Genomic DNA, 56,868 nt, shown 5'->3' with positions numbered 1-56,868 from the left:
ATCAAGGAATTCACGCTTACCATCCAGGAAAAGAAGATGATCCTGGACAAGGAGGGCACCGAGATCAACGCCATGACCTTCGATGGATCGGTTCCCGGTCCCTTGATGGTGGTCCATCAGGACGACTATGTCGAGCTCACGCTGGTAAATCCCGCCACCAATGCGATGCAGCACAACATCGACTTCCATGCCGCCACCGGTGGGCTGGGCGGCGGGGCGCTGACGGTCGTCAATCCCGGCGAGAGCACCGTTCTTCGCTTCAAGGCGACCAAGGCCGGCGTCTTCGTCTATCACTGCGCCCCTCCCGGCATGGTTCCGTGGCACGTCACATCGGGCATGAACGGCGCGATCATGGTGCTGCCGCGAGAAGGTCTCAAGGACGGCAAGGGCAAGCCGCTCATCTACGACAAGGTCTATTACGTCGGTGAACAGGACTTCTACGTGCCGCGCGACGAAACCGGCAAGTTCAAGACCTACGACAGCCCCGGAGAGGCCTATGAAGATACGGTGGCCGTGATGAAAACGCTGACGCCCACCCACATCGTCTTCAACGGCGCGGTCGGAGCCCTGACCGGCGACAATGCGATGACGGCCAAGGTCGGAGAAACCGTCCTGATCGTTCATTCGCAGGCCAACCGGGATACCCGGCCGCATCTGATCGGCGGACATGGGGAATATGTCTGGGCAACCGGCAAATTCCTCAACCCGCCCGACACGGATCAGGAAACCTGGTTCATCCCCGGCGGCACTGCAGGTGCCGCCCTCTATACCTTCGCTCAGCCAGGCATTTATGCCTACGTGAACCATAACCTTATCGAGGCCTTCGAGCTGGGGGCAGCGGCCCACTTTAAGGTGACCGGCGAATGGGACGACGATCTCATGACCTCGGTCAGGGCACCGTCGGCAAGCTGACCTGGCGGAGGGGGCGGTGCGCGGGCCAGGGGTGGCCCGCGCACCAATCTCATTTTGGGGGCGCTATCTGCGTAAAACCATGGCCCGCATTGCAGCCATCGAACCAGTTTCAGGCATATCGATCGCAATTCCTCTTGCGCTGCTCGTGGCGCTTTCTGTGGCTGTCGCAGTGCAATCGGGATTGCTCGTGACGGCAAGCCCCGACGCGGCCGTTGCCGCCCCGCAGACCGTCGTGATCGCGCCGCATGGTTTCGCCTACCGCGACGCCACCGAATATTTCCGCAACGGCCTGGCCGTCGACGCGCCCAAGCTGGATAGGGAAGTGACCACGACGCTCGAAATCATGAAATATCAGACCACGCTTCGCGACTATAACCGCTGCGTGGCCGATGCCCGTTGCGAGCCGGCCGAACAGCGATATGACACGCTGTCGCAGGAGAAAATTCCCGCCACCGGCGTGAGCTATGACGATGCGGTCCGCTACGCGGCGTGGCTGTCGGAACGCACCGGCGCCGAATGGCGGCTGCCGAGCGATTTCGAGCTGGCCTATGCCGCGGCCGATCGTTTTCCCGACGATGCTCTCGGAATCGACCCCAATGACAAGAACCCGGCAAACCGCTGGCTTGCGGACTACGAACGTGAAGCCCGCAGGGCTGCAGCGATCGACCCACGGCCGCAGCCGCAGGGCTCGTTCGGAATCAGCCAAACCGGACTGGTCGATTTCGCCGGCAACGTCTGGGAGTGGACTTCGACCTGCAACAAACGGATCGATCTCGATAGAAACGATGCTGCGGCGGAGCCGGATCCCAGGAATTGCGGCATCATGATAGCAGCAGGCAAACACCGCGCCCCGATGAGCAGTTTCGTGCGAAATCCCAAGGGCGGCGGATGCTCGGTCGGAAGTCCGCCCGACAATCTCGGCTTCCGCCTCATTCGCAGGCCGGGTTTTCTGGAAAGCGTGAAAGACTTTGCGCAAAGAGCAATGGCGGAAATGTTCGCACCGGCGACGAATGCCCAGGGCAGAGCAGGATGACGATGAAAATTGACCGGACGATTTTGAAATCATTGCCGCTCTTCGAGCGCATGACCGATGCGGATCTCGATTCGATGCTGCAGCACGCGTCGCCGCGCCGCATCGTCCCGGGAGACGCGGTTTTCGAGCAAGGCGCTCGGGCAAAGTCGTTCTTCCTGCTCCTACACGGCCGTCTCAAGGTGACGCAAGTGACGCAGGACGGACAGCAGATCATCGTTCGGATGGTTCATCCCGGCGACCTGTTCGGCTTTGCAATGGCGCTCCGCCGGGAGGATTACCCGGGAACGGCCGTCGCGGCGGCCGAGAGCCTCGTCATTGCCTGGCCGACGGACATGTGGCCGCGGTTCGTCGAACAGAACCCGCGCCTTGCCGTGACCGCGATGCAGACGATAGGCCAAAGATTGGAGGAAGCGCACACGCGCATCCGGGAAATGTCGACAGAGGAAGTGGAAAAGCGGGTGGCCCACGCCGTCCTCAGGCTTTCCAAACAGGCTGGCCGGCCGGTTGAAACGGGCATCCGCATCGATTTCCCGATATCGCGCCAGGATATCGCCGAAATGACCGGAACGACGCTGCACACGGTCTCGAGAATTCTCAGTGCATGGGAGGCGAAGGGAATGGTGGAGGGCGGCCGCCAGAAGCTGACGGTGACCGATCCGCAAAAGCTCCTCAATCTCGCCGATGGCATACGGGATTGATGCCGATCGGGAATTGCCTGCAAAACCGGGAGAATGAGCTTGATAGAGTTCCTTGCCGCCTTCGCGCTTTTCGTAGCGCTTCACTCCGTCCCGGCCGTACCGGTCATTCGCTCCGGGATCATTCACCGCGTCGGTCGGCCGATCTATTTCGTCGGCTATTCTACAGTTTCCATTCTGGCGCTGATCTGGGTTTTCTCCTCGGCGCTCGCAATGGAGTACATGCCCCTGTGGGAGTTGCGGCCATGGCATGCCGCGGTCACTTTCGTACTCGCACCCCTGGGCATCTTCCTCGTCACCGCGGGACTTTTGAGCGCCAACCCTCTTTCTATCACGCTGAACCCATCGCCCACACTCGGCTCCGTCACCAAAATCACCAGACATCCCGTCCTTTGGGGATTTGCCGTCTGGGCAGGCGGCCATATCGCCGCAAACGGCGATCTGCGCTCCCTATTGCTGTTCGGAGGGTTTGCCGGGTTTGCATTGGCCGCGATTCCGATGATCGAAAAAAGAGCGAAACGGTGCCTTGGCAGTACTTGGACTGATCTGGCGGAACATACTTCGATCTGGCCGCTTGCCGCCTGTTTCAAAGGAGAGCAGCCGATGATCGACAGGCCGATGCTGCTCGCGGTCCTGGTGACTGCAAGCCTGACAGCGTGGCTCCTATTCGCAGGAGGTCACGGCGCGATGTTCGGTGCCGATCCCGTCGCCATCCTTGCCTGACCCAACGCGCTGCCGCCCCGCCGCGAGACAATGACCGGCACGCGCGGATATACCGGCATCGCATTGATCGAGGTCAAAGTGTCTTTGCGCTGGCGTCGTAACGTTGAAGAAAATCTGGAAGCAACCGCGACCAGCCTATGAGCGGAGCAATAGAATGCCGTACGATGTCATTGCAGCGAGCCTGAACGCGAGGGATAAGTCCGGGCGCATCGAGGTGCGTTTCGGCGCCGACCAAAAGACCGTTGTCGTCTCGCGACGCGCATTGCTGTCTATAGCCTCGCCACCTCGTGCCACCGAAGCGCGCCTTCTTCAGCACATCGACACGTTCTGTGAAATTGCGGCAAGCTGCCTCGCATCGGAGGGGATGGACGGGGATACGATTCTGATCACCGCAAACGACGTCCGCAGGTGGTGCCATGCCTGGGAAACATCCGGCTTGGCGGCCGAAGCGCCGGCAGCACCCCGCCTTCTGCTGGTTTGAGGCCGGACTCCGAATCCGGATCTGAATCAAAGCAGTAGACCATGAAACGCTGCTCGCTTTTCGGCATCATTCCCTCCCGATCCCGATGAGGACAACCGACCGGCTGCTGGTGACATCGGGACAGCGAGCGTGTTAAAGACGATGCCATTGGATACGATCTGTAACGAGCAACGGCTTGACGGATGGACGATGGCAACAGCTCAGAATGACGCGCATCTTCTCGTCGTTGACGACGACCCGCGCATTCGCCAGATGTTGACGCGCTATTTCGAGGGCGAGGGCTACTCAGTCTCCGCCGCCTCCGACGGGACCGAGATGCGGGTACGCCTGCGCCAGCAGACTTTCGATGCCATCCTCCTCGATCTCGTCCTTCCCGGCGGCACCGATGGTCTCGATCTCGCCCGTGAAATTCGGGCCACCTCGGATGTCCCGATCATGATGCTGACCGGCCGGGACGATGTCGTCGACCGAATCGTCGGCCTGGAGGTCGGCGCCGACGACTACATCGCCAAGCCTTTTCATCTCCGGGAAGTCCATGCCCGCCTGAAGTCGATCCTGCGCCGCCGACAATCTTCGCCGCGCAATGCAGAAGCCGCGAGCGAGGAGATCGTCGGCTTCGAGGATTGGAAGCTCAATCTCAGCCGTCGTCAGCTTCTCGACCCCGACGGCGCGGAGGTCGAGTTGACGACCGGCGAATTCGACATGCTGGCGACCTTCGTGCGGCATGCCGGCCGGGTCCTCACGCGCGATGTGCTGATGGATCTCACTCGGGGAAGAAATCTCGAAGCCTTCGACCGGACGATCGACGCTCAGATCGTCCGCCTGCGCCGCAAGATCGAAACCGATCCGAAGAAGCCGCAATTCATCAAGGCCGTGCGCGGCGTCGGCTACGTGTTCACCGCCAGGCTCGACTGACGTTTCAAAACCGCCATGCCCAGACCAGCCATTTCCTCCGTGACGAGGAACTGGTCAGGCAGAGTTTCTCCGAGAGAACGGATCCTATTCGGATTACGTCTGTCACGCCCGGTTTATCACGGCATTGGAGGATTGCCGGAAGGCGGCGTCTCCTGATTAACGTCATGTCCATAGGGCTATTTAGGGCTCTCGACAGGCGGTGCCCCTTGACCCAAGGAGATTTCAGCGATGCTTGACGGAAATCAACGATAGTCGCTCAAGACGGCACCATCATGACGTCTGACCTGAAAGAGGTTCGTCGTGAGCGATTGAGCTTCGAAGACACATCTCGATGCGCTCCAATTCAAGCCGAGCGCCGATGCCGCCCATATCTGGCCGTGGACAGCGGCGTCGTGCCTCTGACCGACCGCACCAAGCGTGTCGCGCACTCGATGACCGGCTGTCGGTCGGTGCAACGGCCGGCAAACGGCGCCTAGGAGGATCCCAATGAAGAACGAAGAGATGGAAAACAAACTGAAAGTCTTGAAGACGGACTTGCAACGCCGGCTATCGGCGATTGACGCCGATCTCGGTGCTGCGCTGGATCCAGATAGCGAGGATCGTATCACGCAGGTCGAGAACGATCAGGTGCTGACGGAAATGAGACGGGAAGCGCGTGAACAGATCGCATCGATCGACGCTGCTCTCGAGCGCCTTAAACGCGAAACGTTCGGTCGTTGTGTCAGATGTCTCCGCCCAATCGAGACAAAACGGCTGAATGCTCTCCCCTACACACCCTTTTGCGTGGCATGTGCTCACCTGGCGGTCTAGCGAGCGACATCACAGACTGCCTGCAGAGATCGCGTGAATGACGCTGTCGGGTAGCGTGTCCCGATGGCGGGGCACGTCCATTCGCTGACAAGCTTGTCGTCCGCGACCGACAGCGACGGGATTGTGGCACGCTCGATGAAGAGGCGTGCGGGGCAACGGCACCTGCCGGGGCGTTTGCGATTCATCAATGCGTGAAACGGGCATCGGCCTATCATGACATCGCAAACATGAGCGAAAGGAGCGCGTCATGTCATTGGGATTACGCGAATACACGCAGGCCGAGTGCTATTCGGCCTTGGAAGAGGCGCGTTTTGGGCACCTGGCCTGCTGCAAAGACAGCCAGCCATATGTCGTGCCGATCTATTTTTCATACGACAATGGCGTGGCCTATTGTTTCTCGATGCCTGGCCGCAAGCTGGAATGGATGCGAGAAAACGATAAGGTTTGCCTGCAGGTGGATCAGCGGGTGGGCGGCGGCTGGGCGAGCGTCATTGTCGAGGGAAGGTTCGAGGAGTTTCCCGATGCCGATGTCGGGAGGAGCCAACGTCTGCACGCATGGGAGCTGTTGCAGAAGCACTCGGATTGGTGGGAAGTTGGTTCGCTCAAGCCGAAAGAGCTTCCGGTCCTGGCCGAGTCGCCGCACGTATTCTTCGGAATTTTTGTCCACGCTTTATCGGGCCGCGTTGTTTTCAGAAGTGACTAAAGGCTGGAGCCGGGAGATGCCGAGAGCGTAAAACTGCACATGATGCAGCGCGCGATGTTTGGCGCCACGCTCGAGATAAATTTTTCAGCGGCCGGGGTTCAGCAGCGGCAGGAGCCCTGATGCCTCGTCACGAGGTCAGACGCCAACTGGATCGTCTGATCCCGCCAGAAGAGGATTGATGATGCATGCCATCCAATTGCACAGGCTTTTGGATGACATGCACAAGGACAGGACCCGGACACGCCGCTCCGGAGAAGGCCGATCCCTATAGGGCGGTCTCGCAGCCGAACGTGTCGAAACGTAAGGCCCGGCAATTTTAATGGGCCATGAATATCGGCATCTTGCTTTCCTCGATCATGCTGCGGGTCACCCCGCCAAAGATCGTTTGCTGCCAGCGGGGATGATTGTACGCGCCCATGACGATGAGATCGGCGGATACGTCGACCGCGTGCTGCCGTAGGACCTCGTCTGCCGGCTGTCCGCCGCTGGCGACGCGGTCCACCTGGACCTTGACGCCGTGACGCGCGAGATAGGCGGCAATGTCGGCGCCTGGCTCTTCCCCGTTCACGCCTGCCCTTGCCACCGGATCCACCATGGTTACGTAGACGGTGTCGGCCTGCTTGAGCAGGTCAAGCGACTGGCGAGCGGCCCGGGAAGCTTCATCGCTCGAATCCCATGCGAGAAGAACCGATCTCGATGATGAATTCATTGCTCGCGTTCCGCGGTTGATGAGGATCGGAGTGGGCGTTCGGAAGAGAGCACCGTCGATGATGCGTTTGCGAAGCTCTTCGTCGCGTGCCGCCTGCCGTCCGACCAGGACCACATCGGCATAGAGAGCCCTTTCGGCGATATCCTCGTCTGCCAAAGCGAATTCGGTATAGACGTCCTGAACCTCGTAGGAGATATCGCTTCGGCCGAGAATTTCCTTGATCTCTTCAGTCTTGTGGGAAAGCGCATCGATCTCGCGCTGCCGCTCCTCGATCCAGACGGGCGAGATGGCATTATAGTCCCCGATGATCGGAGACGCTCCCAGCGCGATTACGAGCGCATTCAGATGCGCGCCCTGAGCGCCGCAAAAGTCGATTGCGGTTTTCAGATCTTCCTCGAACTGGTTGACGCCGAGGATGCTTAATACCGTCCTGATTGTCATGTCGATATACCTCTCTGATTGGTGTCAGAAGGATAACCAGTCTGGCGGGGCGTTCCTTGACCTTCGTCAAAGCGCTGTCGATTTTGGCGGTATAGCCTGTCTATGAAGGATGTAGCCGACCGCAAGAGCCGCGCGCCATTGTGCGCAGGCTTGAGCGGGGCGCGGGGCGCTGGAACCGATGAGAACGAAGATGGGAGGTCATAGATGCTGTCGACGGAACGAGACTTCAGACGAGGCGGCGAACGGTTCCCTATTCCTTCACAAGGCGAAGTCGAAGGCAGGCTTCTGATGTTCGAAGTGGTTGCCGTCACCTGCTTGCAGGAGCTTCTCGCTAAGCGGGACTCGCATCTTGTCTCTAGACTTCGCCAGAAGCTCCTTCGAAACCTGAAGGAAAAATGCGCCCCTTTGAAGTTATGTGCGGATGACGAAAGATCCGCGAAGGAATTCGCGCTTCAGTTGTTGAAGGCGGCTTTGCAAGAGGCGGAAAACGAGAGGCAGGCGGGTTAGCGAAGATCTGCGGGAGGTCCCATGAGCAGAATTGCAGTTACCTTCAATGCCGGATCCTCAAGCTTGAAGATCGGCGTCTTCGAGATCGGCGCCGGTGGCGCTGTCCGGCCGCTGGCCAGAGGTGCGGCGACTGTTGATAAAAAGAGCCGCCTCGACTACGAGATCGCAGGTGAGCCTCATGACGCCGACTTGCCAGATATCCAGGAAGTCGGTCCGGCTTTGATTGCCGAGGTCCTCTCCCGACTCCTGCCGCAAGGTTCAGCGCCGACGGTGGTCGGGCATCGCATTGTTCATGGAGGTTTGGCCTTCACAGGGCCTGTATTCTTGGACTTGGATATTCAGGCACAGATCGAGGAACTGGTGCCACTGGCGTCTCTGCACCTGCCTCCGGCTCTGAAGGTGATCCGCGCTGTTCGGGCGACATATGCTGATGTGGCGCAGACCGCGTCGTTCGATACCGCGTTTCACACATCTCTATATCGTCTTGCCGCACGTTTCGCGATTCCGCGCGAAATGCATGAAGCGGGAATCCGCAGGTATGGGTTCCATGGACTTTCCTACAAGTCCGTTTCTGAAAAGCTCAAAAAAATCGCTCCCGATGTCGGCAGCGGCAGGGTCGTATGCGCGCATCTGGGAAGCGGTGCGAGCCTTTGCGGGATGGTGGACGGCGTCAGCATCGATACCAGCATGGGCTTTTCCACGCTCGACGGGGTACCCATGGCCACCCGCCCGGGATCGATCGATGCAGGCGCCCTGATCCATCTTCTCCGCAACGAATTCCATGACGCCGACCGGCTCGAAGATTTCCTCTACCACAGATGCGGCCTGCTCGGCGTCTCCGGCGTGAGCGGAGACGTGCGGGTGCTCGTCGACGATTTCCACCCGGCGGCGCGGGAAGCGCTTGATCTCTTCTGTTTCAAGATCGCCGGCGAGATAGGCAGGCTGACGGTGTCGCTGGGCGGCGTCGACGCCATCGTCTTTACCGCCGGTATCGGAGAGCATCAGCCGGAAGTCCGGAAGGGCGTGGCACGTCATCTCGCGTGGATGGGCCTCGACCTCAGCGAGTCTGCCAACAAGGCGAATGCGACGGTCATCAGTGCTCGGGACAGCGCGATAACTGCCTTCGTCATTCCGACCGACGAGGAGCAGGTGATAGCCGACGAGGCGCTTGCCGTCATTGGCCGACACGGTCTCTGACGATTCGGGGAAACGAACTTTCGCAAGCGACATGGCGGAATGGGCCGAACTTTCGACCCTCTGTATCGACTGCGGCAAGAGTGTTCACCCGGCTTCCAGCGAGCGGTAGATTTCTTCTTCCTGCGCAAAATGAAGGCGCGTAATGGCCTCCAGGCCGTGCAGCAGTCGCTGGACCTCATAGAGTTGCGCATCTGTCGGCACCCCGGCGGCAAACGCTTTGCACACGTCGCTCAGGTTGTGGATTTGCCGTTGGATCTCCATGTGAGTCCGGCTCATGCCGGCCAGAACGTCGGGTGCTGCCCTGTGCTGGCGCAGTCGCGCATAAACCTTCTCATCCTGTTTCTCATGTGGAAGCAGGCGCTCACGGAGTTCGCGATCCAGCTTTTCGAGTTCGTCTTTTGTCTGCTCCCTGGGGAGGCGATGTATGCGATCCGCCGTGATGCGGATGTCGTCAATGACATCAGCCAGAGCCGCATGTTCAGCCTCCAATTGCAGCAGGTCTTCGTTGCTCAGTCGAGCGGATGCGGTGCCAAACGACAAAGGCGGGCCGAGGGCGCGGAGCGCATTCATGATGACGACGACGTCGATCGCTTCCTGAAAAAGCGCTCCTTCCACCGGTGTCAGATGACCAAGTGCGGCCGCGACCATACCTGCCATCGAGAGGGCCATGCCGGCATAGACACTCTGCAGCGCAATCCTGCGCGATCGTCGCGCGACGTGGATGGCGTCGACCAGCCGGTCCAGCCGGTCGACCAGGATCACGACATCCGCTGCTTCGGATGAGGCAGCGGCCCCCCGTGCACCCATCGCAATGCCGACGTCGGCGGCCGCAAGCGCCGGCGCGTCGTTGACGCCGTCACCGATCATAAGGACTGGACGGCTTCTTGCTTGCTCCTTTTGCACGGCGAACGTCTTATCTTCAGGCTTCATTTCGCTGATGACCTCATCGACCCCGACAAAGGCGGCGACATCTTCAGCGAGATCGGCGCGGTCGCCGGTCGCAAGGACAATGCGCGCGATGCCGGCGTCCCGCAGATGCCGCAACACATAACCGGCTTCCGGACGAATTTGGTCAGCCAGGAGAATGGCTCCGGCCAGTGCGCCATCGATTGCGACGATGACCGCGACCGTTCCGTCGCGCCGTATCCAGCTTTTGATTTCTTCACGAAAGTCCGAATTTTGAAGCTTCGCACTCGCGAAATTCCATCCGCCGGCCAGAACGTCATGCCCGCCGACGCGGCCCGTCAACCCGGAGCCGGGAGCCTCGCGCACATCCGAGGGCGTGTCGAGCACGAGCCCTCGCCCGCGGGCCGCGGTCACGAGAGCCTGCGCCACCACATGGGGAGAGCTCTGATCCAGCGACGCCGCCAGTCTGAGGACCTCGAGTGCGTCGAGATCGCCGCGCGCCTTTATCTCAATCAGCCGCGCACGGCCGTCGGTCAACGTTCCGGTCTTATCGAGGAGAGCGGTCCTTGCGGCTGCAAGCGCTTCAAGAGCGCCGCCGTCCTTGACCAGGATGCCTTTCTTCGCGCAGCGGGAGATGCCGGACACGATGGCGACCGGCACGGCCAGTATCAGCGGACAAGGTGTCGCCACGACAAGGACAGCCAGGGCCCGCGTCGCATCTCCGGTGAACGCCCAGGCGGATATAGCGATCGCCAGGGTCAGAGCCAGGAATAGCATGCCGAACCGGGCGGCCAGCCGCACCATCGGCGCTTTGTTCTCCTGCGCCGCCTTGACCAGCCGGATGACCGCCGCGTAGGTGCTGCCCGCCGCGGCACGCGTCGCCTGCAGGTCGAAAGCATCGCCGGCATTCGTTGAGCCGCTCATCACCGCCTGCCCGGGTTTTCGCCGCACCGGCAGCGCCTCGCCTGTCAGGGCGGATTCATCGAGCACAGCGGCATTCCCGGCAACGATGCCATCGACGGGAACAACTTCACCGCGGCGGACAAGAATGCGATCGCCGGGCACGATGGCCGACAAGGCGACGTCCTGGATGCGGCCGCATTCATAACGGGCTGCGGTGTTCGGCACCCTGCCGAGCAGCGCCGTCATCTCCCGGCCCGCCCGGTTTTGGGCAAAGTTCTCCAGGAACTGCCCGCTGGTAAACATGAGCGCAACAATAATTCCGGCAAAATACTCGCCGAAAACAATGGCTCCGCCCATCGCCAGCGCCGCGATGAGATCGAGGCCGAATTCTTTCTTGTGAAGGCTGATCCCTACATCGATCAGGAGGGCAGCAAGGACAACCGCCGTTCCCGTCGTCCACAATTGCGTGGCAATATGCGGTTGCCCAGCCAATCTGGCGAGCCCACCGGCGACCAGCGCCAATGTGACCAGGGGCAGCATCCATGTTTTTGCGCCACGCCAACCCCGTATCAGCATGCGGTGTTTCTCCTATCCGAGACCGACGTGCAGAACGCGCCGGCAAGCCATCTTCGGCGTGCGCTAAAAAGGCCACGCCGGCGCCGCAGACCCGTTGAGCCTTGAGAATGCTCCTCCTGCGGAGGAGAATGTTTGAGCCAAATCAAGAAGAGGCCGGAAAGTGAGCCCATCAGTCAGCAGCACCTGTATTTCCGCGGAGAGCTCATTCCAAAACCTGCACCGATTGCAAGGCCATATTTGACGCCGATCAAAGCGGTCCGCCTGCAGCGCGCTACCTTGGTTCCGTCGGCTCGGGTAACGGCCGGCCCGTTCAAAGATTTCGGCACACCGCGCTCATAGACGTGATGCGGTGTCCACTTCGTCATGGAGTCGAAAATGCTCGTTCAAATCATGACTGCGCCGGCGATCACCGTAGCGGCGTCCTCTTCCATTGCGGAAGCCGCCAAACTGATGCTCGACAACAGGATCAGCGGCCTGCCGGTCGTCGACGCCAACGGAACGCTCGTCGGCATCGTCAGCGAAGGCGATTTCCTGCGCCGCAGCGAATTGAACACCGAGCGTAAACGCCCATGGCTGCTCGAGTGGCTGGCCGGCCCCGGAAAGATCGCCGACGAATATGTTCGTACCCATGGGCGGCGGGTCGAGGAAGTGATGACCTCGCCGGTCAGCGCAATTGCGCCGACAGCCGCCATTTCCGATGCGGTCAGATTGATGGAGCGCCGGGATATCAAGCGCCTTCCCGTCGTGGCCGATGGCAGGCTCATCGGCATACTCGCCCGCTCCGACGTGCTGCGGGCACTCTCGCAGGCCCTGCCGCCCACCTTGGCTTCCACCGGCGATGCAGAGATCCAGGCGGCGATCGAGGCCGAACTGGCAAAGCAGAGCTGGAGCCGCAATGGCTTCATCCACTGCCATGTCGCCAACGGCGTTGCCGAACTGACGGGCACGATTTTCGATGAACGCGAGCGTCTTGCCGCAAAAATCGCGGCCGAGAATGTGCCGGGCGTCACGTCGGTCAGGGATCTCCTCGTCTGGGTCGATCCCTACTACGGCATAGCGCTTCCGCCACCGGACGCAGAGGCCAGACAGGCTTGAAACTTAAGGGAGACAAACCATGGGACATCCCTCGCCCGTCATTCGCAATGGCGCCGGCCGTTCTGGTTCGGTGAGGTCGGCGTGGCTGCAGAGCCGAGGCGCTGCCGAATATCTTCGAAGCGCAAACAGGAGGCCGGGACGCTGAAATGCCGAAAAGTCTGTTCGGTTTCGTGTTCCTGATGGGCCGCCATCACCAGATCGCGATCGCGGCTCTTTCTGTTGTTCTCTTTCTCGCCGCCACCGCGCCGCTGGAAGTCCAAAGGCGCATCATCAACGCCGCCACAGATGCGACCCCCTACCAGACCATCCTGATCCTCGTCCTTGCTTATCTCGGCCTTGTCCTTCTGGAAGGTCTGACCAAATTGCTGTTGAACATCTACCGTGGCTGGGTTGGCGAGGTCGCGGTCCGCTGGCTGCGCAAGTCGGCGCTTGCCGCTTCGGAACCCTCGAGCGGGGCTCCCATCGATGCCGTTGCCGAAGGCGTGCAGCTCTCGATCATCATTGCCGAGGCCGAACCGGTCGGGGGTTTCGTCGGCACCAGCATCTCGGAGCCGCTGCTGCAGGCCGGCATCCTTATAGCGGTCGGCGGCTACATGATCTTCCTGCAGCCCCTGATGGCGCTTGCCGTCGCCGTCGTCTTTCTTCCGCAGGTCGGCTTCGTGCCACTGATGCAAACGGCGATCAACCGCCGGGTCGAAACCAAGATCACCGTCATGCGTCATGTCAGCCAAAGCATGGTTCGGCATGTGGCAACGAATGATGCGCTCGAGGCCCAGGGCGCCCGGGTGGAGAGGCTCTTTTCCATGAACATGAGCATCTACAAGATCAAGTTCACGATGAATTTCATGATGAACCTGATGACGCAGCTGGGTTACGCCGGCATCTTCGCGCTCGGCAGCTATTATGTCGTCACCGGCAAGACGGAGATCGGAACCGTCGTCGCCTTCATTTCCGGGCTCTCCAAGATCAGAGATCCGTGGGGAGAACTTATCGATTGGTACCGCGATCTGAGGGTTACGCAGGTCAAATATGCCATGATCCGAGATGCGTGTGCTGTTCCAGAAGCGCGAAGCGGGGCGTCCATTGATGACGCGACGACTGCTACTGGCGCCATGAAGGCTTGAAGATTTGCGGCGGCTACCGCGGGCAGAGGCGGCATCGACGATACAATCCCAGAGCGTGTTGCTCCGAAGCCGATTTGAACATCGCCCGGACGCTCTCAATGTGACAACAGGACAGGCAGGGTGATGCTCGTCAGTATTGATAGGGTGGCGCCGCCGAGCACGAATTCGCGCAGGCGAGAATGGCCGAAGCCGCCCATCACCAAAAGATCGGCCCGCACTTCGAAGGCTTTGCTTTGCAGCACCTCGCCGACCGGTTCACCATGCGCGCGCACTCGTGTCGTCTCTGCCGGCACCCCGCTCTTCATCAGGTTCTCGACGAGATCGTCGGCCGTTTCATCTGCCATCGGTTTTTCGTCGATGACGGAAAGTACGCAGACCTTGGAAGCCTTCTCCAGGAAAATGGAGGCGTCATGGGCTGCCCGAGCGGCTGCGCGGCCGCCATCCCAAGCGATGGCAACATGATCCATCCGGCCGCCGAAAGGCGCCGAGGGATAAAGGATGAGCGGCCGCCCAGACCCGAACAGAACCGCCTCGACGACCGGACGCGAGATCCCGGTCGATTCCAGAAGCACGAGATCGTAGGCGCGCGCCGCTTGCGCGAGCGCTTCGACGACGAAAGGCTCTTCAATCTTGATCTGCCGCGTGCGCACATCGACAGAAGCCGCCTTTGCCTCGTCGACCGCCAGCCGGGTCAGTGCCGAGGCGCGCTTGCGGCTCAGCGCCTGCGCATCACGCGCCATCTTCGCCGCATCGATGATCAGCGACGACAGCGCGTTGGAGACATTGGGAATGGTGATCTCCACTGCACAGACGGTCAGTGTTGCCTGCATGTGGTGCGCGAGTGCAACGGCATTGGAGATGATGAATTCCGAAGTCGCATCCGGATAGGTGAGGAGCGGAAGAAAGATATGCCGTTTCATGATTTACTCCGAATGAGGATCGGGACCTGATGCTGGCATTTTGAAGCCTGCCGGGAAGCGCGCATTGACATGCCTCAAAAGGAGCTTTGCGATCTCGAACGGTCGGAGAGGGGCTTGCACAGACAATCACATCTCTGGTGTCTCGCGATCGCTGTCAATCACCGCTTTGTCCAGCTTGTTGATCGTGGAGAAAACGCCATTCCGCTGATCGGGATCACTTCAAGTGGGCATCGGGTGGCCAGCCTCGTGTTCGATCCTTCCGGCTTTCCGGACGGGACTTAAGGCTGGGGCCGAGATTGCGGTGTCGGCGGGATCGAAGCAGCTTTGCGTCCAGAGCGCATGCTCACTCGGCGGCCGGTCCTATCTCAGGCCTCAGATGGCGCCGGCGCCAGGTGGCGGGCGCCTCGCCGGTGCGTTTACGGAAGAAGCGGGAAAAATAGGCCGGATCCTCGAAGCCGATCTCTCGCCCGATGTCTTCTACCGACCGGACGGTGAACATCAAAAGGCGCTTGGCTTCCAGCAGCCGCCGCTCCAGCGTCAATTCCTTGACGGACAACCCGAACACTTCGCGGGCCGCCTTGTCGAGGAGATGCGGCGTCGTCGCAAGGAGATCGACATAGGCCCCGACGGGCCAATCCTTCCTGTAGTGGAGATCGATATGGCGGCGCAGCGCAAGGCCGAGTGAGACCGTCGCCGACGTCGACGGCAACGCGACGCGGCCGCCGATGCGGCCCATCAAGGACAACACGACTGAGATCAGGCCGCATAGCACCTTTTCGCCCTCGGCGCCCTGCTCGCGATATTCTTCGGCCAGCATATCGAGCAGTGTCCCGAGCTTTGCCCATACCGGATCGGCCGGCTCGCCCGTCAGGAAGGTCGGCACGTCGAGATCGAGGGCGACCTGCGGCGCGATCGTCTTCAGCATATCGTCGGAGACCGACACCACGATCGCATCCGACTGCTCGTCGACATCGAAACCGTGCACCACGCTGCTCGGGACAAAACTCACGGCGGGAGCGGAAAAATTCCAAGTTCCCTCTTCGATCCGATAGGTTCCCCCACCCTGAAACCAGTAGGTGATCTGCCCCATCAGCGGATGCTTGTGCGGTGAAACATGGCCGAAATGGACGCTTTTGCGCTCCATCACCGTCTCGACATGCAGAAAGCCAACGTCGAGCGAACGGCTCGGCTCGCCATAGACGAAGAAATTCGGAACTTCGCTTCGCATCATCATACCGGAAAAAGTACCAGCGAATTGCGGGCTTTGTCCATGGTCTCGCATCCTGTCCCGAATTAACCTTTGTCAATATCAGAAGGAGGAGCATGAGATGCGTTCAGAAGATCACCGCAGCGACAAGACGAGGCCGTTCACCGGCGCCGAATATCTCGCAAGCCTGCGCGATGGGCGCGAAGTCTATATCAACGGCGAACGCGTCGCCGATGTGACCACCCACCCCTCGATGCGCAATTCCGCCCGCTCGATCGCGCGGATGTACGATGCGCTGCACGACGAAAAGACCAAGGACCGCCTGACCTCGCCAACCGACACCGGCAATGGCGGCTATACCCATAAATATTTCCGGGTTGCGAAATCCTCCGCCGAGCTCGTCGCCCAGCAGGGCGCGATCGCCGACTGGGCGCGCATGTCCTATGGCTGGATGGGCCGCACGGCCGATTACAAGGCAGCGCTGATGAACACGCTCGGGGCGAACGCCGACTGGTACGGGCCGTTCAAGGATAATGCGCTTGCCTGGCACAAACGGTCGCAGGAATCCGTGCTCTTCATGAACCACGCGATCGTCAATCCGCCGATCGACCGGCACAAGCCGGCCGATGCCGTGAAGGATGTTTTCGTCCACATCACCAAGGAAACCGACGCGGGTATTTACGTCTCCGGCGCCAAGGTGGTCGCCACTTCATCGGCGCTCACCCATTATAATTTCCTCGCCCAAAGTTCGGCGACGGTGACGGAAGATCCTTCGCTCTCGGTGATGTTCATCGTGCCGATGAACGCGCCCGGCATCAAGATGTTCTGCCGTGTCTCCTACGAGCAGACCGCCAATACCGTCGGCCATCCCTTCGACTATCCGCTGTCGTCGCGCTTCGACGAAAACGATGCGATCCTTGTGCTCGACAATGTGTTCGTGCCCTGGGAGGATGTGCTCGTCCTGCGTGACGCCGCCAAGATCCTGTCGTTCCATCCCGCGTCGGGCTTCATGCATGGCTATTGCTTCCAGGGCTGCACGCGTTTTGCCGTCAAGCTCGATTTCCTCGCCGGCCTGCTCGCCAAGGCGCTACGCGCCACCGGCGGCGATGCCTTCCGCGGCAATCAGGCGGCACTCGGCGAGGTCATTGCGCTGCGCCACATGTTCTGGTCCTTCTCCAACGCCATGGCCTATAACCCGCAGCCTTGGGCAAACGGCGCCGTGCTGCCGAACATGGAAGCAGCCCTCTCCTACCGCACCTTCATGTCGGAGGCCTATCCGCGCGTCATCGAGACGGTGCGCAAGGTCGTCGCATCAGGACTGATCTATCTCCCCTCCTCGGCAAAGGACTTCGGCAATCCCGAGATCGACCGCTATCTCGCACAATATGTCCGCGGCTCTAACGATATGGGCCATGTCGAGCGTATCAAGATCATGAAGCTGCTGTGGGATGCGACCGGCACTGAATTCGGTGGGCGCCACGCGCTTTACGAACTCAATTATGCCGGCGCGCCGGAAGAGGTCCGGCTGCAGGTGCTGAAGGGCGCCGAGCGCGGCGGGCGCTTGAGGGAGATGGAAGCGCTCGTCGATCGCTGCATGAGCGATTACGACGAAACCGGCTGGACCGGCGATACCTGGCTGCCGCCACTCGATGCGGCATCTCCCATCCGCAACGCGGCCGAGTGAGGGCATGGCCATGGAGGAGCAAGTCTCGAAAACCGAGTTCCGTGATGCGATGGCCCGCGTCTGCGCGCCCGTCAACGTCATCACCACCAACGGACCCGCCGGGCGCGGCGGGTTTACCGCCACCGCCATGTGCAGTGTGACGGATGAGCCTCCGACGCTTCTGGTGTGCATGAACGGCCGCTCGGCGCAATGCGGCCTCTTCCTCGAAAACCACCGCTTCTGCGTCAACGTCCTTGCCGATGACCATCAGGAACTGGCCGGTTATTTCGCCGGCCGCCAGGCGGATATGGCGGCACGCTATGCGGCGGCGGAATGGGTCAACATGCCGTCGGGAAGCCAGGCCCTGGCCGGCGCGATGGTCTCCTTCGACTGCCGGCTCACCGAGGCCCGCCTGGTCGGCACCCACCACATCTTCATCGGCCAGGTCATCGGCATCCGCTCGCGGGTGGATGGCAACGCACTGCTCTATTTCGACCGCAACTACATCAACGTGCCGACGCAGGTGGGTAGTTTCGGAGGATAGGCGCTAAACCAACGCGTTAAAGTGCTACAGCGCCGTGCGTCGGAACAGACGCGCGGCGCTGCAATATCTATCGGAGCGTGATGGTTTCGACTTGCTCCCGCTGTCCGAAATTCCCGCTTCAAAGCTGAATCCAAGCCGTCTTCAGGTCGACATATTTGTCGAGCGCGTGCAGCGATTTGTCGTGGCCGTTGCCCGATTGCTTGACGCCGCCGAGCGGCACGCTGTTGTCGGAGCCGCCATAGGTATTGACGTGCACCACGCCGGCGCGGATGCCGCGCACCATCCTGTGGGCGCGAGACAGGTTCGCTGTCCACAGCGCCGAGGCCAGGCCGTATTCCGTGGCGTTGGCAATCTCCAGGGCTTCAGCCTCCGTCTCGAAGGGAATGATCGACAGGATCGGCCCGAACACCTCCTCCCGCGCGAGTGTCATGGATGGCGTGACGTCGAAGACCGCCGGGCGCATATAATAACCGCCCGTCTCCTCGAGGATGCGTGCGCCGCCGGTGCGCAGCAAAGCGCCTTCCGCCAAGGCCCGGTCGACATGGCCGAGATTCTTCTCCAGCTGAATCGCGCTTGAGATCGCGCCCGCCTCGGTGGAAAGCTGCAAGGGGTCGGCGATCGTCATGGCCGCGGCGATACGCGCGACCTTTTCGGAAAAAGCGTCGAGGATCGATTTTTCGACCAGCAGGCGGGAACCCGCGACACAGACCTGGCCGGAATTACGGAAAATGCCGTAGGCCGAGACCTTGGCCGCCTGATCGAGATCCGGCGCATCGGCAAAGACGATGTTCGGAGATTTGCCGCCGAGTTCCAGATAGACGCGCTTCAGATTGGAGCGCGCCGAATATTCCAGAAGCCGGCGCCCGACCGGGCCGGAACCGGTAAAGGCGAGCACATCGATATCCATGTGCAGCCCAAGTGCTTCGCCGCTGACGGCGCCGCGCCCGGTGACGACGTTGAGTACGCCATCCGGCAATCCTGCCTCCGCGCAAAGTTCGGCGAGCCGCAGCAGCGTCAACGACGCGCCTTCGGCAGGCTTCAGCACCACGGAATTGCCGGCGGCGAGCGCCGGGGCGATCTTCCAGGCGCCGATCATCATCGGGAAATTCCACGGCACGATAGCGGCGACGACGCCCACCGGTTCGCGATGGATCAGACCGAGAATATTATCCGCCGTCGGGGCGATCTCGCCATAGACCTTGTCGATCGCTTCGGCATAATAGCGGAAGGTGCCGGCGGCACTGCCCGGCTCCGCCTTCAATGCCATGGAGATTTCCGTGCCGTTGTCACGCACGCCGAGCACGGCGAGTTCAAGCGCGTTTTTCTCGATGAGGTCGGCGATCTTCAGCAGCACCTTCTTGCGCTCGGCCGGTGCCGCCCGCGACCAGCTGCCTTTTTCGAAGGCGCGCCGCGCGGCCATGACCGCCCGATCGACGTCTTCGGCGCCGGCATCGGCGATCGTTGTCAGCCGGGTTCCGTCGATCGGCGAAATGACCTCCATCGCGGCCCCGTCCACAGGCGGGCGCCAGGCCCCGTCGATGAACAATGCCTGCGGGGAAACGGACAATGTCCGCAACTGGTCGATCTTGTCCTGCATCTCATGCTCTCACGAAAAAGGGTGGCGGGTCTTCCCGCCACCGCGATTGGAACCGATCAGACTTCCTGGCCGGCGCCGAGCCGGGCAAAGCCGACGGCATCCGCCGACTTCAGGCGCGCTGCCGCCAGCAATCCGATGACCGCGGCGATCAGCACGAGGCTTGGCAGAAACACGGCGAGCACGCCGTTTGCGCCGGCGATCGCGCCGAAGTTTGCCGAGATATAATAAACGAGCGCCAGCAGGATCAGCCCGGTGACGATGGGCAGCACCTTGATCACGAGCACGTTGCGTTCAAGCTCCGGATTGCGGCTGAAGAAGACCACGATCGAGAAGGCAGTAAACGCCATCAGCAGGATGATCGCCAGCGTGGCGACATTCGTGAGCCAGGAGAAGAGCGCCAGCACCGGATCCTGACCCGTCGCCGCAAACAGCGCGACGACGAGCACGGCGATGACGGTCTGGATGATCGAACCGACATGCGGGCTCTGGAAGACAGGATGCGTGACGCCGACCGACTTCGGCAACAGACCCTCGCGACCGGCGACATACATATAACGCGCCACGCCGTTGTGGAATGCGAGGACGCCGGCAAAGAGGCTGGTGATAAAGAGAAGGCTCATCACGATGGTGATCCAATGGCCGACATAACGCTCGGCGAGACCGAAGAGGAACGTGGTCGGATCCTGCAGGCCCTGCAGTTCCGGCACGAGCTTGTCGACGCCGGCGCCGTTGACCATTAGCCAGGAGGTCAGCATGTAGAACAGGCCGATGATCAGTACCGAGATATAGGTGGCACGCGGCACCGTCTTTTCCGGCTCACGGGCTTCTTCGCTGTAGATCGTCGTCGCTTCGAAGCCGATGAAAGCGGCAAAGCAGAAGAGAATGCCGATGGCCGGCGAACCGCTCAGGAAGGCGGTCGGCGTGAAGGGTGCCGCGGAAAGGCCGGCATCTCCGCCCTTGATGAGGATCGCGGCGTCGATGATCAGCACCACGAGATATTCGAGAATGACAAGCACCGTCAGAACCTTGGCGGAAAGATCGACACGCCGGTAGCCGAAGACCGCAACAAAGGCGATGCCGACATAGGTCCAGACCCACCAGGGCAGAACCAGCCCGTAACCGGCGAAGAAGCCTGACGTCGCCGCGCCGAACATGCCGAAGACGCCGATCTGCATCGCATTGTAAGCGAGGATCGCGATCAGCGCCGCCGCGCCGCCCATGAGGCCGCCGAGGCCCTGGGCGGTATAGGCATAGAAGGCGCCGGCATTGCGGATATGACGCGCCATGGCGACATAGCCGACGGCAAACAGCAGGAGAATGCCGGTCACCAGCAGGAAGGTCAGCGGGATGCCCGGCCCGTTGCCGAGCATCATCGACAGCGGCACGCCGCCGGCAACAGCCGTCAGCGGTGCGGCGGCCGAAACCACCAGGAAGGTCACGGCGCCGACGCCGAGACTGTTCTTGCGCAGCTGGTTTTCAGCCGGGCTTTGCGAATTTTGCGTAGTCATCTGCCTTCGTTCCCCTTTTTAAGAACATCCGATCATCGCTGCGATTGCGCGCAAGCGACCTCCACCAGAACCGGACTGACAAACGGTGCTTTTGGCTTTTGTTGATTTTGCCGCCGTCAGCGCTTATGGTTCATTATTTGAACCTCAGCTTCAAATATAGACTTGCAAACATTGCCAGCCTCTGTCAAGTTAATTCGCGTGTTAAGTATCTTGGGTCGCTGGTATCATGCCGCGATACAGGGTTTGCGGGCTGATTTGGCGGCTGGCGTAAAGCCGGATGCGACAAGCCGGGACATGAACCCACCCCAAGAGGAAGAACGATGAGCACGATCGGAAAGGCGCTTTCATTGCTGGATACCCTGTCACGGCTAGACAAGGAGGTGGGTCTGACTGACATCGCCCGCCTGTGTTCGCTCGACAAGGCGACCGCCCGACGCTTTCTGGTGGAACTGGAAAAACACGGTTTCATCGAGCAGGACGCCGAAAGCCGCCGCTACAGGATCGGATCGGCGCCGGTTCGGCTCGCCCGCATCCGCGAGGCGCGCTATCCCTTCCTGCGGGTTGCCGTGCCCTTCATCAAGACGCTCGCCGATTCCTCGGCGGAGACGGTGCATCTTTCCGAATTCTCCGGCGGCAGGCTGTCGACCATCCATGTGGAAGATCCGCCGCGCGCGCACCGCATCATCGTCGATGTCGGCAGCATCCTGCCCTTTCACGCTACCGCATCCGGCCTTGCCTTCCTCGCCTTCTGCCCGCCGGCGGAGATCGATGCGGCGCTTCGAAAGCCGCTCGAAAAATTCACCGACCATACCGTCGTCGACCCGCAACTGGTCCGCGGCCTGCTCGACGAGACGGCCGCGCGCGGCTTTTCCATCAGCCATCAGGGTCTCGAAGCCGGCGTCATCAGCACTGCGGCGCCTGTGCGCGCGCCGGATGGCCGGCCGGTCGGCTGCGTAGCCGTCGCGGCACCGCTCTCACGCACCACCAAGACGGCCATTGACGACTTCGGCGCGCAGGCCATCGCCGCCGCCAACGGGATTTCAGAAAAATACTACGGGTCGGAAAGGCTCACGGGAACCAGTCCAAAAACCAGGAGGAGAGAGTGATGAGCCCTGCGGCTCCCCTGCCAAGGATACTCGTCATCGGAACCGGTGACACCAAATGCGACGAACTGCAATTCATGGCCTCCGTCATCGAGGAAGCGGGCGGCCGGCCTGTTATGGTCGATGTCAGCATTCTCGGCGATCCGCCCTATATTCCTGATTATTCCAAGCATGACATTGCCAGGGCTGCCGCGACCTCGATCGCGGAGATCGCCGAAAGCGGCGATGAAAACAGCGCCATGGCGGCCATGGCAAGGGGGGCGGCGGCATTGACCCGCCGGCTTTACGAGGAAGGGCTCGTCGATGGGATCATCGTGCTCGGAGGTTCGATGGGCACGGATCTGGCTCTCGATGTCGCTGCCGTCCTGCCGCTCGGCCTGCCGAAATTCGTGGTCTCGACCATCGCTTATTCCCATCTGATCCCGCCCGAGCGCATCGCGCCCGACCTGATGATGATCCTGTGGGCCGGCGGCCTCTACGGCCTCAACAGCATCTGCCGTTCGGTGCTGTCACAGGCCTGCGGCGCGGTCGTCGGCGCCGCCCGGCACGGGACCAAACCGGATCGCGACCGCCCGCTGATCGGCATGACCTCGCTCGGTTCCTCCTGCCTCAAATACATGAAGCATCTGCGGCCCGAACTGGAAAAGCGCGGCTATGACGTCGCCGTCTTCCATTCCACCGGCATGGGCGGTCGCGCCTTCGAAGCCATTGCCGCGCAGGCCGGTTTTGCCGCCGTCTTCGATTTCTGCATCCAGGAGGTCAGCAATCACCATTACGGCACGGTGGTGACGTCGGGAGCGGACAGGCTCGAAAATGCGGGCCGCGCCGGCATTCCGCAGATCGTCGCCCCCGGCGCCGTCGACATGGTCGATCTCCAGGCCTGGCAGGCCCTGCCCGACATTTTCTTCGACCGTCCCTACCATGCCCATAACCGGCTGATCGGGTCGGTGACGACCTCGCCGGAAGGCCGGCGGGAAGTCGCTCGGCTGATCGGACAAAAGCTGGAACAGGCCGACGCCAAGACCGCCTTCCTGCTGCCGACCGAAGGGCTGCAGGAATGGGACAAGCCGGACGAGCCGCTGCACGATCCGGAAGGCCTCGCCGCTTTCCTCGACGAGATGCGCCGCACTGTTCCGCCCTCCGTCACCTTCCGGGAAGTCGACGCCCACATCAATTCTCCCGACTTTTCGGCCGCAGCCCTTGCCATTTTCGACAGCTGGGTGGCTGAGGGCATCATTCCGCAAGGACGGCCATCATGACAGAACGCGCCCTCATCCTCGATTTCGGTGGCGTCGTCACTCGCACGCTGTTCGAGACCCATGACATCACCGAACGGACGCTCGGACTTCCGCAAGGTTCGCTCACCTGGCTCGGGCCGTTCGACACGACGACCGATCCGCTCTGGGTCGCGATGCAGAACCGCGAGATCAGCGAACGCGACTATTGGCTGAAACGGGCCGGCGAAGTCGGTCGGATGGTCGGCGAGGACTGGGCCGACATGCAGACCTTCGTGCGCCGCGCCCGCGGCGCCGAAGCCGAGCTGGTGCTGCGCCCGGAAGCGCGCGACGCCGTCCTGCGGGCCAAAGAGGCGGGACTGAAGCTCGCGATCCTGTCGAACGAACTCGATCTCTTTTACGGGGTCGAGTTCCGCCAGCGCTTTCCGCTGATCGCCCTCTTCGATGTCATCGTCGATGCCACCTACACCAGGATCCTCAAGCCCGATCCGCGCGCCTATGAGCAGGTGCTGTCCGAACTCGGACTGCCGCGCGAGGCCTGCGTTTTCGTCGACGACCAGAAGAAGAACATCGAAGGCGCCGAAGCCGTCGGATTGCCGCATGTGCATTTCGACGTGACCCGCCCTGCCGAAAGCTATGCCCGCGCCCTTGCGATGCTGGGCCTCTGAACGAGAGGAATACCGATGCGTGAAACCAACTTCATAATCGAAAACAACGCTCGCCACATGTGGCACCCGATGGCCCATCCGGCCGAGATGCAGGCCCAGCCGCCGCGCATCATCAACTCCGGTGAGGGCGTCGAAATCGTCGACATACAGGGCAAGAAGGTGCTGGATGCCGTGGGCGGTCTCTGGAACGTCAATCTCGGCTATTCCTGCGAGCCGGTGAAAAAGGCGATCCGCGACCAGCTCGACGAGCTGCCCTATTATTCGACATTCCGCGGCACCACCAATTCGCCGCTGATCGAACTCTCCTACGAACTTGCCGAATGGTTCAGGCCGGATGGATTGAGCCGTTCCTTCTTCACTTCGGGCGGCTCGGATTCGGTCGAGACCTGCCTGCGGCTTGCCCGGCAATATCACAAGATCAACGGGCAGCCGGAGCGCACCAAATTCGTCGCGCTGAAGAAAGGCTATCACGGCACGCATTTCGGCGGCGCCTCCGTCAACGGCAACCAGAACTTTCGCCGCAATTACGAGCCGCTGCTTCCCGGCGTCTTCCATCTGCCGGCGCCCCTTGCCTATCGCAACCCGTTCGGCACCACCGATGATGCCGAGATCGCGGCCGCCATCGGCCGGCTCTTCGAGGACGAAATCGCCTTCCAGGGTGCCGACACCATCGCCGCCCTGATCGTCGAACCGGTGCTGGGCGCCGGCGGTGTCATCGTCCCGCACGAGACCTTCCTGCCGCTGATGCGCGAGATCTGCGACCGTCACGGCATCCTGCTGATCGCCGATGAAGTCATCACCGCTTTCGGCCGCACCGGCGCCTGGACGGGCTCGCGCCTCTGGGGCGTCAAACCGGATCTGATGTCGACCGCCAAGGCGATCACCAACGGCTATTTCCCCTTCGGCGCTGTCATGATTTCAGACAAGGTGGCCGAAGTGTTCGAAGGCAGCAAGGGCGCGTTCGGCAGCATCGGCCACGGTTATACCTATTCCGGCCATCCGACGGGTGCGGCGGCCGCGCTTGCGACCTTGAGCGAGACGAAGCGGCTGAACGTCGCCGCCAATGCCGCCGTCCGTGGGGAGGAACTCATTGCGGGCCTCAGGAGGCTGCAGGACAAGCATGAGCTGATCGGCGACGTGCGCGGCAAGGGCCTGATGTGCGCGCTCGAACTCGTCAGCAACCGGGAGAAGAAGAGCGCGGCATCGAAGGATGTGATGCAGAAGGTGCAGGATGCCGCCTATGAGGCCGGCGCGCTGGTGCGCACCTCCGGCGCCAATGTCATCATGTCGCCGCCGCTGATCGTCACCGCAGGCGACGTGCAGACGATCCTGACGGCGCTCGACGCCGGCCTTGCCGCCGCGAGGAGCTGATCATGTCCGGCAACGCTGCCCTTATCGCCCGCCGCGACCGGCTTCTCGGCCGCAACATGTCGCTCTTTTATGACGATCCCGTGCATCTGGTGCGCGGCGAAGGCGTCTGGCTCTGGGATGCCGAAGGCCGGCGATATCTCGATTGCTACAACAATGTGCCGCATGTCGGCCATTGCCATCCGCGTGTGGTCGAGGCAATCACCCGGCAGGCTTCGACGCTGAACACCCATACGCGTTACCTGCATGAAGGCATCCTCGATTATGTCGAACGCCTGACCGCGACCTTCGACGCGAGCCTCGACGCTGCGATCCTGACCTGCACCGGCAGCGAAGCGAACGACGTGGCGCTGCGCATGGCCCAGGCCGTCACCGGCAAGACCGGCGTGATCGCCACCAACCATACCTATCACGGCAATACCGCTGCCGTGTCGCAGCTCTCAACCCGCATGCCGCCGGTCGGCGGCTTCGGCGGCCATGTCAGGCACGTGCCGGCGCCCGACAGCTACCGCCCACTCGGCGGCGAAGGCGGCGAGGCTTTTGCCGCAGCCTTCGCAGCCGAAGTCGAGGCGGCGATCGCCTCGCTGCAGGAGAGCCCGCATGGTTTTTCGGCGCTGATCATCGATCCGTTCTTCGCCAATGAAGGCTTTCCGGATCTGCCGCAGGGCTTCCTGGACAAAACGGTGGCGGCCGTGCGCAAGGCCGGCGGTCTCATCATCACCGATGAAGTCCAGCCCGGTTTCGGCCGTACAGGCTCTGATATGTGGGGCCATCAGCGCGCCGGCATCGTTCCCGATATCGTGACGCTTGGCAAACCGATGGCCAACGGCCATCCCGTCGGCGGCGTCGTTGCCAATGCCGATGTGCTGAACGCCTTCCGCAAGGCCTTCCGCTATTTCAATACGTTCGGCGGCAATCCAGTCTCCTGCGCCGCCGCCATGGCGGTGCTCGACGTGATCGAGGACGAGAAGCTCGTCGAGAATGCCCGCGACGTCGGCGAATATACGCGCGATGCCTTCAAGCGGCTGGCGCAGAAACATGCGATCATCGGCGACGTGCGCGGCGGCGGCCTCTTCATGGGCATGGAATTCGTGCTGGATAGGACGACGAAGGAGCCGGCCGTCGCTCTCGCGAGCCGGATCGTCAACGAAATGCGCGAGCGCGGCGTGCTGATGGGCAAGATCGGCATCCATCAATGCGCCACCAAGATCCGTCCGCCGATGCCGTTTTCGCGGGAAAACGCCGATCTGATGTTGTCGGTCTTCGACGACGTGCTGTCGGGCCTGTGAGGCGAGATGGCCGATCAATTGCCGCAGAACGTCCGGGATGCCCTGCAGGAGCGTGCGTTGGAAGCGCTCGGCCACTGGCTCGTGCCGCGGCACGAGCCGGCACTGATGAAATACCGGGAGAACGCCGTCTTCCGGGTCACGCTTGCCGATGGGCGGCCTGCCGCTTTGCGGCTGCATCGGCCGGGCTATCATCACGAGACGAGCCTGCGCTCGGAACTGGATTTCATGGCAGCGCTCCGGCGCGGCGGCCTCGACGTGCCCTCCCCCGTGCCGGCCAGCGCGGGAGGCAATCTCATTTGCCTTCCGGCCAATCGGCAGTTTCCCGAACAATATGCCGATGTCGTCAGCTGGATCGACGGAATGGCCCTCGGGCAAACCGGAACCCCGCTGTCGCAATCGGCCGAGACCCAGGCAGCGATCTTCTTCCGCATCGGCCATGCCATGGCTGTGATGCATGACCTTGCCGATGCCTGGGCGCCGCCGGAGGATTTCCACCGCCCGGCATGGGATGGCGAAGGCTTGCTCGGAGAAAGGCCTCTTTGGGGCCGCTTCTGGGATTGCCGCGGACTTTCACGCGACGAGGCCGCAGCACTCTCGGCATTGCGCGACGATCTGCGCCACCGTCTCGTCAATGCGCAACGAAGCGGCCTCGACTACGGCCTGATCCATGCCGATCTCGTGCGCGAGAACATTTTCCTGACGGAAAACCAAGGCGGCGTCGCCTTCATCGACTTCGACGACGCAGGATATGGCTTCCGCCTTTTCGATCTTGCTACGGCCCTGCTGAAGAACCGTGCCGAGCCGGCCTATCCCGAGATCGAGGACGCTTTGATCGCAGGCTATCGCAGCCGGCGCGCCCTTTCCGATGGGGCCTTGCGGAGCCTGCCGCTATTCATCGTGCTCCGGAGCCTCACCTATATCGGCTGGCTTGCCGAGCGGCCCGAGATCCCGAAGGCCGGCGAGCGCCTGTCGCGTTATGTCGCAGAAAGTCTGGAGCTGGCGAGAAAGCTCGATGGCAGCGCTTGACATCTCTCGCAAACTGATTAACGTGTTAATTAATGAAGGGCGGGAGGACACATGCCGCATCTCACCATCGAATACTCGGCCAATCTGGAGGGCCGCGCCGATATTGGCGCGCTCTGCAGGCATCTGCTGAAGACCGTGCTGGAAACCGGCCTTTTCGAGATCGGCGCGGTGCGCGTGCGCGCTCTTCGCGCCGATCATTACGCGATTGCCGACCAGCTTGCCGAGAACGCCTTCGTCGACCTGAATTTCCGCATCGGCAAGGGCCGCACGGCCGAGGAGAAGAAGCGCACCGGTGAAGCGATCTTTGCAGCCGCGACGGACGTCCTTGGCCCGCTCTTTGAGACGCCGCATTTCGCGCTGTCGCTGGAGATCCGCGAGATCGATGCGGAGCTGAGTTGGAAGAAGAACGCCATCCATCCGCGGCTTCGCGGCAAGTGACACCTCCCTTTGCGGGACGAAATAACACCAAAGGAATAGACGATGTCCAAATTGCAGGAAAACATCGCAAAGGCCGAAACCTACCTTGCGAAGTTCAGGGACCGCGGCGTCCTCAACCGGATCAACGGTGAGGATGTGGCCGGTGATGACGGCGCAACCTTCGAAACCCTCTCGCCGGTCGATCTGAAGCCGCTCGCCACCGTAGCGCGCGGCAATGCCGCCGATATCGACCGTGCGGCCAGGGCTGCCAAATCGGCCTTTGCCGAATGGGCCGCCATGCCGGGCGATGCGCGCAAGAAGCTGCTGCACAAGGTCGCTGATGCGATCGTCGCACGTGCCGAGGAGATCGCCTTCGTCGAATGCATGGATACCGGCCAGTCGCTGAAATTCATGGCCAAGGCGGCGCTGCGTGGTGCGGAAAATTTCCGTTTCTTCGCCGACCGCGCACCCGAAGCCCGTGACGGCAAGGCGCTGCGCGCCGATGGCCAGGTGAACGTCACCACGCGCGTGCCGATCGGCCCGGTCGGCATCATCACGCCGTGGAACACACCTTTCATGCTGTCGACCTGGAAGATCGCGCCGGCGCTCGCCGCCGGCTGCACCATCGTCCATAAACCGGCCGAGTTCTCGCCGCTGACCGCCCGCCTGCTCGTCGAAATCGCCGAAGAGGCCGGCCTGCCCAAGGGCGTGTGGAACCTCGTCAACGGCTTTGGCGAGGATGCCGGCAAGGCGCTGACCGAACATCCCCTGATCAAGGCGATCGGCTTCGTCGGCGAAAGCCGCACCGGCTCGATGATCATGAAGCAGGGCGCCGACACCCTGAAACGCGTGCATTTCGAACTCGGCGGCAAGAACCCGGTCGTCGTCTTCGCCGATGCCGATCTCGAGCGCGCCGCGGACGCTGCCGTCTTCATGATCTATTCGCTGAACGGCGAGCGCTGCACCTCGTCCTCGCGCCTGCTGGTCGAAGACAGCGTCTACGACAGGTTCGCCGCGCTCGTCGCCGAAAAGGCAAGGCGCATCAAGGTCGGCCACCCCCTCGACCCGGAGACGGTGATTGGACCGCTTATCCATCCCGTGCACGAAAAGAAGGTGCTGGAATATATCGCGATCGGCCGCTCGGAGGGCGCGACGCTTGCTGCCGGCGGCGAGAAGTTCGACGGCCCCGGCGGCGGCTGCTACGTCTCCCCAACCCTCTTTACCGGCGCCAACAACAAAATGCGCATCGCTCAGGAGGAAATTTTCGGGCCGGTGCTGACCGCTATTCCTTTCAAGGATGAAGCCGATGCCCTGGCGCTCGCCAACGACGTTCAGTACGGGCTCACCGGCTATCTCTGGACATCAGACGTCACCCGCGCCTTCCGTTTCACCGACCATCTCGATGCCGGCATGATCTGGGTGAACTCGGAAAACGTCCGCCACCTGCCGACACCCTTCGGCGGCGTCAAGAACTCGGGTATCGGCCGCGACGGCGGCGACTGGTCCTTCGATTTCTACATGGAAACCAAAAACGTCGCCTTCGCCACCAAGCCGCACGCCATCCAGAAGCTCGGCGGTTGATACGCAATATCCATTACACAGATGGCCCGCAGTTCTTTGAGAGCGATGGGCCGAGGAGGAACCGATGCCGATACCGACACCCAATCTCTATCCGCCCTTCAACATCGTGCGTCTCAGCCACGTGGAATTCGGCGTGACCGATCTCGCCAAATCCCGCGCCTTCTATGTCGATACGCTCGGCCTGCAGGTCACGGACGAGACGGCGGACACCATCTATCTCAGGGCGATGGAGGAACGCGGCCACCATTGCATCGTGCTGAAGAAATCCGACAAGGCCGAAGCCCGCGACCTTGGCTTCAAGGTCTTCAGTGACGAGGATCTCGACAAGGCCGCGCATTTCTTCAAGAACAAGGACCTGCCTGTGGAATGGGTCGAGCGTCCCTATCAGGCGCGCACCTTCCGCACCCGCGATCCGCATGGCATTCCGCTCGAATTCTATTCGAAGATGGACCGCCTGCCGCCGATCCATCAGAAATATGCGCTCTACAAGGGCGTCAAGCCGCTCAGGATCGATCACTTCAACTGCTTTTCCAAGAATGTCGACGAGAGCGTCGCCTTCTACAACGAGCTTGGTTTCCGCGTCACCGAATACACCGAGGACGCCGAGACCGGTCGTCTGTGGGCTGCCTGGACGCACCGCAAGGGCGGCGTCCACGACATCGCCTTCACTAACGGCCGAGGCCCGCGCCTGCACCACACTGCTTTCTGGGTGCCGACGCCGCTGAATATCATCGACCTGCTCGACCTGATGGCGACCACCGGCTGGGTCGCCAACATCGAGCGCGGCCCGGGCCGCCACGGCATCTCCAACGCCTTCTTCCTCTATATCCTCGATCCGGACGGCCACCGCATCGAAATCTACTGCTCGGATTATCAGACGGTCGATCCCGATCTGGAGCCGATCAAATGGGATCTCAAGGATCCGCAGCGCCAGACGCTCTGGGGCGCACCGGCGCCCAAATCCTGGTTCGAACATGGCAGTCTGTTTGCCGGCGCCGATGTGGTCGAGCCTGATTTGAAGGCGCAGCCGATCATTGCGCCTTGAATGTTATCCCGGGAGCAGGCGAAAACGTCCGCTCTCAGATTGGTGGCAAGTTCGCTAACCACTCTTTCGTCATGCTCGGGCTTGTTCCGGGCATCTGCCTCCGGTCGATAGGGCAGCAGATCCTCGGCACAAGGCCGAGGATGACGCCGAGTAAAAGGCGAAGGCTGTCAACATCTGAGAGCCAATAAAATCGCTGGCTCTGTTTGGCGTTGGCAAATGCAATTCCCTCAAAACTGCATGGCGGATTGCACAAACACGAAAAGAGATAGAGCATCGCCGCGACCTGAAAAAAACGGAAATGGTCTATCGAAGGAGACAGTCATGCAATTGAAGGACGCAACATTGTTCCGCCAGGCCACATTGGTTGGTGGAGATTGGATTGAAGCCGATCCATCCAATTCGATCGCGGTGGACAACCCGGCGACCGGCACGATCATCGGCCGTGTTCCCAATTTGGGGGCCGCCGAAACCAAGGCAGCGATTGCTGCAGCGGAGGTCGCGCAGAAGGAATGGGCTGCCCACACCGCCAAGGAAAGGTCGGTCATCCTCAGGCGCTGGTTCCAATTGATGATGGACAATCAGGACGATCTCGGCCGCATCCTGACGGCGGAACAGGGCAAGCCGCTGGCCGAGGCCAAGGGCGAGATCGCCTATGGCGCGAGCTTCATCGAATGGTTCGCCGAGGAAGCGCGGCGCGTCTACGGCGACATCGTTCCCGGCCACCAGAAGGACAAGCGCATCCTTGTCATGAAGCAGCCGATCGGTGTCGTCGCCGCCATCACCCCGTGGAATTTCCCCAATGCGATGATCACCCGCAAGGCGGGACCGGCCTTTGCCGCCGGCTGCGCCATGGTGCTGAAACCGGCCTCGCAGACGCCGTTTTCAGCAATTGCCATCGCCATCCTTGGCGAACGCGCCGGTTTCCCCAAAGGTCTCTTCAGCGTCTTGACCGGTTCGGCGCGCGCCATCGGCGGTGAAATGACCGCAAGCCCGGTCGTGCGCAAGCTGACCTTCACCGGCTCGACCGAGGTCGGCGCCGAGCTCTACAAACAAAGCGCGCCGACCATCAAAAAGCTCGGATTGGAGCTCGGCGGCAACGCTCCCTTCATCGTCTTCGACGATGCCGATCTCGATGCGGCCGTTGAAGGCGCGCTGATCGCCAAATTCCGCAACAACGGCCAGACCTGCGTCTGCGCCAACCGGCTCTATGTCCAGGAGGGCGTCTATGATGCCTTCGCCGAGAAACTTTCGAAGGCTGTCGGGGCGCTGAAAACAGGCAACGGCTTCGACGAGGGCATCAATCTCGGCCCGCTGATCGACGAGTCGGCACTTGCCAAGGTCGAGGAACATGTCGCCGATGCGCTTGCCAAAGGCGGCCGCGTCGTTGCCGGCGGCCGGCGGCACCCGCTCGGCGGGCGCTTCTACGAGGCGACCGTGCTTGCCGACGTCACCCCTGCCATGGCCGTGGCCAAGGAAGAGACGTTCGGGCCGGTCGCTCCCCTCTTCCGCTTCAAGGATGAGGCCGATGTCATCGCCCAGGCCAACGATACCGAGTTCGGCCTTGCCTCCTATTTCTACGCCAAGGATCTCGCCCGCGTCTTCCGGGTGGCCGAAGCACTGGAATACGGCATGGTCGGCGTCAATACCGGCCTGATCTCGACGGCAGAAGCGCCCTTCGGCGGCGTCAAGCTTTCCGGTCTTGGCCGCGAAGGCTCGAAATACGGCATCGAGGAATTCACCGAAATCAAATATGTCTGCCTCGGCGGCATCGCCTGAGGCCAGCAAAAAGGCCCGAGACAAAGCATGACCCATCCACGATTCCTGTCATTTTCCAGAAACGGCCATCATGGCTATGGGCTTGCCGTCGAGGGCGGTGTCATAGACCTCTGGGCTCGCCATGGCGCGACCTGGGCAACCTTACGCGAAGTGGTCGAGGCAGGTCGCCTCGCCCAACTCGCCGAGGAAAGCAAAGCACTGAAGCCGGATTTCGCCCTTGACGAAATCCGCTTCGAAATTCCTATTCCCTCGCCGGAAAAGATCATCTGCGTCGGGGTTAATTTCCCCGACCGCAACGAGGAATATAAGGACGGCCAGACAGCCCCTTCCAATCCCTCGCTCTTCATCCGTTTTCTCCGCTCCTTCACCGGCCACGGCGAACCGCTGGTCCGGCCGCCGGAAAGCCCGCAGCTCGATTATGAGGGCGAGATCGTCATCGTCATCGGCAAGGGCGGCCGGCGGATTGCCGAAGCCGATGCCCTTTCCCACATCGCCGCCTTGTCGCTCTGCAACGAGGGCACGATCCGCGACTGGGTGCGCCATGCCAAGTTCAACGTCACCCAGGGCAAGAATTTCGATCGCACCGGCGCGATCGGTCCATGGCTGATCCCCTTCACCGACGCCGCTCAGTTGGAAGACATCAAGCTCGAAACCCGCGTAAACGGCGAGGTGCGCCAAAGCGACCGCACCAGCCGGATGATCTTCTCGTTCCGCAAAATCATCAATTACATCTCCACCTTCACCACGCTGGTTCCGGGCGATGTCATCGTCACCGGTACGCCGACGGGCGCCGGCGCCCGCTTCGACCCGCCGATCTGGCTGAAGCCAGGCGATGTCGTCGAAGTCGAGGCCGACGGTCTCGGCATCCTGAAGAACACCATCGCCGACGAGGTGTGAGATGCTGACGTCAAATGAGATCGAACAGGCAGCAACGAGCCTTGACGAGGCCGAGCGGACGCGTGTTCAGACCGGGCTCCTGTCGCTGAGACATCCCGGCATGACGATGGATGACGCCTATGCGGTCCAGAGCGCCTGGGTGAAGAAGAAGATCGCAAGCGGCCGCAAGCCGATCGGCTGGAAGATCGGGCTGACGTCGAAGGCGATGCAATATGCGCTCAACATTGACATCCCCGATTCCGGGGTGCTCTTCGACGATATGGTCTTCGAAGACGGCGCGACCGTGCCGGCCGACCGCTTCATCCAGCCGCGCATCGAGGCGGAAATCGCCTTCGTGATGAAGGCGCCGCTGAAAGGTCCCGGCATCTCGATCTTCGATGTGCTGAATGCCACCGACTACGTGACCCCGGCGCTTGAGATCCTCGACACCCGTATCCTGCGCGTCGAGCCGGAGACGAAGAAGGCGCGCACCATCGTCGATACCATCTCCGACAATGCCGCCAATGCCGGCATCGTCACCGGCGGGCGGGCGGTGCGGCCCGATCAGATCGACATGCGCTGGATGGGCGCGATCGTCAGCCGCAATGCCGAGGTCGAGGAGACGGGGCTCGGCGCCGGCGTTCTCAACCAGCCTGCCCGCGGCGTCGCTTGGCTCGCCAACCGGCTCGCGCAATATGGCGATGGGATCGAGGCTGGACAGATCGTGCTGGCTGGTTCATTCATCCGTCCGATCGAGGCGCGGCACGGCGACACCATCCATGCCGATTTCGGCCCCTACGGCTCGGTCAGCCTCTATTTTGCATGAAGGAGTGAAAACATGCCGGCGCCCAAGAACCTCTTCAAGCAAGCCCTGAAAGAGGGGCGGGCGCAGATCGGCCTCTGGCAGGCGCTCGCCAGTCCCTACACGGTCGAAATCTGCGCCGGCGCCGGTTATGACTGGCTGCTGCTCGATGCCGAACATGCGCCGAACGACGTGCCGCTGCTTGCCTCGCAGCTGCAGGCGATGAAGGGATCGGCAAGCCATGCGGTGATCCGTCCGCCCATCGGCGAGACCTGGATCATCAAGCAGATGCTCGATATCGGCGCGCAGACGCTGCTCATTCCGATGGTCGACAGCGGGGAGATGGCCGAAGCCATGGTCCGCGCCGTGCGCTATCCGCCGCAGGGCGTGCGCGGCGTCGGCGCGGCCCTTGCCCGCGCCTCCGATTTCAACCGCATTCCCGATTATCTCCAGACGGCCAATAACGAGATCTGCCTGCTGCTGCAGGTGGAAAGCCGCGCCGGGCTCGCAGCGCTCGACGCGATCGCGACGACCGAGGGCGTCGACGGCGTCTTCATCGGTCCGTCCGATCTCGCCGCCGACATGGGCTATCTCGGCAGGCCCGGTGCACCCGAAGTGCAGGCGGAAGTCGAAAAGGCGCTTGCCAGGATCCAGTCGCACGGCAAGGCCGCCGGCATCCTGATCGGCGATCTCGCCCTCTCCAAGCGCTATCTCGAACTCGGCGCCACCTTCGTCGCGATCGGCAACGACGTCATGCTGCTGGCCAATGCCACGGCCAAGCTGCTCGAGGACTTCCACAAGGCCGAAGCCGCCAAGCCGGCAGGCGACGTGAAGGTCTACTGACCAAAGACGCCATTTCCACACCGCATCCCATCGTTTTGCACGCTCAGTCAAAACGGACTGCACGGGTGGACAGGACGCCTCCCGGCCTTTCGACCATGATGATCGAAAGGCTAAGGAGGAGGAAACATGCGTTTCAACAAGAAGACAGCCCTGATCACCGGCGGCGGCACCGGCATTGGTGCTGCGGTCGCCCGCCGTATTCGGCAGGAGGGCGGCAATGTCGCACTCGTCGGGCGGCGCCCCGAACCGCTTCGCGCCGTCGCCGATGAGATCGGCGCCACTGTCATCGCTGCCGATGCGGCTGACGGCGTTGCGATGCGGGCCGCGCTCGAAACGGTCGTCGAAACTTTCGGCGGCCTCGATATTCTGATCGCCAATGCCGGCGGCCACGGTGTCGGCCCGACCGTCAGCATGTCCGATGAGACCTGGGATCTCGCCGTCCGCCTCAATCTCAACACCGCCTTCGTCAGCGCCCGTGAATCCCTACCCCATCTCATCAGGAGCCGCGGCAACATCGTTGTCCTCGCCTCGATCGCCGGGCTCTTTGCCGGGCCGGATGCGGCGGGCTACGTCACCATGAAGCACGGCTGTATCGGGCTCGCGAAATCGCTGGCGCGCGATTATGGCCGCAAGGGCGTGCGCACCAATTCCGTCTGCCCAGGCTGGGTGACGACTGCGATGGCCGACGAGCAGATGCAGGTCATCGTCGATAAGTTCAAGCTGAAGAGCGTCGAAGAAGCCTATGCGCTCGTCACCAAGGATGTGCCGCTCGGCCGCCCGGCAAGTGCCGAGGATGTCGCCAATGCCGTCTGCTTTCTGGCCTCGGCGGAGGCCTCGATGATCAACGGCGCGATCCTGACCGTCGACGGCGGGGCCGGCACGGTCGATCTGCCGACCCTCGCCTTTGCACAATGATGAAGAGGAGGAAATTCCGATGAACGAGAATCCGAAGGATTGGAAAACCTACGACGAATTCGCCTATGGCATCGACACGAACCGTCTGCCCGCAACCGATGTGCTGGCCGGCGCGTCCCACAAGATCGTCTTTGCCGATGGCCGCAGCCTTGAGCTTTCTTTCGCCAAGAGCGAGGTCAAATGGTCGGACGGCAAGGATGGCGCCACCGACAAGGCCGAGGTGATCGAAGTCGCGCCGAAAGCCTATTTCGTCGAAGTGGTCTTTGCCGGGCGGCCCAGGGAAGCCGAAACGCTGATCCTCAATATCGAGACGCGCCGCGCGCTTTCCATCTATTCCATCGTCCGCGATGCCAAGGACGCGGTCGGCGAACCGCAGGTGGCGCAGATCTTCCGGCCGGGCGTCATCGAAGGTGGTGCGGCGAGCGGGCCGGTGCCGCACGAAAGCCGCGACCTCATCGGGCTGAGGGCGCATTTCACCTACAGTCCCAATCACGTCTACGAGCACACCTATCTCTCGTCGCAGCGCTATGCCTGGCAATGCCTCGTCGGCGTCCAGCGCGGCCATGGCGACGTCGATCTCGCCACCACCTACAAGTTCGACGAAAACCTCTACATCTTCACCTTCCGGGAATTCAAAATCCCGGTCGCCTCTACCTTCTTCTACAATTTCAACGACATGCGATCGACAGGCAAATTCCTCGGCATCACCGGGGACGGCCGGATACAGAACAGCCCCGCCGGCGCCTTCATCCGCAAGGCATCGATGACCTATTACCTGCCCGGCCAGGAACCAGTGTGAGGACGCAATGCGCAGAGCTTTCGATATCGTAAAGGCCCATTACCAGGCCAACGACCGCCGCGACATGGATGGTATGCTTGCCGACATCGCGCCCGACTGCCGCTGGACGGAGATGGACGGCTTTCCCTGCGCCGGCACCTATGTCGGCCCGCAGGAAGTCTTCGAGAACGTCTTCCAGGCGCTTGGCCAGGCTTTCGAGGGATACACCTTCAAGCTGGAGCGTCTGCTCGATGCCGGCGACGAGGTCGTCGGGGTCGGCGACTATAGCGGCACGCACAAGCGAACGGGCAAGGCCTTCAAGGCCCGCGTCGTGCATGTCTGGGGCGTGTCCGGAGACAAGATCCGCCGTTTCGAACAGTTCACGGATACGCTGCGGGTAGACGAGTCCATGCGATGAAATCGAGCTGGCCCGGCCCGGGCCGCCTGCTACGAAATCCGGGCCTTGCGCCATTGCGACGGCGAAAGGCCGTAGCGATGGCGGAAGGCTCTCGAAAAATGCGCGCTGGAGGAAAAGCCGAGCGCGAAGGCGATCCCGGATATTTCGCCGGCATAGCCGCCGGCGTCCCGCAATCGCGCCGCCGCCTTCTGCAGGCGCAGATCCCAGATGTAATCCGAAGGCGTCAGGCATTCGACCTCGAATGCGCGGTAGATGTAGCGCACCGAGCAGCCCATGCGGCGCGCGATCATGGTGACGCTCAGATCCGGGCGGGCAAGCTCGCTTTCGATGAAAATCTTGATGCGCTGCAACAGCAGATCCAGCGGATTGGCGATCGGCCGCGCCTGCTGGAGATCGGCGCCGATCATGGTGCGGACGAGATCGACCATGGTCTGGCCGACGCTCGAGCGCCGCGCCGCGTCGAGATGGCCGATCTCATGCATGGTCGAATCCATCAGCGACAGCAGGATACGGCACATGCCGTCATATTCGGCATGCGCCGTGAACGGCCTCGTCAGCCGCTCGATGGCCGCATGCGGCAGCGCATGGCGCGGCAGTTGCAACAGCAGCTGACGAACCGGCGTGCTGTTCGTCAGCATATAGGGACGGCTGGGATCGTAGATGACGAGCGCATCGGCCGAAATCGGCGCATGCAGCCCGCCCTGGTCAAGGCAGGCGTCGCCTTCCGTCTGCACCAGCAGTTTGATCGAATCCGGATCGTCCGGCCCGGCCGTCGCATGTTCGCCGAAGACGATATGCCGATCCACCTCCAGCCGCGTCAGCCGGCAAGCGCCCAGCATGGCCGACACCATCCGGCTCCTTTTCTCGTCGGCGGCACCGAATTCGAGGCGGACATTTCCGAACAGGTTGCGGGCGAGCCCGGCGAACTCCCGCCCGCTGGCGCTCTCGATGGACTTATGAAGTGCTGAAGCCATCATAGAGCCTTCGTTTCAGCTTGCGAGATAGGCGCCGTGGAGAATGTCCGGCTGCGCCTTGAGGGTCGCGGATGCGCCTGAAAAGACGAGGCGTCCGCGCTCGAGCACAAGAGCCTGATCGGCGAGATCGAGCGCGAGATTGGCGAACTGCTCGATCAGCAGCACGCCGATGCCGCTGGCGGCGGCAATCTTCAGCGCTTCGGCCAGACGCTTGACGACGGCGGGCGCCAGCCCGAGCGAAAGCTCGTCGACGATCATGAAACGCGGTTTGGCGACAAAGGCCTGCGCCATCGCCACCATCTGCTTCTGGCCGCCGGAAAGATCCGAGGCCGATTGACGGCGCCGCTCGGCAAGCTCGGGGAAGATCTCATAGGCACGCTCCAGCCCTTGCCGGCGCGCCGCTGCCGAGGGTTCGAGCGCAGCGACAAGGATATTGTCTTCCACGGAAAGCTGCCCGAGCACGCGATGGCCTTCGGGAACGAGCGCAAGGCCGGCACGGCGAATACGATCGGGCGAAAAGCCTTCGAGGACGCCGCCGCCGAGGCGCACCGAGCCGGCGCGCGGCAAGACACCCGCCATAGCCATGACCGTGCTCGATTTGCCGGCTCCGTTGGCGCCGAGCAATGCCGTCACCTTGCCGGCTGTGACCGAAAAGGAGATGTCGTGAATGACACGCTTGCCGCCGCGCTCGACGATAAGGTTCTCGACGCTGATTTCGGATAGGCCGCTCATGTCAGAACTCCCCCAGATAGGCGCGCCGCACATTGGGATCGGCAAGCACGGAAGCCGTCGGGCCGATCGCCAGAAGCTTCCCGTAATCGAGCACCATGGTTTCGCTGCACATGGAGCGGATGAGATCGACATCGTGGTCGATGATCAGGACCTGCGCCCGGAATTCCGCCGGGATGCGCAGCACCAGTTCACGGAAGGCCTTGCCCTCCTCTTCGGTCAGGCCCGCCGCGGGTTCGTCGAGCAGGATCAGCTTCGGCTGGCCGACCACGCATTTGGCAAGCTCGACCAGACGGCGCTGGAAGAGATTGAGCGACTGGCCGAGCCGGTCGGCGACCGCGCTCAGCCCGACGAAGGCAAGCGCCAGGTCGACCGCGCCCGAGCGATGCCCGGTGCCGACGACATGATCGGCGATCGCGGCGATGTTGTCGGCGACGGTCAGGTCCTCCACCACCTGCTCGGTCTGGAACGAACGGCGCAGGCCGGCCTGGACGCGCTGAAGCGGTGTCATCGCCAGCAACGCCTGTTCGTCGAGCAGGACCGAGCCCTGGACCGGCCTGACGAAGCCGGAGAGCACGTTGAGCAGCGTGGTCTTGCCCGCGCCGTTCGGGCCGATCAGGCCGGCGACCGGCGCCGTCAGCACGGCGCTGAGTTCGTTGATCGGTTTGACGCCGCCGAACTGGACGACGAGATTGTCGATCTTGATCATCGTGGCCTCCTCCGGGAAAAACCGCCGCCGAACCGGGCGATCAAAACCGATATCTGGCCGGCGATGCCCGAGGGTGCCGTTGCCAGCGCATGGAAGAGGGCAACGCCGAAGATCCCGATCATCACATAACCGTCGATGCCGAGATCGGTCAGCAGAGCCGGCACGGCGCGCAGCAGCATGCCGGCGATCACCGCACCGTACCAGTTGAAGACACCGCCGACGATGGCGAGCGCAAACAGGTTGAGGCTTTCGAAAGCGCCGAAAGCGCGCCCGTCGAGCTGGCCGACATTGCCGGCAAGCAGGCCGCCGGCAAGACCGGCGAGAAAGCCGCTCAAGGCGAAAGCCCAGGCCTTGTAGATCAGTACATTGACGCCGCTTGCGATCGCCACGGTCTCGCCCTTGCGGATCAGCGCCCATGCCCGGCCGGGGCGGGCAAGCTTGTGCCACTGCGCAATCAGCAGGCCGATCGCGGCGAACGTGCAGACATAAAGGAAATAGGCGACTTCCCCGTCGGCCATCACAGGCCTTGCCAACATCGCCCGGCCGGAGCCGTCGGCCCGTCCCAGGAAACCGGGGCCGCCATCAGGAAAGCCCCAGGCACTGATGACGATCTGGAAGGCACCGGCGAGCATCAGCGTTACGAGTGCGAGATAGAGGCCGCGCAAGCGCAGCGCCGGCACGCCGAATGCCAGCCCCACCACCGAAGCGACGATGGCGCCGGCCAGCAGGCTGACCTCGAAAGGCGGATGGAACGCATGGCCGATGCGAAGCGTCACCCAGCCGCCGACGCCGACAAGCGCGAACTGGCAAAGGGAAACCAGACCGAGCTGGCCGTAGAGAATGGCAAGCCCGGCGACCGACAGCGACAGCGCGACGGCCGAGGTTGCGGCTGAAAGCCAGAAGGAATTGGCAAGGCAGGCGACGGCGATCGAAAAGATCAGCATCGTCACCGGCACTTGAAGAAGCTGCTTCGGCAGGCGCACCATCGATATGCCTTCGGCGCTGGGGGCGATAGTCTGCTGCTGGATGCTCATCGGTCCTTCAACGCGGCCTTCGCCGTGCCTCCCAGAATGGTGACCGCGACGAGTGCGATGATGAAGGGGGCCGCCGCGCGATAGGGGGATATCCATGCGATCGGCGTCAGCACCGCCTCGGCAATGCCGATCAGAAGGCCGGCAACGGCCGTTTCCCAGAGCGAGCGCAGTTGGCCGAGGATGGCGGCGGCAATCGCGGGGATGACGAGCAGGGTCAGAAAGGTTCCCTGCAGCCGCACGAGATCGGCAAGCAACAGGCCGGCAAGGCCAGAAAAGATGCCGGTGATGATCCAGGCGGCGGTTTCCGTATAGAGGATACGCACGCCGAGCACGGCGCTGAGATCACGATCATTGGCAAGAGCGCGCATGTCGAGGCCGAGACGTGTGCGGTTCAACAGCAGCGTGATCAGGACGACCATGGCGACGGCGAGCAAAATGGCGATGATGCGCGTGAAGGTCAGGCGAACCGCGAAGAGAGAAAGGAACATCTGATCGGTCGGGAACTGCAGGCGGCGCGGAAGTTCGCCCCAGATGACGCCCATGATCGCGATCAGGATCAGAGCAGGCGCCAGCGTTCCCACCGCGCGCACGACGATATCGCGATGCGAGAGCATGGGCGCGAACACCCGGCCATAAAGAAAGCTGATCGCCGTCGAGACGGTGACGGCGGCGAGAATGGCGACGGCGAGAGGCATCTTCCACTCGAGCAATTGCCAGGCGCAATGCGCACCGATCGCGCCGAACGCACCGAATGCGAAATTGAGAACGCCGGTCGCCCGAAACAGAACGACGAGCCCGACGCCGGAGAGCGCATAAACAGCGCCGATCCCAAGCCCGGATATGATGAAAGGCAGGATGTTCATAGTCGATCCTCTCGCGTCGTCCGGTTCCGCGGCTTGCGACCGCGGAACACTTTGGCAGACGTCAGGGCTCAGTTGAGGCCGGCGGACTTTTCGAAGGCGCGGACGTCCTTCAGCTCCGGATCGGGTGACGGCGCGCAATCGGAGACGACCTTCCACTTGCCGGCTTCGCTGACCGCCATGCGCGTCGTCGAATTGGCATTGTGGCGCGACTGGCCGTCGCCGAAGTACCAGGGAGCGCAGAAGATATCGCTCTTGAAGTTCTTGACCTGGCGTACGGCCGCCGATGCGGTCTCACGGGTGATGTTGCCGGGATCGAGCGTCATCAGCGCTTTTTCGGCGATGCGGGCCGAGAGATAGCCGGCCTGGGCGAAAGTATCGCGCGGGTCGGATTTCTGGCCATACTGGTCCATGACGGCGAGCCAGTTCTGGTTATCGGGCGTCGTCGCTTCGAGATCGTTGAACTCCATGTTGACGATGAAATTACCGTCCCAGCCGGCGCCGATCGTACCCGGCACCGACAGGTCATAGGCCGAAGCTGCGCTCAGGAACTTGATGCTCTGGTTGAGACCCTGTTCTTCGGCGGCGGTCAGAAGCGGCACGGTCACGCCCTTGGGCAGGCCGAGGATGATCACATCCGGCTTGGACGCCGCGGCCTGCAGGACGGTCGATGTGGAATCGGCGGTGCCGGGATCCATCAGGATCGTCTCGGCCTTCAGGCCTTTCTCCTTGGCGAGCTGGATGATGCCGTCGCAGGACCAGGTTCCGACGTTCGGAATATTCGGGCCGATGCAGACGACCGACTTTGCGCTCAGCTTATCAAGCGCATATCCCATGGCGCCGAGCATCGAGACGCGCGGACCGGCATTGGTGGGCGCGTAGTTTTCCGCGAAGAAGCATTCACGTGGAACACCGACGCCGGCGACGACGAGAATACCCGACTTCTTGTAGAACTCGGCATTGGCGCCGCATTCGACGAAGCTTGAATTGCCGACCATCAGCACGGCCTTCTCGTCATTGACGATTTTGGCTGCCAGCTGTGCGGCGATTTCCGGATTCCACTGGTCGTCCTCGACCAGATATTTGACCGGCCGCCCCTTGATGCCGCCATTGGCGTTCAGGCAATCGAAATAGGCCTTTGCCGCCTTGGTCGAATTCGAAAAATCGTCCGGTCCGGTCTTGCCGGTGATGGCGCCGATCACGATCGGCTCGCCGGTCGCCGGCTTGCCGCTATTGTCGCCGCAAGATGCGGCTGCATGTGCGCTGAACGCCGAAACGAGCGTCAGGACAAGGCTGATTGCCAGTCCTCTCAGATTGATAGGCATCGTATCCTCCAGTTTGTTGTCCCGCTCCCCACGGGATCCGAGTTCTCCGGCTCAGCCGGAAATCGCCTTTCCTGTCATGAATGCTGCGGCCTTTGCCGCGATCATCATCGTCGGCGCGTTGGTGTTGCCCGAGACCAGCGTCGGCATCACCGAGGCGTCGCAGATACGCAGCCCCTCGACGCCGCGCACCTTGAGGTCGGGTCCGACGACGGCCATGCGATCGTCGGCGCGGCCCATGCGGGCCGTTCCCGCCGGATGAAACACGGTTTTGGCCGACTGCCTGATGTAATCGCGGAGCGCCTCCGGATCCTTTTCGATGCCGGGCTTCGGCAGCACGCGGCGCTTGACCAGCTTGGCAAGGGCCGGCGCATCAAGGATGCGGATCGCCGTTTCGACGCCGCGCACCAGGGTTTCGATATCGGCGGGATCGGAGAGCAGGTTGGCGTTGAAATCCGTCTGCTCCCTGGGGTCGGCGCTCTTCAGCCTGATCCAGCCGCGCGACCGCGGCCTGAGGTAACAAGGCCCGATGCTGAGGCCGTGACCTGGTTCAGGTTCGCGATCGACGAAGCCGATCAGCACGGGCAGCACATGGAACTGCACATCCGGCTGACCGGTGCCCGAAGTATCGACGAAGCCGCCGCATTCGACGACATTGGACGACAGCAGCCCGCGATGCGATGTGAGGTACCGCAGCATGTGGCCGGCAGCGCGCAGGCCCTTGTCATGGCCGAGGATCGAGATCGGCTCGTGCGTTTCGCCCTGCACCGGCACTTCGAGATGATCCTGATAGTTGGCGCCGACACCAGGCAGGTCGGCGACGACCTTGATGCCGAGCGAAGCAAGATGCGCGCCGTCGCCGATACCGGACAATTGCAGGATCTTCGGTGTGGCGATGGCGCCCGATGTGAGCGCGATTTCGCGCGACGCCTTGAAAGTCGTGCCGTCGAGCAGTTCGACGCCGGCCGCCCTCTGCCCCTCGAACAGGACGCGCGCCACCTTGCGCTCGGTCAGCACGGTGAGGTTCGGCCGCTTCTCTGCTTCGCGCAGGAAAGCCTGGGCCGAACTCCAGCGCCGGCCGCCATGGGTGGTGCTCTGATAGAAACCGACACCCGCCTGATCGGGGCCGTTGAAATCGTCATTGTGGGGAATGCCGATTTCGGTCGCCGCCTTGACGAAGGCCTCGCTCAGCGGATGCCGGTGGCGCGGATCGGAGACGTGCAGGCCGCCCTTCCTGCCATGGAACTGGCCGTTCAGCCGCTCGTTGCTTTCCAGCGAGCGGAAGGCCGGAAGCACGTCGTCATAGGACCAGCCCTGGCAGCCCATCTGCGACCAGGTGTCGTAGTCGTTGCGATGGCCGCGAATATAGATCATCGCGTTGACCGAGCTGCCGCCGCCAAGCACATTGCCCTGCGGGACGATGCTCGGCCGGCCGTTCAGCCCCTTGTCGGGGTTCGATGCATAGGGATGGATATCGATCCCCTTGCCCAGCACCTTGAAGAAGGTGGCGGGGATATGGATCCACGGATCGGCGTCGCGGCGGCCGGACTCGATCAGCAGCACCTTGTGCGCCGGGTTTTCCGACATGCGGTTGGCCAGCACGCAGCCCGAGGATCCGCCTCCGACGATGATGTAATCGTAAGTCGTCATGGCTCAGCTCAACACCGTCTGGATCGTCGTGAACTCCTTCAGCCCCTCGGCACCGAATTCGACGCCGATGCCGGATTGTTTGACGCCGCCGAAGGGCGCGTTGGGCTGGATCGCGCCGTGCTTGTTGATCCAGACCGAACCGCATTCGAGCTGCATCGCATAGCGCTTCGCCTTTTCGACATCGGCAGACCAGACCGAGCCGCCGAGGCCGGCCGGATTCTGATTGGCGCGGGCGATCACCTCGTCGAGATCGCTGTAGCGGATGATCGGCAAGGCCGGACCGAACTGCTCCTCATCGACCAGCCGCACGCCGTGGTCGACATCGGCAACGAGGGTGATCGGATAGAAATAACCGGGCCGTTCCAGCGGCGCGCCGCCGGTCAGGACACGGCCACCACGGGCGCGCGCATCGTCGACGAGTTCGCGTACCTTGTTGAGCTGCATCTCGTTCTGCACCGGGCCGAGAATGCTTGCCTCATCCAGGCCGTCACCGACGACGATCTTGGCGGTGTAGTCGGCAAGGCCCCGGCAGACCTCCTCATAAATGCTGTCATGCACATAGAGGCGTTTCAGTGCGGCGCAGGTCTGGCCGTTATTGATGAAGGCGCCCCAGAACAGGCCCTCGACGATGGCCTTCGGGTCGGCGTCGGGCAGCACGATGCCCGCATCGTTGCCGCCGAGCTCCAGCGTCAGCCTCTTCAGGGTGGCCACCGCCGAGGCCATGATTTTCTTGCCGGTCTCGGTCGAGCCGGTGAAGGTCATCTTGGCAATGCCGGGATGGGCGGAAAGGGCGGCACCAATGCTGTTTTCGCCGGTGATCACGTTGACGACGCCGGGCGGCAGCACCTCGTTGATGATCTCGACGAGACGGATGGTCGAGAGCGGCGTCAGCGGCGACGGTTTGATGACGACGGTATTGCCGGCACGCACCGCCGGCATGATGTGCCAGCAGGCGATCATCACGGGCCAGTTCCAGGGCGTGATCGAGCCCACCACGCCGATCGGCTTGCGATGCAGCTCGACGCGGCCCTCATGATCGTCCTGCAGGATCTCGACGGGCAGGTCGAGTTCGGCCGTATGCCGTGTCCAGGCAAGCGCGCCGCCGATTTCGAAGCGGGATCCGAGGCCGTTGAGCGGCTTGCCCTGCTCCCGGGTGAGGATCTGCGCCAGCTCTTCGGCATGCTCGCTGATCTTTTCCGCAATTGCCCGGCAAGCCCCTGCGCGTTCTTCGTTCGACGTCGCCGACCAGCCTTTGAAAGCTGCTGCTGCGGCGGCAACGGCCTGGTCGAGATCGGCTTCCCGAGCAAGCGGCATGTAGCCGACGATTTCGCCGTTCGACGGATTGGTAACCGCCGCATGGTGGGTTATGGCGACAGTTTCGCCACCGATGAGCAGGGTATACTGCTTCACGATATTCTCCTCCGTAAGATCGAGGAGAATTATGACTTTCGCCGGAAAAGGCGTCTTGGGGAGAAACGCGCGCCGTCTTGGACGGAAGCGCAAACTGCGCGTCAGGCCATCTTTGGCGCCGGTTCGCCGGCGCGAAGCAGCTCGCTCGGGGCGCAATCGAACAGGTCCTTGAAGCTGCGATTAAAATAGGAAATGTCGTTGAAGCCGGCCGAATAGGCGACTTCGGCGATGGTTGTGGCGTTGCGCTGCTCCTTCAGCTGCTCGATCTTTTCCCGCGCGAAGCGCAGCCGCTTGTCGCGAATAACGGTCGTGCAGGTCATGCCCATTCCCTGGAAATCCTGCTGCAGCGTGCGGATCGACACGCCGAGCCTCGTCGCCAGCCATTTGGCGCTGAGATCGCTCTCGGTCAGGTGCTTGTCGATCAGGATATCGACCATCTGCATGCGCCGGCCGGCGCTCTCATGCAGGGAATTCAGGCTTGCCGGCTCGATGTCGGTCGACAGAAATGCCTGGCGCGTCGTGTCGAACATCAATTGGCGCAGATGCGGAGAAGCCGCCTCGCTTTCCGGCGTCGTCATCATCTTGGCGATCAGCGCCCGCAGCATCATCGCCATCGGATCGCTTGCCACAAGCTTGCGAGCGACGTCGAAATCCACCTTGCGCTCCGAATACATCAATTGCCGCGGCAGATGCAGGGAGAGATGGTTGGAAAAGTGGCCGCGAAAATGGAATGTGGTCGGCCGGGTGGAATCGACCAGAATGCATTCGCCGACGTCAAGAATGTTCTGCTGGCCGGAGTGTTCCACCCCGCAGGCACCCTCGAGCTGCAGGATCAGGAACAGATGCTCGTGCGCATCCCGGCGAATATCGTCCCAGCCACGATGGACGTAATCGAGATCGTTGGAGACATGGGCAAACTCCATGCCGCAGACGTCGATGCGGCTCGCTGTGCCTATCACCTTGTCGCCGCGCTCCATCGTATGCGGGTTGAAATTGCCGCAGATGCTGTGGAGATCATCCACCCATTGATCGTAAGGTGTCGGCGACCAGGTCCGATCGACAAGGCTGCGGTTCTGCAACAGGTCCAACTCTGCCTCCCAACAGTGTCAGCATCGTTCGAGACTGCTACAGGTCGGCTCGGCCGTCAATCGTATCTTTAACACATTAATTAACGGCCGATGCGAGGACGCGTCATTCCTCGCTGCTCGGCACGCCTTCCAGCTTCAACGCGGCCAACTCGTCGAGCATGTCAAGCAATTGCTCGACCCGATCGGTACCGAAACGCGCGCCGATATCGGCATAGACCTTGAGGCTCTCCGGCATGACTTCATCGACGGTTGCCTGCCCTGCAGGCGTAATCCGCAACAGCACCCGCCGGCCGTCGGCCTTGTCCTTGTGCTTGGTGATGAAACCACGCTCCTCCAGCGAGCGGATCATACGCGTCAGGCTTGGCGCCAGGATCGAGGCCTTGTCGGCCACTTCGCTTGCATCGAGCGTTCCGGCTTCGGACAGCACACGGATGACCCGCCATTGCTGCTCGGTGACGTCATGAGCAGCAATGATCGGCCGAAAATGGCTCATCACCGCTTCGCGGGCGCGCAAAAGCCCAATCGCCAGGGATCTCCGGCGCTCCTGCGGCCGGCTCATCGGTGAGGATGGTATTTCGACTTGATTTTGCTGCCTGTTGCTCATTCTGATCCTGACCGCGCACTCGTTGAATATCGGATTCTTCGCGAAATGAACAGTCGACGGAAAATCACAAGGCAACTAGTTAACACGGAAACGACCAAGTGCCACCCCTTTCACTAAGAGCCTTTGCTGTGGCAGAGTCTCAGGGGTAGGAGTGGGCGTGCAACTGTTGCTATCGGAAGAGGAAGCGCCGTCGCGGCGATTGATGTGAGACTTCTCAATAGACCACCACGCCGCGGATGCTTTCGCCCTGATGCATCAGCTCGAAGCCCTTGTTGATGTCGTCGAGCGGCATCGTATGGGTGATCATCGGATCGATCTGGATCTTGCCCTGCATGTACCAGTCGACGATCTTCGGAACGTCGGTGCGGCCACGCGCGCCGCCGAAGGCGGTGCCCATCCAGTTGCGGCCGGTGACCAGCTGGAACGGCCGCGTCGAGATCTCCTGGCCGGCGCCGGCCACCCCGATGATGACCGATTTGCCCCAGCCGCGGTGGCTGGCTTCCAGCGCCTGGCGCATCACCTTGGTGTTGCCGGTGCAGTCGAAGGTGTAGTCGGCGCCGCCGATCAGGTCGCCGTTGCGCTTGGTCATGTTGACCAGATAGGGAACGATGTCGTCGCCGACCTCCTTCGGATTGACGAAATGCGTCATGCCGAACTTCTCGCCCCATTCCTTGCGATCCGGGTTGATGTCGACGCCGATGATCATGTCGGCGCCGGCAAGGCGCAGGCCCTGCAGCACGTTGAGGCCGATGCCGCCGAGACCGAAGACGATCGCGGTCGATCCGATCTCGACCTTGGCGGTGTTGATGACGGCGCCGATGCCTGTGGTGACGCCGCAGCCGATGTAGCAGACCTTGTCGAACGGCGCGTCGGGATTGATCTTGGCGAGCGCGATCTCCGGCAGCACGGTGTAATTGGCGAAGGTCGAGCAGCCCATATAGTGATGGATCTTGTCCTTGCCGATCGAGAAACGCGAGGTGCCATCCGGCATCAGACCCTGGCCCTGGGTCGAGCGGATCGCGGTGCAGAGATTGGTCTTGCGGGAAAGGCAGGAATAACATTCGCGGCATTCCGGCGTGTAGAGCGGGATGACATGGTCGCCCTTCTTGACCGAGGTGACGCCGGGGCCGACATCGACGACGACGCCCGCACCCTCATGGCCGAGGATGGCCGGAAACAGGCCTTCCGGATCGGCGCCCGAGAGCGTGAAGTCGTCGGTGTGGCAGATGCCGGTCGCCTTGACCTCGACCAGCACCTCGCCGGCCTTCGGCCCTTCCAGCTGCACGGTCATCACTTCAAGCGGTTTGCCGGCCTGAACGGCTACGGCGGCGCGAACGTCCATAAGGTATCTCCGAATTTTTGAATAAGTCAGGGTTCAGTGGTGAGCTTGGACCACAAATCGCGGGCGTATCGCTGCAGCATAAGCGCCTCCTCCCAACGATCGGTGGAGTCTTCTCCGTCGCGGCCTGTGATCGCGTATGGTTTCGGGCCGAGTTCGCAGACAAAGGCGAGACTGTCGCTCGCGGCAGCGCGCTTTCGCCAACTCCGAAAGCCGTATTCCCACCAGCCCAGAAAGAGATCGACGCAAGGCCGATGATGCGGGTATGAGATTTCTATCTGCACCTGCTCTCGCGAAGCCACGCGCCCGTGGAATGCCCAGGAGCTGTCGAGGATTCGATGGATCATGCCATGGTTCTCTTCCGACACGGGCCAGGCAAATTCGCGGCCGACCAGGAAGTGCGAGATATCGCCCAACAACCGCAAATCCGGCAGTCGATCCAGCAAGTCGAGTGTGAAGAAGAGGTCGGTCGTCATTCGATCGCGATGCGTCTCGATGAAGACCGGAATCCCCGCGTCCTCCCCCAGCCGCTGCCAGCCTTCCAGCAGTGGCAGACAGTCGTCGATCCGACGCAAGCAGATGTCTGGCTGAAGGCAGATGTGGTGAACACCGAACTCGGCGGCGTTTTCGAGGACCGGCTTGAGGTCATCTACGGTCTTCGGGAAGCACTGACCTTCGGCCCGGAGGCCATGGTGGCTCAGGAGTGCGTGAAGGCGCCGCACATATTCCCGATCGTTCCAATGCGCGCTCACTCCGTCGAAGCCCGCTTCAGCAATTTGGCTGATGCTCTCCTCAAGGGTGGGGTCAGTGCGCCTGCTGCTGCGCAGTTCCATCGCCCAGAGCGATTGAAAGACCAGTAGTGACTGCATTTGTCTAATATCCAGGCAAGAATTTAGGGCCGCATCAGGCGGCTCGCGCGCTTCTCAGAAGAGCTTTAAGGTTGAAGGTGGGGTCGGCCAGGGCTTCCGGGTCGGGGTTGATCCCCGCGGCAATCAACATCTCGGCCAATTTGATGTCCTTGGCCAAGCCATTGCCGATGCCGAGGCTGGCCGCAGCGACAAGACGCCCGTCATCAAGGTAGAATTCCAATTCGCCCTCGCCGGACGTCCGCACGACGCTCTGATGCCCGGGCAGCGGCAGACCCGCCACCTGCAACCCGAGATCATACTGATCAGACCAGAACCAAGGGATGGCGGTGAAAGCGCCCTCGCCGCCAGCCATGTTGCGGGACGCAGTTTCCGCTTGGCTGCGGGCATTCCGCCAGCTTTCGAACCGGATATGTCCTCCGCCCGGCTGAGCCACCGCAGCGCAATCACCTGCCGCGAAAATATTCGGGTCGCTCGTGCGCAGGCAATCGTCGGTCAGGATGCCGTTTCCTATCGCGAGCCCCGCCGTTTCCGCGAGCGCCACATCCGGCTGGACGCCGATAGCTGCGACAACGACGTCGGCCGGCACCGCGTCGCCATTGGCGAGAACAACGGCGTCGTCAGTGATTTCGGCCACGCCCTGGCCAAGATGGAATGCGACGCCTTCATCCTGATGCCTGGCGTGGAGTTTAGCTGCAAAGCGCGGGGGGACTGCGCGTCCCAGCGGCTTCGGCGCAGCTTCGATGACGCTGACGGCACTGCCTTTTCCGCGCAGCACGGCTGCAAGCTCCATTCCGATCAGGCCGCCGCCGATAATTGCGATTTTTTTGCCGGCGTCCCCACGAGAGAAGACACTTGCTGCGTCCGCATAGGTGCGGAAGTCGAATGCGCGCTCCGCCCCAGGGCATGTCAGTCGCCGCGGACGGGCGCCGGTGGCGAGCAGAAGCTTGTCATAGGGGAGCGTCCGGCCATCGCTCAAAACGACGGATTGCACCTGTGCATCCAGCCTCGACGCCGAAACGCCTTGAACATATTCGATTCCCGCCGCGTGTAGTGCTTCGGAGCCGCAGATCGGCTTCATCTGCACCGTGCCATTCAATGGCTTCGAGAGCGGCGGCCGCTCGTAAGGCAAGTGCGGTTCCGTGCCGACCAGCGTGACGTTGCCGGAAAATCCCGTTTCTCGCAGCGCGAAGGCTGCGCGCGTGCCGGCTTCTCCCGCGCCGACGATGACGATTCCGTCCATAGGTTGCTCCAGGAAAAGGTGGCCGGCGCTCGTGAGGAGGAGACGCCGGCCGGGGAGGATCAGTTCTTCTTGGCGTATTCGGTCATGTTCTTTGGCGTGACCAGCTCGAACGGAACCCAAACCTCCTTATCGACGCTGTTGCCATGGGCAAGGGCGACGGCTGCATCCACGGCACTTGCCGACTGCGCCTTGGCGTTCTGGAACACAGTCGCGTCGAGGTCGCCTGCGGCCATGGCGATGAGAGCATCCTGTGTCGCATCGATGCCGACGACGATGACGTCATCCATCGACACGCTTGCAGCTTTCAAGGCCTGGATCGCACCGAGCGCCATTTCGTCGTTGTTGGCGAAGACGACGTCGATCGGCCGACCTGCGGTGATCCAATTCGTCGTCAGATCCATCGCGTTCGTCCGGGTCCAGGCAGCAGACTGCTCATCGGCGATGGTCACGCCTTTGCAATCGCCAGCCGCCAATGTCTCCTTGAAGGATGATGTGCGGTCGCGCGAGGCCTGATGGGCGAGATCACCCATAAGAATGTAGACCTGTGCGTCGTTCGCCTTTCCCTTCTTTTTCAGCAGATCGCAGGCGGCTTCGGCGCCGAGCCTGCCGGAGTCGGTTTCCTTCGAACCGACATAGGCCTGTTTTTCCGGCAGCTTGTCGATATTTTCCGGCGCGAGGTTGAGGTAGACAAGCGGAATTCCTGCATTCTTCGCTGCCGCGCTGCCGCGCTGCCGCGCTGCCGCGCTGCCGCGCTGATGCCGGTGGCCGCTGATGTATCGGCGAGCGTCATGATGATCGCATCCACGCCCGACGCGATGAAATTGTCCACCTGGCTGCGCTGTTTGGAAACGTCGGTCTGTGCATCCTCGATCTGAAGTTTGACGCCGTTCAGCGCGGACGCCCGTGCCTGAAGCCCCTCGCGCAGCAGTGTCTGGAAATTGTTGTCGAAACTCTGCATGGACACGCCGATCGTCTCGGCCGAGGCAGCAGTCGTCGTCAGGGCGGCCAGAACGGCCGCCACACAGATTGATTTCATGTCATCCTCCCAAAGGGCGCCGGGCCGCCCGATCCGTTCCGGAGGCCACTCGGCCTGCCTATGTCGCGGGCTCAGATCAGAGCCACGCGAACCTCGCCATCGACCACTTCGGCCGGATAAGTCTTAAGGTTCTCGCAGGCCGGAAGTCTCAGGGCCTCGCCGGTGCGATAGTCGAAGGCGCCGGAATGCTTGGGGCATTCCACCTCGAAATCCATGACCAATCCGTCCGCGAGATGGATCGCCTCGTGGGTGCAGAGCCCCGCGGTGCAATAGACGCTGTCATCCGGCCCGCGGTAGACCGCGTAGGTGCGCCCGCCATGGTCGAAGCGGATGGCTCCCTCCTGCTCGATGTCGTCAAGCTTGCCAGCTGAAACCCAGGTCATTCGGCTGCTCCTCCCATTTCTACGCGAGCTTTGCGGGCGGCGAGTTTTTCCTTCCGCCTGCGGTAGCGTTCCTGCATCTGCGCTTCGCCTTCGGGCGAGCCGTCGTGCCAGGTGCCGAACCACTTATCGAGCGGGATCAGAGCGTCGCCGTAGTTCACCTCGAAGTACTTGTGGTGGAGGTAATGCGCATAGGCGTGGCTATCGACCAGTCTGTCTTCGCCGATCTCGACCTTATCGAAGCCGACATGGCCTGGAATGGCTCCGAAACCGGCATAATGCAGCTGGTAGAGCATGATGATCGGGTTGGAGGGCAGGATCAGGTGATAGAAAGCCGTTCCGAAATAGAGCAGATGCTCGACCGGATGCATCGACAGCGACGACCAGGGCGAAGGGTTGACCGAATTATGGTGAACCGAGTGAACCCACTTGTAGAGAAGCGGCGTGTGGATGAGCCGGTGAATGCAGAAGAAGTGAAACTCGTGGATGATCGGCACCACGAGCGCGACAACTGCCAGCGTCCACGGATTTTCCGCGAAGCTGAGCCAGGGTGCGTAGCCGTTGGCATAGGCCCAGAGCATTCCGGCCTCGACCGCGGTCCAGATGGTGACGCCAGACAGGAAGGTTCGCAAAATATTGTCGAGATTCTGGCTTTCGAACCAGAACGCCTTGCTCTTCTGCCCGGCCGGGAACTTGCCATTGTATTTGAAGCGATTTTCCTGGCGCTTCAGGATGTAAAGATGGAGTTCGAAGGCGCCGTAGAACAGAAACACGCAGATCGCATTGACTGCGTACAGCCAGGCGATCCAGCCGAAGCCGATCATCTGCATCGTCTCAATCGGCGGAATGACCCATGCCCAATAGGCGACAGCTGAGGCAGCGAAGATCATGTTCCAGGGAAAAAAGTAATGCGGCAACCACTTCAGAATTGCCAGCAGCCGCGTGGGAAACAGAAAAAGCGGTGCGTTTTGAACGGGCTGGTTCGGCGCCCAGTCTCCGCGCTTGTTGCGCGTTCCATACTGCAGGTCGTCCATTATGGCCTCCTCGCGGTGGATCCCGTCTCGCCGCGCCCATGAATTGGTGTTGGAGAGCGCTCTGCGCGCCTTTGTCCAATGTCGCTCGGTTTCGGCGCTCCGGCTCTCCTGCCTGACACAGAGATAACAGGCGGCCTGCCGGATACCGAGGGCATTCTTGATCTAATTAGATCAAAGCGCTTCTTTGGTGGTGAAGCGAATAAGAGCCTGATCCGGCTTGATACGGGTCAGGCCGGTGCGTGCAGAAGCAGATCCAGCGCAAAGCGGAATTGGGCTTTCGGCGCCTGATCAAGCCACATCGCCGATTGACGACCGCTCGGCTGCCGGTTTGATTTCAACCCTGGGAGCAAAGCGATTGGGCCGGCTCGCGAGATTCCCGTTTTTGTTATAGTTGACAGTTATATGATAAGTGACATATACGAAAATGGTCAAGCCAAATGTTGACGCCGCCCTCCTGGAGGGGTGAAGCTGGACATGGCGGCCGCTCCGATCGCAGGGCGCGGCCGGCACCTGAAACGGGAAGTGGGGAACAACACGGTGAACATCACGCCACGCAACTGCCGGGTCGGGGTCGATATCGGCGGCACGTTTACTGACATAGCGCTCGATCTCGACGGCGCGCTTCACTCGACGAAAGTCCTGACGGACTACACCGCTCCGGAGCGGGCTATTCTGAAAGGCGTGAAGGCCGTTGCCGAGACGGCGGGCATTGCGCTGTCGGAGATCGGCATTCTCATCCATGGAACGACGCTTGCCACCAACGCCCTGATCGAGCGGCGCGGCGCAAGGACCGCGTTCGTCACGACCGAAGGTTTCCGCGACGTCCTCGAAATGCGCACCGAAAATCGTTTCGAACAATACGACCTCAACATATCGCTGCCGCCCGCGCTCATCGCCCGTGCCGACCGCCTCGTCGTGCGTGAGCGCATCGATGCCACCGGCCGCGTGCTGCTCCCGCTCGACGAGGCCTCGGTCGCTGCTGCGGTCGAGACGATCGCCGAGGGAGAGTATGAAAGCGTCGCGATCGGCTTCATCCATGCCTATGCGAACGGCGCCCACGAAGCGGCTGTCCGCAATGCCATCCTCAAGCGTCTTCCGAATATGTCGGTGTCGATCTCGTCCGAAGTTTCGCCGCAGATGCGCGAGTTCGAGCGCTTCAACACCGTCTGCGCCAATGCCTATGTCAAGCCGGCGATCAAATCCTATCTCGATCGTTTCGTCGTCTCGCTGAAGGAGGTCGGCGTCGGCTGCCCCGTCTTCATGATCCATTCGGGCGGCGGCATCGTCTCGGTCGAAAGCGCCTCCGAATTTCCCGTCCGCCTCGTCGAGTCAGGCCCTGCGGGCGGGGCCATCTTCGCGGCGGACATCGCGCGCCGGCATGGCCTGGACGCGGTGCTCTCCTTCGACATGGGTGGCACGACGGCAAAGATCTGCCTGATCGAGAACCAGGTGCCGAAGACGGCGAAGACCTTCGAAGTCGCGCGCACCTACCGCTTCCGCAAAGGCTCCGGCATGCCGATCTCCATTCCCGTCGTCGAGATGGTCGAGATCGGCGCCGGCGGCGGCTCCATCGCTTCGGTCGACGGCATGCGCCAGATCCGCGTCGGCCCGCATTCGGCGGCCTCCGAACCTGGGCCGGCCTGCTACCAGCGCGGCGGCAAGAACCCGACCGTGACCGATGCCGATCTCATCCTCGGCAAGCTCGACCCGGAGAATTTCGCCGGAGGCGCCATCCCGCTTTCTGTTGACGCAAGCCGCAGGGCCATGCGTGACGACATCGGCGCCATCATCGGCCTTGATCCCGAGGCCGCCGCCTACGGCACCTGCGAAATGGTCGACGAGAACATGGCCAATGCCGGCCGGGTGCATACCGTCGAGAACGGCAAGGATATCTCCGATTTCACCATGATCACCTTCGGCGGCGCCGGGCCGCTGCATGCGGCTCGCCTCTGCGAGAAGATGGGCATCTCCACCTTCCTCGTTCCGCCGGGCGCCGGCGTCGGCTCGGCCATCGGCTTCCTCAAGGCGCCGTTCGGCTACGAAGCGGTGCGCAGTTCGGTCTTCAACCTTTCGAACTTTGATTTCGCCGAAGCCAACCGTCTTCTCGACGCCATGAAGTCCGAGGCGATCGGCTTCGTGGAAGGCGGGCTCGAAACCGGTGCGCCCGTCATCGAGCGGACGCTCTTCATGCGCTACGCCGGCCAGGGCTGGGACATTCCGGTGCCGCTGGAGGCCGATCGTTTCGACGCGGCGAGCGCAGATGGGATCGCTAGCGCCTTCCAGGCCGAATATGAACGGTTTTTCGGCCGGGCGATCGAAGGGCTCGACGTCGAGATCGTCAGCTGGTCGGTCAAGGCAGCCTCTCCGCTTCCGCCGGTGGCACGCGTGGCCTCCATCGCCGAAGGCGGCACCGTTTCGCCGCGCCAGCGCCGGCGCCTGTTCGAGGCCGCGCAGGGCGCCTATCTCGACGCGGGGATCCATGAGCGGCAGGATCTGAAGCCGGGCGACGTCGTCGCCGGCCCGGCCGTCATCGTCGAGCGTGAAACCTCGTCGGTCCTGACATCCTCGTTCAAGGCGATCGTCCAGAACGACGGCTGCCTCCTCGTTACCAGGCAGTAAGGAGCTCCACCATGAACCAGTCCATGATCGATATTCACATGCAGGTCATGTGGAACCGCCTGATCTCGGTGGTCGAGGAACAGGCTCAGACGCTGATCCGCACCGCCTTCTCCACCTCGGTGCGCGAGGCGGGCGACCTGTCGGCCGGCGTCTTCGACCTCGAAGGCCGCATGCTGGCGCAGGCCGTCACCGGCACGCCGGGCCACGTCAACGCCATGGCGGAATCCGTCGCCCACTTCATCCACGACATCGGTCCCGAGAATATCTTCGAGGGCGACGTCTACATCACCAACGACCCCTGGAAGGGTACGGGACATCTGCACGACATCACCGTCGTCACCCCTTCCTTCCACCACGGCAGGCTTGTCGGTTACTTCGCCTCGACCGCGCATGTGGTCGACGTCGGCGGTCGCGGCTTCGGCCCCGATGCGCGCGAGGTCTACGAGGAAGGCATCTTCATCCCGATCATGAAGTTCTTCGAGCGCGGGGAGCTGAATCGGACGCTCATCCATATCGTCAGGAACAATGTGCGCGAAAGCGATAAGGTCGTCGGCGACTTTCATGCACTTGCGGCCTGTAACGAGACCGGGCATCGCCGCCTGATCGACATGCTGACGGAGTTCAATCTCGAAGACCTGTCGATGATCGGCGGCTTCATCCTC

Annotated in this window: 53 protein-coding genes and 1 pseudogene (2 of these 54 only partly in view); 32 read left to right on the top strand and 22 right to left on the bottom strand. The window is 62.1% G+C overall.

Annotation, left to right across the window (positions count from 1 at the left end; translation table 11 throughout):
- The 8 genes from nirK to RHEC894_RS29660 form a co-directional block, all read left to right on the top strand.
- Positions 1-912, top strand: the 3' portion of a protein-coding gene (gene nirK, locus RHEC894_RS29695) for a copper-containing nitrite reductase (protein ID WP_085740267.1). Its footprint begins 246 nt before the window's first position; 912 of the gene's 1,158 nt are visible here — the last part of the coding sequence; its start codon lies off the left edge, out of view; it ends in the stop codon at positions 910-912.
- 79 nt (positions 913-991) lie between these two features.
- The gene (locus tag RHEC894_RS29690) at positions 992-1,945 is read left to right on the top strand and encodes an SUMF1/EgtB/PvdO family nonheme iron enzyme (protein ID WP_085740266.1); all 954 of its coding nucleotides are present in this window, start codon (positions 992-994) and stop codon (positions 1,943-1,945) included.
- Positions 1,946-1,947: 2 nt separating this feature from the next.
- A complete protein-coding gene (locus RHEC894_RS29685) occupies positions 1,948-2,643 on the top strand; it encodes a Crp/Fnr family transcriptional regulator (protein WP_071089705.1) in 696 nt (231 codons plus the stop codon).
- Positions 2,644-2,682: 39 nt separating this feature from the next.
- Entirely contained in the window at positions 2,683-3,363 is a 681-nt protein-coding gene (locus RHEC894_RS29680; RefSeq protein ID WP_164517732.1) for an NnrU family protein, read from the top strand.
- A 154-nt stretch (positions 3,364-3,517) separates the two neighbouring features.
- The gene (locus tag RHEC894_RS29675) at positions 3,518-3,844 is read left to right on the top strand and encodes a hypothetical protein (protein ID WP_085740264.1); all 327 of its coding nucleotides are present in this window, start codon (positions 3,518-3,520) and stop codon (positions 3,842-3,844) included.
- A 189-nt stretch (positions 3,845-4,033) separates the two neighbouring features.
- Positions 4,034-4,759, top strand: coding sequence for a response regulator (locus RHEC894_RS29670; protein WP_049732194.1), 726 nt, complete (start codon positions 4,034-4,036; stop codon positions 4,757-4,759).
- 486 nt (positions 4,760-5,245) lie between these two features.
- On the top strand, positions 5,246-5,569 hold the full coding sequence (locus RHEC894_RS29665) for a TraR/DksA C4-type zinc finger protein (protein ID WP_010065570.1): 324 nt from the start codon (positions 5,246-5,248) through the stop codon (positions 5,567-5,569).
- Positions 5,570-5,816: 247 nt separating this feature from the next.
- Positions 5,817-6,272 (top strand): pyridoxamine 5'-phosphate oxidase family protein, encoded by a 456-nt coding sequence (locus RHEC894_RS29660; protein ID WP_085740263.1) that lies wholly within the window; start codon positions 5,817-5,819, stop codon positions 6,270-6,272.
- A 316-nt stretch (positions 6,273-6,588) separates the two neighbouring features.
- Here RHEC894_RS29660 and RHEC894_RS29655 read toward each other — a convergent pair whose 3' ends face one another.
- Positions 6,589-7,422, bottom strand: a complete 834-nt coding sequence (locus tag RHEC894_RS29655) for a universal stress protein (RefSeq protein ID WP_085740262.1) — start codon at positions 7,420-7,422, stop codon at positions 6,589-6,591.
- Between the two features lie 204 nt (positions 7,423-7,626).
- Here RHEC894_RS29655 and RHEC894_RS29650 point away from each other — a divergent pair, with 204 nt between their 5' ends.
- Together RHEC894_RS29650 and RHEC894_RS29645 are read left to right on the top strand one after the other, a co-directional pair.
- Positions 7,627-7,929 (top strand): hypothetical protein, encoded by a 303-nt coding sequence (locus RHEC894_RS29650; protein ID WP_010067892.1) that lies wholly within the window; start codon positions 7,627-7,629, stop codon positions 7,927-7,929.
- 21 nt (positions 7,930-7,950) lie between these two features.
- Positions 7,951-9,126: an acetate/propionate family kinase gene (locus tag RHEC894_RS29645; protein ID WP_085740261.1), complete on the top strand. Its 1,176-nt coding sequence runs from the start codon at positions 7,951-7,953 to the stop codon at positions 9,124-9,126.
- 84 nt (positions 9,127-9,210) lie between these two features.
- Here the strand turns inward: RHEC894_RS29645 and RHEC894_RS29640 are convergent, their stop codons facing one another.
- On the bottom strand, positions 9,211-11,511 hold the full coding sequence (locus RHEC894_RS29640) for a heavy metal translocating P-type ATPase (protein ID WP_206427954.1): 2,301 nt from the start codon (positions 11,509-11,511) through the stop codon (positions 9,211-9,213).
- A 375-nt stretch (positions 11,512-11,886) separates the two neighbouring features.
- Here RHEC894_RS29640 and RHEC894_RS29635 point away from each other — a divergent pair, with 375 nt between their 5' ends.
- Positions 11,887-12,606: a CBS domain-containing protein gene (locus RHEC894_RS29635; protein WP_085740259.1), complete on the top strand. Its 720-nt coding sequence runs from the start codon at positions 11,887-11,889 to the stop codon at positions 12,604-12,606.
- A gap of 146 nt (positions 12,607-12,752) precedes the next feature.
- Positions 12,753-13,730, top strand: coding sequence for an ABC transporter ATP-binding protein (locus RHEC894_RS29630; protein ID WP_085740258.1), 978 nt, complete (start codon positions 12,753-12,755; stop codon positions 13,728-13,730).
- Positions 13,731-13,825: 95 nt separating this feature from the next.
- Here RHEC894_RS29630 and RHEC894_RS29625 read toward each other — a convergent pair whose 3' ends face one another.
- Together RHEC894_RS29625 and RHEC894_RS29620 are read right to left on the bottom strand one after the other, a co-directional pair.
- Complete coding sequence (locus tag RHEC894_RS29625) at positions 13,826-14,650, bottom strand: universal stress protein (protein ID WP_085740257.1); 825 nt, start codon at positions 14,648-14,650, stop codon at positions 13,826-13,828.
- Positions 14,651-14,993: 343 nt separating this feature from the next.
- Positions 14,994-15,884 (bottom strand): helix-turn-helix domain-containing protein, encoded by an 891-nt coding sequence (locus RHEC894_RS29620; protein ID WP_085740256.1) that lies wholly within the window; start codon positions 15,882-15,884, stop codon positions 14,994-14,996.
- A gap of 94 nt (positions 15,885-15,978) precedes the next feature.
- On the opposite strand from RHEC894_RS29620, the gene RHEC894_RS29615 reads away from it, so the two are divergent.
- Together RHEC894_RS29615 and RHEC894_RS29610 are read left to right on the top strand one after the other, a co-directional pair.
- Positions 15,979-17,541, top strand: a complete 1,563-nt coding sequence (locus RHEC894_RS29615; RefSeq protein ID WP_085740255.1) for a 4-hydroxyphenylacetate 3-hydroxylase N-terminal domain-containing protein — start codon at positions 15,979-15,981, stop codon at positions 17,539-17,541.
- 10 nt (positions 17,542-17,551) lie between these two features.
- Positions 17,552-18,064: a flavin reductase gene (locus tag RHEC894_RS29610; protein ID WP_085740254.1), complete on the top strand. Its 513-nt coding sequence runs from the start codon at positions 17,552-17,554 to the stop codon at positions 18,062-18,064.
- Positions 18,065-18,182: 118 nt separating this feature from the next.
- Here RHEC894_RS29610 and RHEC894_RS29605 read toward each other — a convergent pair whose 3' ends face one another.
- Together RHEC894_RS29605 and RHEC894_RS29600 are read right to left on the bottom strand one after the other, a co-directional pair.
- Entirely contained in the window at positions 18,183-19,661 is a 1,479-nt protein-coding gene (locus tag RHEC894_RS29605; protein ID WP_085740253.1) for an aldehyde dehydrogenase, read from the bottom strand.
- A gap of 56 nt (positions 19,662-19,717) precedes the next feature.
- Positions 19,718-21,169 carry an APC family permease gene (locus tag RHEC894_RS29600; RefSeq protein WP_085740252.1) on the bottom strand — a complete coding sequence of 484 codons (1,452 nt, stop codon included), beginning with the start codon at positions 21,167-21,169 and terminating at the stop codon, positions 19,718-19,720.
- A 320-nt stretch (positions 21,170-21,489) separates the two neighbouring features.
- Between RHEC894_RS29600 and RHEC894_RS29595 the strand changes: the two genes are divergently transcribed.
- From RHEC894_RS29595 to RHEC894_RS29515, 16 genes are all read left to right on the top strand, one after another.
- Positions 21,490-22,275 (top strand): IclR family transcriptional regulator, encoded by a 786-nt coding sequence (locus RHEC894_RS29595; RefSeq protein WP_085740251.1) that lies wholly within the window; start codon positions 21,490-21,492, stop codon positions 22,273-22,275.
- Positions 22,275-23,531 (top strand): Tm-1-like ATP-binding domain-containing protein, encoded by a 1,257-nt coding sequence (locus RHEC894_RS29590; RefSeq protein ID WP_085740250.1) that lies wholly within the window; start codon positions 22,275-22,277, stop codon positions 23,529-23,531. Before RHEC894_RS29595 ends, RHEC894_RS29590 begins: the two co-directional genes overlap by 1 nt.
- Positions 23,528-24,175, top strand: a complete 648-nt coding sequence (locus tag RHEC894_RS29585; RefSeq protein WP_085740249.1) for an HAD-IA family hydrolase — start codon at positions 23,528-23,530, stop codon at positions 24,173-24,175. Before RHEC894_RS29590 ends, RHEC894_RS29585 begins: the two co-directional genes overlap by 4 nt.
- Positions 24,176-24,190: 15 nt before the next feature.
- Positions 24,191-25,546: an aspartate aminotransferase family protein gene (locus tag RHEC894_RS29580; protein WP_085740248.1), complete on the top strand. Its 1,356-nt coding sequence runs from the start codon at positions 24,191-24,193 to the stop codon at positions 25,544-25,546.
- Between the two features lie 2 nt (positions 25,547-25,548).
- On the top strand, positions 25,549-26,832 hold the full coding sequence (locus tag RHEC894_RS29575; protein ID WP_085740247.1) for an aspartate aminotransferase family protein: 1,284 nt from the start codon (positions 25,549-25,551) through the stop codon (positions 26,830-26,832).
- A gap of 6 nt (positions 26,833-26,838) precedes the next feature.
- Entirely contained in the window at positions 26,839-27,858 is a 1,020-nt protein-coding gene (locus tag RHEC894_RS29570) for a phosphotransferase (RefSeq protein ID WP_085740246.1), read from the top strand.
- 51 nt (positions 27,859-27,909) lie between these two features.
- A complete protein-coding gene (locus RHEC894_RS29565) occupies positions 27,910-28,296 on the top strand; it encodes a 5-carboxymethyl-2-hydroxymuconate Delta-isomerase (protein ID WP_085740245.1) in 387 nt (128 codons plus the stop codon).
- A 42-nt stretch (positions 28,297-28,338) separates the two neighbouring features.
- Positions 28,339-29,856, top strand: a complete 1,518-nt coding sequence (gene hpaE, locus RHEC894_RS29560) for a 5-carboxymethyl-2-hydroxymuconate semialdehyde dehydrogenase (protein ID WP_085740244.1) — start codon at positions 28,339-28,341, stop codon at positions 29,854-29,856.
- 64 nt (positions 29,857-29,920) lie between these two features.
- Positions 29,921-30,901: a 3,4-dihydroxyphenylacetate 2,3-dioxygenase gene (gene hpaD / locus RHEC894_RS29555; protein ID WP_010067260.1), complete on the top strand. Its 981-nt coding sequence runs from the start codon at positions 29,921-29,923 to the stop codon at positions 30,899-30,901.
- Positions 30,902-31,222: 321 nt separating this feature from the next.
- Complete coding sequence (gabD, locus tag RHEC894_RS29545; protein WP_085740242.1) at positions 31,223-32,677, top strand: NADP-dependent succinate-semialdehyde dehydrogenase; 1,455 nt, start codon at positions 31,223-31,225, stop codon at positions 32,675-32,677.
- A 27-nt stretch (positions 32,678-32,704) separates the two neighbouring features.
- Positions 32,705-33,574 carry a fumarylacetoacetate hydrolase family protein gene (locus RHEC894_RS29540; RefSeq protein WP_085740241.1) on the top strand — a complete coding sequence of 290 codons (870 nt, stop codon included), beginning with the start codon at positions 32,705-32,707 and terminating at the stop codon, positions 33,572-33,574.
- A 1-nt stretch (position 33,575) separates the two neighbouring features.
- Positions 33,576-34,379 carry a 2-oxo-hept-4-ene-1,7-dioate hydratase gene (hpaH, locus tag RHEC894_RS29535; protein WP_010067719.1) on the top strand — a complete coding sequence of 268 codons (804 nt, stop codon included), beginning with the start codon at positions 33,576-33,578 and terminating at the stop codon, positions 34,377-34,379.
- A 12-nt stretch (positions 34,380-34,391) separates the two neighbouring features.
- Positions 34,392-35,198: a 4-hydroxy-2-oxoheptanedioate aldolase gene (gene hpaI, locus RHEC894_RS29530; protein WP_085740240.1), complete on the top strand. Its 807-nt coding sequence runs from the start codon at positions 34,392-34,394 to the stop codon at positions 35,196-35,198.
- Positions 35,199-35,324: 126 nt separating this feature from the next.
- A complete protein-coding gene (locus tag RHEC894_RS29525; protein WP_085740239.1) occupies positions 35,325-36,113 on the top strand; it encodes an SDR family NAD(P)-dependent oxidoreductase in 789 nt (262 codons plus the stop codon).
- Positions 36,114-36,132: 19 nt separating this feature from the next.
- Complete coding sequence (locus RHEC894_RS29520) at positions 36,133-36,912, top strand: MoaF C-terminal domain-containing protein (RefSeq protein WP_085740238.1); 780 nt, start codon at positions 36,133-36,135, stop codon at positions 36,910-36,912.
- Positions 36,913-36,919: 7 nt separating this feature from the next.
- The gene (locus RHEC894_RS29515; protein WP_010068307.1) at positions 36,920-37,309 is read left to right on the top strand and encodes a nuclear transport factor 2 family protein; all 390 of its coding nucleotides are present in this window, start codon (positions 36,920-36,922) and stop codon (positions 37,307-37,309) included.
- 29 nt (positions 37,310-37,338) lie between these two features.
- Here RHEC894_RS29515 and RHEC894_RS29510 read toward each other — a convergent pair whose 3' ends face one another.
- From RHEC894_RS29510 to RHEC894_RS29435, 16 genes and pseudogenes are all read right to left on the bottom strand, one after another.
- Positions 37,339-38,286: a helix-turn-helix domain-containing protein gene (locus tag RHEC894_RS29510; protein WP_010068306.1), complete on the bottom strand. Its 948-nt coding sequence runs from the start codon at positions 38,284-38,286 to the stop codon at positions 37,339-37,341.
- Positions 38,287-38,298: 12 nt separating this feature from the next.
- Positions 38,299-39,015 (bottom strand): ABC transporter ATP-binding protein, encoded by a 717-nt coding sequence (locus RHEC894_RS29505; protein WP_085740237.1) that lies wholly within the window; start codon positions 39,013-39,015, stop codon positions 38,299-38,301.
- 1 nt (position 39,016) lies between these two features.
- Entirely contained in the window at positions 39,017-39,721 is a 705-nt protein-coding gene (locus RHEC894_RS29500; RefSeq protein WP_085740236.1) for an ATP-binding cassette domain-containing protein, read from the bottom strand.
- The gene (locus RHEC894_RS29495; RefSeq protein WP_085740235.1) at positions 39,718-40,755 is read right to left on the bottom strand and encodes a branched-chain amino acid ABC transporter permease; all 1,038 of its coding nucleotides are present in this window, start codon (positions 40,753-40,755) and stop codon (positions 39,718-39,720) included. Before RHEC894_RS29495 ends, RHEC894_RS29500 begins: the two co-directional genes overlap by 4 nt.
- Positions 40,752-41,618 carry a branched-chain amino acid ABC transporter permease gene (locus tag RHEC894_RS29490; RefSeq protein WP_085740234.1) on the bottom strand — a complete coding sequence of 289 codons (867 nt, stop codon included), beginning with the start codon at positions 41,616-41,618 and terminating at the stop codon, positions 40,752-40,754. The genes RHEC894_RS29495 and RHEC894_RS29490 overlap by 4 nt, the downstream gene beginning before the upstream one ends.
- Positions 41,619-41,686: 68 nt before the next feature.
- Complete coding sequence (locus RHEC894_RS29485; protein WP_085740233.1) at positions 41,687-42,940, bottom strand: ABC transporter substrate-binding protein; 1,254 nt, start codon at positions 42,938-42,940, stop codon at positions 41,687-41,689.
- 51 nt (positions 42,941-42,991) lie between these two features.
- Positions 42,992-44,587, bottom strand: a complete 1,596-nt coding sequence (locus RHEC894_RS29480; RefSeq protein WP_085740232.1) for a GMC family oxidoreductase N-terminal domain-containing protein — start codon at positions 44,585-44,587, stop codon at positions 42,992-42,994.
- A gap of 3 nt (positions 44,588-44,590) precedes the next feature.
- Positions 44,591-45,997: an aldehyde dehydrogenase family protein gene (locus tag RHEC894_RS29475; RefSeq protein WP_085740231.1), complete on the bottom strand. Its 1,407-nt coding sequence runs from the start codon at positions 45,995-45,997 to the stop codon at positions 44,591-44,593.
- Positions 45,998-46,098: 101 nt separating this feature from the next.
- On the bottom strand, positions 46,099-47,085 hold the full coding sequence (locus RHEC894_RS29470; RefSeq protein ID WP_085740230.1) for a helix-turn-helix domain-containing protein: 987 nt from the start codon (positions 47,083-47,085) through the stop codon (positions 46,099-46,101).
- A gap of 103 nt (positions 47,086-47,188) precedes the next feature.
- Positions 47,189-47,689 (bottom strand): homoprotocatechuate degradation operon regulator HpaR, encoded by a 501-nt coding sequence (gene hpaR / locus RHEC894_RS29465; RefSeq protein ID WP_085740229.1) that lies wholly within the window; start codon positions 47,687-47,689, stop codon positions 47,189-47,191.
- Positions 47,690-47,903: 214 nt separating this feature from the next.
- On the bottom strand, positions 47,904-49,031 hold the full coding sequence (locus RHEC894_RS29460) for an S-(hydroxymethyl)glutathione dehydrogenase/class III alcohol dehydrogenase (protein ID WP_085740228.1): 1,128 nt from the start codon (positions 49,029-49,031) through the stop codon (positions 47,904-47,906).
- Between the two features lie 26 nt (positions 49,032-49,057).
- Complete coding sequence (locus RHEC894_RS29455; protein ID WP_085740227.1) at positions 49,058-49,897, bottom strand: TIM barrel protein; 840 nt, start codon at positions 49,895-49,897, stop codon at positions 49,058-49,060.
- 34 nt (positions 49,898-49,931) lie between these two features.
- Positions 49,932-51,137 carry an FAD-dependent oxidoreductase gene (locus RHEC894_RS29450; RefSeq protein WP_085740226.1) on the bottom strand — a complete coding sequence of 402 codons (1,206 nt, stop codon included), beginning with the start codon at positions 51,135-51,137 and terminating at the stop codon, positions 49,932-49,934.
- A 59-nt stretch (positions 51,138-51,196) separates the two neighbouring features.
- Positions 51,197-52,173: pseudogene (locus RHEC894_RS29445) on the bottom strand (substrate-binding domain-containing protein).
- A gap of 71 nt (positions 52,174-52,244) precedes the next feature.
- Positions 52,245-52,556, bottom strand: coding sequence for a MocE family 2Fe-2S type ferredoxin (locus RHEC894_RS29440; protein ID WP_085740225.1), 312 nt, complete (start codon positions 52,554-52,556; stop codon positions 52,245-52,247).
- Positions 52,553-53,587, bottom strand: a complete 1,035-nt coding sequence (locus RHEC894_RS29435) for a sterol desaturase family protein (protein WP_085740224.1) — start codon at positions 53,585-53,587, stop codon at positions 52,553-52,555. Before RHEC894_RS29435 ends, RHEC894_RS29440 begins: the two co-directional genes overlap by 4 nt.
- A 474-nt stretch (positions 53,588-54,061) precedes the next feature.
- Between RHEC894_RS29435 and RHEC894_RS29425 the strand changes: the two genes are divergently transcribed.
- Both RHEC894_RS29425 and RHEC894_RS29420 read left to right on the top strand, forming a co-directional pair.
- Positions 54,062-56,206, top strand: a complete 2,145-nt coding sequence (locus tag RHEC894_RS29425; protein ID WP_085740222.1) for a hydantoinase/oxoprolinase family protein — start codon at positions 54,062-54,064, stop codon at positions 56,204-56,206.
- A gap of 11 nt (positions 56,207-56,217) precedes the next feature.
- Positions 56,218-56,868, top strand: the start of a protein-coding gene (locus RHEC894_RS29420) for a hydantoinase B/oxoprolinase family protein (protein ID WP_085740221.1). Its footprint extends 1,005 nt past the window's final position; the window shows 651 of its 1,656 coding nt (coding positions 1-651); its start codon is at positions 56,218-56,220; its stop codon lies beyond the right edge, outside the window.

This window comes from Rhizobium sp. CIAT894 (genome assembly GCF_000172795.2).
Classification (GTDB): Bacteria; Pseudomonadota; Alphaproteobacteria; order Rhizobiales; family Rhizobiaceae; genus Rhizobium.
The sequence above is the reverse complement of the archived record's forward strand: the minus strand, read 5'-3'. Positions and strand labels throughout refer to the sequence as shown.

Bases quoted from the DNA above. Each gene is read 5' to 3' on its own strand.
- RHEC894_RS29690 (WP_085740266.1), top strand. From the start codon at position 992: ATGGCCCGCATTGCAGCCATCGAACCAGTTTCAGGCATATCGATCGCA.
- RHEC894_RS29685 (WP_071089705.1), top strand. From the start codon at position 1,948: ATGAAAATTGACCGGACGATTTTGAAATCATTGCCGCTCTTCGAGCGC.
- RHEC894_RS29675 (WP_085740264.1), top strand. From the start codon at position 3,518: ATGCCGTACGATGTCATTGCAGCGAGCCTGAACGCGAGGGATAAGTCC.
- RHEC894_RS29670 (WP_049732194.1), top strand. From the start codon at position 4,034: ATGGCAACAGCTCAGAATGACGCGCATCTTCTCGTCGTTGACGACGAC.
- RHEC894_RS29665 (WP_010065570.1), top strand. From the start codon at position 5,246: ATGAAGAACGAAGAGATGGAAAACAAACTGAAAGTCTTGAAGACGGAC.
- RHEC894_RS29660 (WP_085740263.1), top strand. From the start codon at position 5,817: ATGTCATTGGGATTACGCGAATACACGCAGGCCGAGTGCTATTCGGCC.
- RHEC894_RS29655 (WP_085740262.1), bottom strand. From the start codon at position 7,422: ATGACAATCAGGACGGTATTAAGCATCCTCGGCGTCAACCAGTTCGAG.
- RHEC894_RS29650 (WP_010067892.1), top strand. From the start codon at position 7,627: ATGCTGTCGACGGAACGAGACTTCAGACGAGGCGGCGAACGGTTCCCT.
- RHEC894_RS29645 (WP_085740261.1), top strand. From the start codon at position 7,951: ATGAGCAGAATTGCAGTTACCTTCAATGCCGGATCCTCAAGCTTGAAG.
- RHEC894_RS29640 (WP_206427954.1), bottom strand. From the start codon at position 11,511: ATGCTGATACGGGGTTGGCGTGGCGCAAAAACATGGATGCTGCCCCTG.
- RHEC894_RS29635 (WP_085740259.1), top strand. From the start codon at position 11,887: ATGCTCGTTCAAATCATGACTGCGCCGGCGATCACCGTAGCGGCGTCC.
- RHEC894_RS29630 (WP_085740258.1), top strand. From the start codon at position 12,753: ATGCCGAAAAGTCTGTTCGGTTTCGTGTTCCTGATGGGCCGCCATCAC.
- RHEC894_RS29625 (WP_085740257.1), bottom strand. From the start codon at position 14,650: ATGAAACGGCATATCTTTCTTCCGCTCCTCACCTATCCGGATGCGACT.
- RHEC894_RS29620 (WP_085740256.1), bottom strand. From the start codon at position 15,884: ATGATGATGCGAAGCGAAGTTCCGAATTTCTTCGTCTATGGCGAGCCG.
- RHEC894_RS29615 (WP_085740255.1), top strand. From the start codon at position 15,979: ATGCGTTCAGAAGATCACCGCAGCGACAAGACGAGGCCGTTCACCGGC.
- RHEC894_RS29610 (WP_085740254.1), top strand. From the start codon at position 17,552: ATGGAGGAGCAAGTCTCGAAAACCGAGTTCCGTGATGCGATGGCCCGC.
- RHEC894_RS29605 (WP_085740253.1), bottom strand. From the start codon at position 19,661: ATGCAGGACAAGATCGACCAGTTGCGGACATTGTCCGTTTCCCCGCAG.
- RHEC894_RS29600 (WP_085740252.1), bottom strand. From the start codon at position 21,169: ATGACTACGCAAAATTCGCAAAGCCCGGCTGAAAACCAGCTGCGCAAG.
- RHEC894_RS29595 (WP_085740251.1), top strand. From the start codon at position 21,490: ATGAGCACGATCGGAAAGGCGCTTTCATTGCTGGATACCCTGTCACGG.
- RHEC894_RS29590 (WP_085740250.1), top strand. From the start codon at position 22,275: ATGAGCCCTGCGGCTCCCCTGCCAAGGATACTCGTCATCGGAACCGGT.
- RHEC894_RS29585 (WP_085740249.1), top strand. From the start codon at position 23,528: ATGACAGAACGCGCCCTCATCCTCGATTTCGGTGGCGTCGTCACTCGC.
- RHEC894_RS29580 (WP_085740248.1), top strand. From the start codon at position 24,191: ATGCGTGAAACCAACTTCATAATCGAAAACAACGCTCGCCACATGTGG.
- RHEC894_RS29575 (WP_085740247.1), top strand. From the start codon at position 25,549: ATGTCCGGCAACGCTGCCCTTATCGCCCGCCGCGACCGGCTTCTCGGC.
- RHEC894_RS29570 (WP_085740246.1), top strand. From the start codon at position 26,839: ATGGCCGATCAATTGCCGCAGAACGTCCGGGATGCCCTGCAGGAGCGT.
- RHEC894_RS29565 (WP_085740245.1), top strand. From the start codon at position 27,910: ATGCCGCATCTCACCATCGAATACTCGGCCAATCTGGAGGGCCGCGCC.
- hpaE (WP_085740244.1), top strand. From the start codon at position 28,339: ATGTCCAAATTGCAGGAAAACATCGCAAAGGCCGAAACCTACCTTGCG.
- hpaD (WP_010067260.1), top strand. From the start codon at position 29,921: ATGCCGATACCGACACCCAATCTCTATCCGCCCTTCAACATCGTGCGT.
- gabD (WP_085740242.1), top strand. From the start codon at position 31,223: ATGCAATTGAAGGACGCAACATTGTTCCGCCAGGCCACATTGGTTGGT.
- RHEC894_RS29540 (WP_085740241.1), top strand. From the start codon at position 32,705: ATGACCCATCCACGATTCCTGTCATTTTCCAGAAACGGCCATCATGGC.
- hpaH (WP_010067719.1), top strand. From the start codon at position 33,576: ATGCTGACGTCAAATGAGATCGAACAGGCAGCAACGAGCCTTGACGAG.
- hpaI (WP_085740240.1), top strand. From the start codon at position 34,392: ATGCCGGCGCCCAAGAACCTCTTCAAGCAAGCCCTGAAAGAGGGGCGG.
- RHEC894_RS29525 (WP_085740239.1), top strand. From the start codon at position 35,325: ATGCGTTTCAACAAGAAGACAGCCCTGATCACCGGCGGCGGCACCGGC.
- RHEC894_RS29520 (WP_085740238.1), top strand. From the start codon at position 36,133: ATGAACGAGAATCCGAAGGATTGGAAAACCTACGACGAATTCGCCTAT.
- RHEC894_RS29515 (WP_010068307.1), top strand. From the start codon at position 36,920: ATGCGCAGAGCTTTCGATATCGTAAAGGCCCATTACCAGGCCAACGAC.
- RHEC894_RS29510 (WP_010068306.1), bottom strand. From the start codon at position 38,286: ATGATGGCTTCAGCACTTCATAAGTCCATCGAGAGCGCCAGCGGGCGG.
- RHEC894_RS29505 (WP_085740237.1), bottom strand. From the start codon at position 39,015: ATGAGCGGCCTATCCGAAATCAGCGTCGAGAACCTTATCGTCGAGCGC.
- RHEC894_RS29500 (WP_085740236.1), bottom strand. From the start codon at position 39,721: ATGATCAAGATCGACAATCTCGTCGTCCAGTTCGGCGGCGTCAAACCG.
- RHEC894_RS29495 (WP_085740235.1), bottom strand. From the start codon at position 40,755: ATGAGCATCCAGCAGCAGACTATCGCCCCCAGCGCCGAAGGCATATCG.
- RHEC894_RS29490 (WP_085740234.1), bottom strand. From the start codon at position 41,618: ATGAACATCCTGCCTTTCATCATATCCGGGCTTGGGATCGGCGCTGTT.
- RHEC894_RS29485 (WP_085740233.1), bottom strand. From the start codon at position 42,940: ATGCCTATCAATCTGAGAGGACTGGCAATCAGCCTTGTCCTGACGCTC.
- RHEC894_RS29480 (WP_085740232.1), bottom strand. From the start codon at position 44,587: ATGACGACTTACGATTACATCATCGTCGGAGGCGGATCCTCGGGCTGC.
- hpaR (WP_085740229.1), bottom strand. From the start codon at position 47,689: ATGAGCAACAGGCAGCAAAATCAAGTCGAAATACCATCCTCACCGATG.
- RHEC894_RS29460 (WP_085740228.1), bottom strand. From the start codon at position 49,031: ATGGACGTTCGCGCCGCCGTAGCCGTTCAGGCCGGCAAACCGCTTGAA.
- RHEC894_RS29455 (WP_085740227.1), bottom strand. From the start codon at position 49,897: ATGCAGTCACTACTGGTCTTTCAATCGCTCTGGGCGATGGAACTGCGC.
- RHEC894_RS29450 (WP_085740226.1), bottom strand. From the start codon at position 51,137: ATGGACGGAATCGTCATCGTCGGCGCGGGAGAAGCCGGCACGCGCGCA.
- RHEC894_RS29440 (WP_085740225.1), bottom strand. From the start codon at position 52,556: ATGACCTGGGTTTCAGCTGGCAAGCTTGACGACATCGAGCAGGAGGGA.
- RHEC894_RS29435 (WP_085740224.1), bottom strand. From the start codon at position 53,587: ATGGACGACCTGCAGTATGGAACGCGCAACAAGCGCGGAGACTGGGCG.
- RHEC894_RS29425 (WP_085740222.1), top strand. From the start codon at position 54,062: ATGGCGGCCGCTCCGATCGCAGGGCGCGGCCGGCACCTGAAACGGGAA.